This is a genomic window from Salinivibrio kushneri (genome assembly GCF_027286325.1).
In the GTDB taxonomy this organism is placed as follows: Bacteria; Pseudomonadota; Gammaproteobacteria; order Enterobacterales; family Vibrionaceae; genus Salinivibrio; species Salinivibrio kushneri_A.
In genome coordinates this window covers 57672-115162 of record NZ_CP114589.1, presented here as the reverse complement: position 1 = coordinate 115162, position 57491 = coordinate 57672, and the positions used below count along the sequence as shown (strand labels likewise).

Annotated in this window: 53 protein-coding genes (2 of these 53 cut by a window edge); 28 read left to right on the top strand and 25 right to left on the bottom strand. The window is 50.9% G+C overall.

Annotated features, from left to right (window positions below; translation table 11 throughout):
• Together clcA and N8M53_RS13415 are read right to left on the bottom strand one after the other, a co-directional pair.
• Positions 1-741 carry the 5' portion of a H(+)/Cl(-) exchange transporter ClcA gene (gene clcA / locus N8M53_RS13420; protein WP_269580370.1) on the bottom strand. The gene continues 657 nt to the left of window position 1, outside the view, so only the first 741 of its 1398 coding nucleotides appear in the window; its start codon is at positions 739-741; the stop codon falls past the left edge of the window.
• A 417-nt stretch (positions 742-1158) separates the two neighbouring features.
• Positions 1159-2448: an alpha/beta fold hydrolase gene (locus tag N8M53_RS13415; protein ID WP_269580369.1), complete on the bottom strand. Its 1290-nt coding sequence runs from the start codon at positions 2446-2448 to the stop codon at positions 1159-1161.
• A 203-nt stretch (positions 2449-2651) separates the two neighbouring features.
• On the opposite strand from N8M53_RS13415, the gene N8M53_RS13410 reads away from it, so the two are divergent.
• From N8M53_RS13410 to N8M53_RS13395, 4 genes are all read left to right on the top strand, one after another.
• Positions 2652-3128, top strand: a complete 477-nt coding sequence (locus N8M53_RS13410) for a MarR family winged helix-turn-helix transcriptional regulator (RefSeq protein ID WP_269580368.1) — start codon at positions 2652-2654, stop codon at positions 3126-3128.
• 22 nt (positions 3129-3150) lie between these two features.
• On the top strand, positions 3151-4209 hold the full coding sequence (locus tag N8M53_RS13405; RefSeq protein WP_269580367.1) for an HlyD family secretion protein: 1059 nt from the start codon (positions 3151-3153) through the stop codon (positions 4207-4209).
• Positions 4210-4221: 12 nt separating this feature from the next.
• Entirely contained in the window at positions 4222-5259 is a 1038-nt protein-coding gene (locus N8M53_RS13400; protein WP_069362292.1) for a DUF2955 domain-containing protein, read from the top strand.
• A 166-nt stretch (positions 5260-5425) separates the two neighbouring features.
• Positions 5426-7030: a methyl-accepting chemotaxis protein gene (locus N8M53_RS13395; RefSeq protein ID WP_269580366.1), complete on the top strand. Its 1605-nt coding sequence runs from the start codon at positions 5426-5428 to the stop codon at positions 7028-7030.
• A gap of 81 nt (positions 7031-7111) precedes the next feature.
• On the opposite strand, the gene N8M53_RS13390 is transcribed toward N8M53_RS13395, so the two are convergent.
• On the bottom strand, positions 7112-8008 hold the full coding sequence (locus N8M53_RS13390) for a LysR family transcriptional regulator (RefSeq protein WP_269580365.1): 897 nt from the start codon (positions 8006-8008) through the stop codon (positions 7112-7114).
• A gap of 142 nt (positions 8009-8150) precedes the next feature.
• Between N8M53_RS13390 and N8M53_RS13385 the strand changes: the two genes are divergently transcribed.
• From N8M53_RS13385 to N8M53_RS13355, 7 genes are all read left to right on the top strand, one after another.
• On the top strand, positions 8151-9299 hold the full coding sequence (locus N8M53_RS13385) for an S-(hydroxymethyl)glutathione dehydrogenase/class III alcohol dehydrogenase (RefSeq protein WP_269580364.1): 1149 nt from the start codon (positions 8151-8153) through the stop codon (positions 9297-9299).
• Positions 9300-9337: 38 nt separating this feature from the next.
• The gene (gene fghA, locus N8M53_RS13380) at positions 9338-10174 is read left to right on the top strand and encodes an S-formylglutathione hydrolase (RefSeq protein WP_269580363.1); all 837 of its coding nucleotides are present in this window, start codon (positions 9338-9340) and stop codon (positions 10172-10174) included.
• A gap of 523 nt (positions 10175-10697) precedes the next feature.
• Positions 10698-11021, top strand: a complete 324-nt coding sequence (locus tag N8M53_RS13375; protein ID WP_077639691.1) for a hypothetical protein — start codon at positions 10698-10700, stop codon at positions 11019-11021.
• A gap of 126 nt (positions 11022-11147) precedes the next feature.
• Positions 11148-11807 (top strand): hypothetical protein, encoded by a 660-nt coding sequence (locus tag N8M53_RS13370; protein WP_269580362.1) that lies wholly within the window; start codon positions 11148-11150, stop codon positions 11805-11807.
• A 607-nt stretch (positions 11808-12414) separates the two neighbouring features.
• On the top strand, positions 12415-13074 hold the full coding sequence (locus tag N8M53_RS13365; protein ID WP_269580361.1) for a DNA-methyltransferase: 660 nt from the start codon (positions 12415-12417) through the stop codon (positions 13072-13074).
• A gap of 310 nt (positions 13075-13384) precedes the next feature.
• A complete protein-coding gene (locus tag N8M53_RS13360) occupies positions 13385-15352 on the top strand; it encodes a methyl-accepting chemotaxis protein (protein WP_269580360.1) in 1968 nt (655 codons plus the stop codon).
• A gap of 98 nt (positions 15353-15450) precedes the next feature.
• Positions 15451-15666: a TIGR02450 family Trp-rich protein gene (locus tag N8M53_RS13355; RefSeq protein ID WP_269580359.1), complete on the top strand. Its 216-nt coding sequence runs from the start codon at positions 15451-15453 to the stop codon at positions 15664-15666.
• Positions 15667-15723: 57 nt separating this feature from the next.
• Here N8M53_RS13355 and N8M53_RS13350 read toward each other — a convergent pair whose 3' ends face one another.
• The 4 genes from N8M53_RS13350 to N8M53_RS13335 all read right to left on the bottom strand — a co-directional run bounded on the left by N8M53_RS13350 (position 15724) and on the right by N8M53_RS13335 (position 20535).
• Entirely contained in the window at positions 15724-16419 is a 696-nt protein-coding gene (locus N8M53_RS13350) for a VC0807 family protein (protein WP_269580358.1), read from the bottom strand.
• Between the two features lie 195 nt (positions 16420-16614).
• Positions 16615-17583, bottom strand: a complete 969-nt coding sequence (locus tag N8M53_RS13345) for a calcium/sodium antiporter (RefSeq protein ID WP_269580357.1) — start codon at positions 17581-17583, stop codon at positions 16615-16617.
• A 160-nt stretch (positions 17584-17743) separates the two neighbouring features.
• Positions 17744-19441, bottom strand: a complete 1698-nt coding sequence (locus tag N8M53_RS13340; protein WP_269580356.1) for a glycoside hydrolase family 32 protein — start codon at positions 19439-19441, stop codon at positions 17744-17746.
• 101 nt (positions 19442-19542) lie between these two features.
• Positions 19543-20535, bottom strand: a complete 993-nt coding sequence (locus tag N8M53_RS13335) for a LacI family DNA-binding transcriptional regulator (protein ID WP_269580355.1) — start codon at positions 20533-20535, stop codon at positions 19543-19545.
• 282 nt (positions 20536-20817) lie between these two features.
• Here N8M53_RS13335 and N8M53_RS13330 point away from each other — a divergent pair, with 282 nt between their 5' ends.
• The gene (locus N8M53_RS13330; RefSeq protein ID WP_269580354.1) at positions 20818-22251 is read left to right on the top strand and encodes a sucrose-specific PTS transporter subunit IIBC; all 1434 of its coding nucleotides are present in this window, start codon (positions 20818-20820) and stop codon (positions 22249-22251) included.
• A 27-nt stretch (positions 22252-22278) separates the two neighbouring features.
• Complete coding sequence (locus N8M53_RS13325; RefSeq protein ID WP_269580353.1) at positions 22279-23214, top strand: aminoimidazole riboside kinase; 936 nt, start codon at positions 22279-22281, stop codon at positions 23212-23214.
• Positions 23215-23303: 89 nt separating this feature from the next.
• Here N8M53_RS13325 and N8M53_RS13320 read toward each other — a convergent pair whose 3' ends face one another.
• The 3 genes from N8M53_RS13320 to N8M53_RS13310 all read right to left on the bottom strand — a co-directional run bounded on the left by N8M53_RS13320 (position 23304) and on the right by N8M53_RS13310 (position 26351).
• Positions 23304-24326: an NADP-dependent oxidoreductase gene (locus N8M53_RS13320; RefSeq protein WP_269580352.1), complete on the bottom strand. Its 1023-nt coding sequence runs from the start codon at positions 24324-24326 to the stop codon at positions 23304-23306.
• A 70-nt stretch (positions 24327-24396) separates the two neighbouring features.
• The gene (locus tag N8M53_RS13315) at positions 24397-25554 is read right to left on the bottom strand and encodes an iron-containing alcohol dehydrogenase (protein ID WP_269580351.1); all 1158 of its coding nucleotides are present in this window, start codon (positions 25552-25554) and stop codon (positions 24397-24399) included.
• A 191-nt stretch (positions 25555-25745) separates the two neighbouring features.
• Positions 25746-26351, bottom strand: coding sequence for a TetR/AcrR family transcriptional regulator (locus N8M53_RS13310; protein WP_269580350.1), 606 nt, complete (start codon positions 26349-26351; stop codon positions 25746-25748).
• Between the two features lie 935 nt (positions 26352-27286).
• Between N8M53_RS13310 and N8M53_RS13305 the strand changes: the two genes are divergently transcribed.
• The 3 genes from N8M53_RS13305 (at position 27287) to N8M53_RS13295 (ending at position 29907) form a co-directional block, all read left to right on the top strand.
• A complete protein-coding gene (locus tag N8M53_RS13305) occupies positions 27287-27586 on the top strand; it encodes a DUF6916 family protein (protein WP_077638308.1) in 300 nt (99 codons plus the stop codon).
• A 160-nt stretch (positions 27587-27746) separates the two neighbouring features.
• A complete protein-coding gene (locus N8M53_RS13300) occupies positions 27747-28178 on the top strand; it encodes a hypothetical protein (protein ID WP_269580349.1) in 432 nt (143 codons plus the stop codon).
• 184 nt (positions 28179-28362) lie between these two features.
• On the top strand, positions 28363-29907 hold the full coding sequence (locus N8M53_RS13295; protein WP_269580348.1) for a BCCT family transporter: 1545 nt from the start codon (positions 28363-28365) through the stop codon (positions 29905-29907).
• Positions 29908-29984: 77 nt separating this feature from the next.
• Here the strand turns inward: N8M53_RS13295 and N8M53_RS13290 are convergent, their stop codons facing one another.
• From N8M53_RS13290 to N8M53_RS13265, 6 genes are all read right to left on the bottom strand, one after another.
• Positions 29985-31388 (bottom strand): aspartate aminotransferase family protein, encoded by a 1404-nt coding sequence (locus N8M53_RS13290; RefSeq protein WP_269580347.1) that lies wholly within the window; start codon positions 31386-31388, stop codon positions 29985-29987.
• 32 nt (positions 31389-31420) lie between these two features.
• Positions 31421-32980, bottom strand: coding sequence for an NAD-dependent succinate-semialdehyde dehydrogenase (locus N8M53_RS13285; protein WP_269580346.1), 1560 nt, complete (start codon positions 32978-32980; stop codon positions 31421-31423).
• Between the two features lie 265 nt (positions 32981-33245).
• Entirely contained in the window at positions 33246-33734 is a 489-nt protein-coding gene (locus tag N8M53_RS13280) for an Lrp/AsnC family transcriptional regulator (protein WP_269580345.1), read from the bottom strand.
• A gap of 10 nt (positions 33735-33744) precedes the next feature.
• Positions 33745-34740 carry a N(2)-acetyl-L-2,4-diaminobutanoate deacetylase DoeB gene (gene doeB, locus N8M53_RS13275; protein WP_269580344.1) on the bottom strand — a complete coding sequence of 332 codons (996 nt, stop codon included), beginning with the start codon at positions 34738-34740 and terminating at the stop codon, positions 33745-33747.
• A gap of 159 nt (positions 34741-34899) precedes the next feature.
• Positions 34900-36087 carry an ectoine hydrolase DoeA gene (doeA, locus tag N8M53_RS13270; RefSeq protein ID WP_269580343.1) on the bottom strand — a complete coding sequence of 396 codons (1188 nt, stop codon included), beginning with the start codon at positions 36085-36087 and terminating at the stop codon, positions 34900-34902.
• Between the two features lie 445 nt (positions 36088-36532).
• The gene (locus N8M53_RS13265) at positions 36533-37075 is read right to left on the bottom strand and encodes a copper resistance protein NlpE (protein ID WP_269580342.1); all 543 of its coding nucleotides are present in this window, start codon (positions 37073-37075) and stop codon (positions 36533-36535) included.
• Positions 37076-37330: 255 nt separating this feature from the next.
• On the opposite strand from N8M53_RS13265, the gene N8M53_RS13260 reads away from it, so the two are divergent.
• From N8M53_RS13260 to N8M53_RS13235, 6 genes are all read left to right on the top strand, one after another.
• Positions 37331-38020, top strand: coding sequence for a type 1 glutamine amidotransferase domain-containing protein (locus tag N8M53_RS13260; protein WP_269580341.1), 690 nt, complete (start codon positions 37331-37333; stop codon positions 38018-38020).
• Positions 38021-38153: 133 nt separating this feature from the next.
• Positions 38154-38828, top strand: a complete 675-nt coding sequence (locus N8M53_RS13255; protein WP_269580340.1) for a response regulator transcription factor — start codon at positions 38154-38156, stop codon at positions 38826-38828.
• The gene (locus N8M53_RS13250; RefSeq protein WP_269580339.1) at positions 38825-40114 is read left to right on the top strand and encodes a sensor histidine kinase; all 1290 of its coding nucleotides are present in this window, start codon (positions 38825-38827) and stop codon (positions 40112-40114) included. Before N8M53_RS13255 ends, N8M53_RS13250 begins: the two co-directional genes overlap by 4 nt.
• Positions 40115-40186: 72 nt before the next feature.
• Positions 40187-40945, top strand: coding sequence for a MipA/OmpV family protein (locus N8M53_RS13245; RefSeq protein WP_269580338.1), 759 nt, complete (start codon positions 40187-40189; stop codon positions 40943-40945).
• 27 nt (positions 40946-40972) lie between these two features.
• On the top strand, positions 40973-42070 hold the full coding sequence (locus tag N8M53_RS13240; protein ID WP_269580337.1) for an alpha/beta hydrolase family protein: 1098 nt from the start codon (positions 40973-40975) through the stop codon (positions 42068-42070).
• A gap of 64 nt (positions 42071-42134) precedes the next feature.
• Positions 42135-42614, top strand: coding sequence for a YaiI/YqxD family protein (locus tag N8M53_RS13235; RefSeq protein WP_096632378.1), 480 nt, complete (start codon positions 42135-42137; stop codon positions 42612-42614).
• Positions 42615-42669: 55 nt separating this feature from the next.
• Here the strand turns inward: N8M53_RS13235 and N8M53_RS13230 are convergent, their stop codons facing one another.
• Positions 42670-43572 (bottom strand): LysR family transcriptional regulator, encoded by a 903-nt coding sequence (locus N8M53_RS13230; RefSeq protein WP_269580336.1) that lies wholly within the window; start codon positions 43570-43572, stop codon positions 42670-42672.
• A 176-nt stretch (positions 43573-43748) separates the two neighbouring features.
• Here N8M53_RS13230 and N8M53_RS13225 point away from each other — a divergent pair, with 176 nt between their 5' ends.
• Complete coding sequence (locus N8M53_RS13225; RefSeq protein ID WP_269580335.1) at positions 43749-44618, top strand: MBL fold metallo-hydrolase; 870 nt, start codon at positions 43749-43751, stop codon at positions 44616-44618.
• Complete coding sequence (locus N8M53_RS13220) at positions 44612-45238, top strand: DsbA family protein (RefSeq protein WP_269580334.1); 627 nt, start codon at positions 44612-44614, stop codon at positions 45236-45238. Before N8M53_RS13225 ends, N8M53_RS13220 begins: the two co-directional genes overlap by 7 nt.
• Positions 45239-45305: 67 nt before the next feature.
• On the opposite strand, the gene N8M53_RS13215 is transcribed toward N8M53_RS13220, so the two are convergent.
• From N8M53_RS13215 to N8M53_RS13205, 3 genes are all read right to left on the bottom strand, one after another.
• Positions 45306-46469, bottom strand: a complete 1164-nt coding sequence (locus N8M53_RS13215; RefSeq protein ID WP_269580333.1) for a DEAD/DEAH box helicase — start codon at positions 46467-46469, stop codon at positions 45306-45308.
• A gap of 127 nt (positions 46470-46596) precedes the next feature.
• Positions 46597-46797 carry a hypothetical protein gene (locus tag N8M53_RS13210; RefSeq protein ID WP_269580332.1) on the bottom strand — a complete coding sequence of 67 codons (201 nt, stop codon included), beginning with the start codon at positions 46795-46797 and terminating at the stop codon, positions 46597-46599.
• A gap of 133 nt (positions 46798-46930) precedes the next feature.
• On the bottom strand, positions 46931-48211 hold the full coding sequence (locus N8M53_RS13205; protein WP_269580331.1) for an MFS transporter: 1281 nt from the start codon (positions 48209-48211) through the stop codon (positions 46931-46933).
• Between the two features lie 232 nt (positions 48212-48443).
• Here N8M53_RS13205 and N8M53_RS13200 point away from each other — a divergent pair, with 232 nt between their 5' ends.
• From N8M53_RS13200 to N8M53_RS13190, 3 genes are all read left to right on the top strand, one after another.
• Positions 48444-48614, top strand: coding sequence for a hypothetical protein (locus tag N8M53_RS13200; protein WP_269580330.1), 171 nt, complete (start codon positions 48444-48446; stop codon positions 48612-48614).
• A gap of 189 nt (positions 48615-48803) precedes the next feature.
• On the top strand, positions 48804-49991 hold the full coding sequence (locus N8M53_RS13195) for an NnrS family protein (protein WP_269580329.1): 1188 nt from the start codon (positions 48804-48806) through the stop codon (positions 49989-49991).
• Positions 49992-50288: 297 nt separating this feature from the next.
• A complete protein-coding gene (locus tag N8M53_RS13190; protein WP_269580328.1) occupies positions 50289-51770 on the top strand; it encodes a putative bifunctional diguanylate cyclase/phosphodiesterase in 1482 nt (493 codons plus the stop codon).
• 58 nt (positions 51771-51828) lie between these two features.
• On the opposite strand, the gene N8M53_RS13185 is transcribed toward N8M53_RS13190, so the two are convergent.
• From N8M53_RS13185 to cysP, 4 genes are read right to left on the bottom strand one after another with little or no spacing between them, the layout of a single operon-like run.
• Positions 51829-52956, bottom strand: a complete 1128-nt coding sequence (locus N8M53_RS13185) for a sulfate/molybdate ABC transporter ATP-binding protein (RefSeq protein ID WP_269580327.1) — start codon at positions 52954-52956, stop codon at positions 51829-51831.
• Between the two features lie 3 nt (positions 52957-52959).
• Positions 52960-53868: a sulfate ABC transporter permease subunit CysW gene (gene cysW, locus N8M53_RS13180; protein WP_269580326.1), complete on the bottom strand. Its 909-nt coding sequence runs from the start codon at positions 53866-53868 to the stop codon at positions 52960-52962.
• A gap of 9 nt (positions 53869-53877) precedes the next feature.
• Complete coding sequence (gene cysT / locus N8M53_RS13175; protein WP_420066630.1) at positions 53878-54714, bottom strand: sulfate ABC transporter permease subunit CysT; 837 nt, start codon at positions 54712-54714, stop codon at positions 53878-53880.
• 53 nt (positions 54715-54767) lie between these two features.
• On the bottom strand, positions 54768-55772 hold the full coding sequence (cysP, locus tag N8M53_RS13170) for a thiosulfate ABC transporter substrate-binding protein CysP (RefSeq protein WP_269580324.1): 1005 nt from the start codon (positions 55770-55772) through the stop codon (positions 54768-54770).
• A 245-nt stretch (positions 55773-56017) separates the two neighbouring features.
• Here cysP and cysM point away from each other — a divergent pair, with 245 nt between their 5' ends.
• Positions 56018-56908, top strand: a complete 891-nt coding sequence (cysM, locus tag N8M53_RS13165; RefSeq protein WP_167315414.1) for a cysteine synthase CysM — start codon at positions 56018-56020, stop codon at positions 56906-56908.
• Between the two features lie 72 nt (positions 56909-56980).
• Here cysM and N8M53_RS13160 read toward each other — a convergent pair whose 3' ends face one another.
• A protein-coding gene (locus N8M53_RS13160; RefSeq protein ID WP_269580323.1) for an FAD-dependent oxidoreductase crosses the window boundary here: on the bottom strand, positions 56981-57491 show its 3' end. The gene runs 1190 nt beyond the window's last position; the window shows 511 of its 1701 coding nt (coding positions 1191-1701); its start codon lies off the right edge, out of view; its stop codon occupies positions 56981-56983.

The following is a 57491-nucleotide window of genomic DNA, read 5'->3' as shown; positions in this document are numbered from 1 at the left end:
TGGTGGCGTTTCATATTGCGGCAGCACAATCACTGCGTTTTGGCCATTGATATAGCGAAAAACAATGTCCGCGACAATCGCAGCAATAATCACCGCTTTAATTGAAATCAAGGTATAGCGAAATTGCGGTCGCATTTCCTCAACCACAAACATGATAGCCGCGAGTGGGGCATTAAAAGCAGCCGCCAGCCCAGCTGCGGCACCGGAGGCGAGCAAGGTTTGGTTGCTGTTTCTGTCTTTGATGCGGCAGGTATCGGTGACCATTCGGCCAATATTGGCACCAATTTGCACACTTGGGCCTTCGCGGCCGAGAATCATCCCCGAGCCTAACGCACCTAAGCCGCCAAAAAATTTCACTGGGATAACCCGCCACCACCGTGTGGGGCGAATGCCCTCCATCGCGCCTTCAACTTCTGGGATCCCAGAACCTGCCGCTTCAGGGGCAAAACGATGAACAAGCCAATAGCCGACCAAGGCGAGTCCTGCGCTAATGAGAAAAGCGAGCACGCCTAGTGGGAGCATCGAGCTGATATTGCTGTCTAGCCAATCGGTTCTGGATTGAGACAGTGAGTGGATGGCGAGCTCGAAAAGGGTGACTACCACGCCGCCTAAAAAGCCAATGACTACCGCGAGTAAAAGGATAGAAACGGGCGTTTTATCGCGAGACCATAATTTATCAAAGAAAACACTAGATTTGTAAAAAATGGCTCTCTTCTTGCCTGTTTTACTTACAATTTTCATCTGTGTGAACGCAAAGTTTGAAAAGAAAAGTGACGATGTACGGTGGCACGACTTCCTACGCCAACATCGTGCTGGGAACGTCCTGGTCCCTGAGAGAACGCATTTATACTACGCCAATTAACGCAACATGCAAGCGCTTGACGGATGCCTCATTGTCTAGTGATAAAGACAAAATCCGCGGGAGTAAGCGATACACTAACGAGACAGCCGTAAGCGAACATTTTTATACGTTTAACCGGTGTGCACCGTATTAACAGTCAGCGTATCAGCTTTGTCAGCGCCAATAATTGATTTGAATTAGATCACAGTTTGTTGCAGTGAAAATGTTCGCAGACGCTACATCAGATTGGTAACCGTGATGCGGCCATGCCAAAGCAGCAAAGGCATGGCCATCGTCATTAGGTAAGCGGAGCGTCATTAACCATTAAGGGCGGCGAGGTTATCGCCGATATCGATTAAGCGATCTAAAATACGTTCGCCATCGACGCCAATGCCGTTGTGCTCGTACTCGTTAGTCATCCACGCTTGGCTGTTAGCAATCTTCGTCAAGGTTTGACGGGAATAATCGAACTCGACAAACATATCATCCACATAGGTGGCACAGGCGAGCGGCACCGTGTTGTGCTTTAGCACCTCGAGATCATAAAGCGCTGGCCAATCGGCTTTTTCCGCCAGTAGCATGGCGGCCTCTCTGAGTGGTTTGAGCGTGGCGAGTTGATCAAACATCCACGGATAGACCATTTCTCCGGTAAACCGAAACGGCTGATCGGGCTGATAGTGGAACTGCGGGAACTGATCGCGTACCCGATGGGCTGACCACTGCGAGGCCTGCTGCTGGCAGTAAATCGATTCATGCAAAATAGCGTAGAAAGGATTGGTTAAATACCCTTGTTCTGTCTGCATCGCATCAAGGAATGGATAGCTCAGCACACGCTCGCCATTCACCTCAATAAAGGCGCGTTCCAGCAAATAATAAAGCGGCAGCCCGGCATGACCGCGGCCGAGATTTAGGCCAATGGTTTGGAACTGCTCCACCGTAAATGGCTGACCGTTTGGTAGCGTCACCGCATTGTTTTGCAAATACTGGGCAATCTCGTGGCAGCGGGCTTGTGCGTCCGGGAATTGGGCGAAAAACCGCTGGTTTTTATCTTCCACCCGCTGATAGGTTTTTTGATACACCGCATCGGCATGTCCTTCAATCGGTGGGATGCCGCCGGTGACAAACGCGCGCGATAGCGATTGTGGGAAGAAAGATAAATAGGTGAGCGCACAGAACCCACCAAAGCTTTGCCCGAGGATTGCCCATTGCTTGATGCCCAACGCCTCACGCAAACACTCAGCGTCTTTCACGATACTATCAGCACGAAAATGGCTCAAATAGTCAGCTTGCTCCGCGGGCGTGAGATGGGCAAGCGTTTGGTGATTCACCGGAGAGCTTAAGCCCGTGCCGCGCTGGTCGAGCAGCAATACGCGGTAATCGTTTAGTGCCCGTTTTAGCCAACCGCTCGCACCATTAGGGCGAGGTGACTCCATGCCAGGACCACCTTGGAAATACACCAGCCAGGGTAAGTCTTGTTCATTTTTACGCGTATCCACCACTTCGCGGGCGAAAATCGAGATTGAGGGGCTATCAGCGTCACTATGATCCAGCGGTACATCAACATGATGGCTGCGATAACGGAGGTGGCGATCCCACAGATCTTGCATGGTAATTCCTTTACAAACAAAAAGATGACGCACGATAGATTACCAGAGATGGCGGGGAGCAGCGAGCACGTTTCCCTCAGGCAGTCTGTCACTTTTTTGTGATGCATATCACCTTTATATTTACTTAGCCTGCTAACTATTTTATAGTGCCTGTCTGGTATTACTTAGCCTGCTAAGTATTTTCACGATGGAAGGAAAACTCGATGACATCGCCCAATCCCGAACACATGTCTATTGCTGAGCACTTAGGACGCACGGCGCGGTTATGGCGCCGTGTGGCGAATTCAGAGCTTGAGCCTCTGGGGCTGAGCTATCCGCGCTGGAGTGCACTTTGGATGTTGCGCCGATTGGGGGATGGCATCAGCCAAAGTGAATTGGCTCTGGCACTGGAAATTGAACTGAGCTCGCTAATGCGCACGTTGAAGCATTTGGAAGCGCAGGGGCTGATCACACGGCGCTGCTCGCCCGAAGACAAGCGCACCCGAACCGTGCATGTCACCGACAGTGGCAGTGACTTAATGTCACGCATCGAAGCGCGGGTATTGCGGGTGCGCAAGCATTTGCTCTCTGGTATCGCGGCTGAAGATTTTGACGCCCTTGAGCGGGTGTTGGTCACCATTAATCAAAATGCAATGGACTATACCGCCACCACCGAAGACGACTGCGGCACAGAACAATAGGTAATAGAGGTAAGAAGTACGAATGACACCGGATGAAAAATTTGCACGCTGGGTAAAAGTGGCCGCCCTCAGTTTTGTTTTGATTTTTGGCTACTTTTTGGCGGCCGATAACCTGATGCCACTAACGCCCCACGCGATGGTCACGCGCACCGTGACCAAAGTGGCCCCGCAAGTCAGTGGGCCGGTCAGTGCGCTGGCGGTAGAAAATAACCAGCGCGTTCAAAAGGGCGATGTACTGTTTAAAATTGAAAGTGCGCCTTATCGCATTGCGGTCAACCAAGCCAAACTCGCCCTTGCCCAGGCGAGACAAACTAACGCCCAGTTGGATGCCTCACTGATGGCCGCGCGGCAAGATGTCTCAGCATTGGCATCGGTCTTGGCACAAAAAGCGCGTGAAGCAAAACGCTTAAAAGCCTTGTTTGCCAAAAATGGTGTCTCCCAGCAGCAGCGTGATGATGCGATCAGCGCCGCTAATACCGCTCGGGCCAAATGGGAAGCGGCGAAAGCGCGCGTCAGTGCCCTCCAGATCCAACGCGGTGGCGATGGCGCGAGCAATATTGCTGAACAAGTGGCGCTGAGCAAATTAAAAAGCGCCCAGCTTAACCAATCCTACACCACCGTTAGAGCCAGCCATGATGGGGTGGTGACTAACTTGCAGTTGGATGTGGGAGCTTATGCCAGTGCGGGCAAACCGCTGATGGCCTTGGTGTCTGAACGCGCCGATGTGATTGCCGACTTTCGCGAAAAAAGCGTACGCGATGTGCACACCGGCACGCCAGTGAATGTCACTTTTGATAGCGAGCCGGGCAAACTTTACGCGGGACACGTGAGCAGTGTCGATGCCGGGGTCAGTGCCGGACAAATCGACGCCAATGGCCAACTGGCGTCACCGTCTAATTCCAACCGTTGGGTGCGTGATGCGCAGCGAATGCGCCTGCACATTCAGCTCGACGAATGGCCTGATCACGCCTTGCCAACCGGGGCTCGCGCCACGGTACAGTTAATGCCTGGCAGCACGGTGACGCAGTGGCTGGCCAGCGCGCAAGTCGGCTTTTTGAGTATGCTGCACTACATCTACTAAGGGGAGCTGACGATGAGGTTATGGCATCACCCCTTAAGTGATAACGATGTGCGCCAGTGCGCGCGCATTGCCACCGGTGCCACGCTCGGTTTTGCGGTGTGTAAGTTTTTCGGTTTTAGCTTCGGGGTGTTTTTTACCGTCACGCCGATGTTGTTGCTTGGCCTTGTGCCCGTGATTAACGGTCGCGCTGCACGGCAATTGCTCGCCTCGGCGGTGATCAGTGGGATAGAAGTCGGACTGCTCGGGGGATTGTTTGGAGCACATCCTGGATTAATGACACCGCTGGTATTCTTGCTCTTCACCTACAAATTTGCCTGTATGTCCAAAGGGCGCTTCTTTCTTTTTGGCGCCAACAGTGTGTTAAGCCTGAGCATTATGCTGCACTTTGCCAGCTATCCCGATTTGCCGATCAACACTTTAATCTTCGGTAACTTGGGCGCGAATGTGTTATCGGTCGCGGTGGCGTATCTAGTCACTTGGTTAATTCCCGATGTCACGCCGCGTCAGCCGCCTGCTGCACCGGCAGGGGGAAAACAATCGCACCGGATGCGCCACGAAGCGTTGATGGGCGCGACCTTGGCGACGGTCTCGTTTTTCATCTTCCAGTTATTTGACTTGCGCGATTCGATTTCAGCGCAAGCCACCACTGTGTTGCTACTGTTCCCGATGCACTGGAATGGCTCGCTCAGCTATGCACGAAAACGGGCAATAGGCACAGTACTCGGCGTCGCCTACGGCATTGGCTGCCAAGTGATATTATATGATTGGTTCAACGTGCTGATTTTGGTGATCCCACTGCTATGGATTGGCACCATGCTGTTTGCCAAGGCGCACTTGAAAGAGGCCGGTGGCTCAGGCGTAGGGTTTGGCGCCATGGCCACACTTGGGATCTTATTCGGGCAATACTTAAGCCCTAACCAAGACTTTATGTATGATGCCTTATACAGAGTGAGTAGTAACCTGGTGGCGATTGTGCTCACCTTGATGTTGTGTTTTATGGTGCACAAGCTGCTTAACTGCTTTTCCGCAACCCGGTTTGGTGCTGCGTAAGCGTTTGAACCAACATAGTTATTCCTCGCTATAGTCAATTGATAATGATTATTTTTGCGGTAAAAGTCCCATCCTAATTTGACTTTTGCGAGGTATCGCTTGTTTCTCCTCCGACCTGTCGCTATGCTCCTTGGCAGTTATGATGCACAGATAGGAAGTCAGCGAAGTGAAAAAACTCATCCTGATCGTGGTATGCGCCATGTTTGCCGTTGCGGCGATTGCCAGTATCACCGCAACCACCTTTATCTCGCATGACGAGATTGACAACATTATTCTCAAGCGTTCGCAAGCACAGGCTGAGCTCCTGGCCGATCGTGCTGAATACATTTTAGAAAACTCTTCTACTCCTACCGCCGATTTACAAGACATGGTGTCGGATCTTAAAGGTCGCGACGACATCAGCTATGCGGTGATGATTGATAAAAACATCAAAGCCATTGCCCACAGCGACACCCAAAAGCTTGGCAAGGTGTATAGCGATAACTATACCGTCGCCGGTGCTGGCCAAGGCCAGCCGCAGCATTCTCGCTGGTATGCCGATGTGCAAGATGTATGGGTATACGACATCATGATGCCGGTTTATGTCGATGGCCGCCTGTGGGGTGCATTTGATGTTGGCATCCCGATTACTGAGGTCGATGCCGCTGCTAACGGTATCGCCATTGCTCAGCTCACCGCGATTGGTTTGATTTTTGTCGGTTGTACCCTGGTGTTGGTGTGGCTGTTGGGCCGTTTATTCGCGCCACTAAAAGGCCTCGAGCATGCGCTGACCGATATCTCCAAAGGCGACGGTGACTTAACGGTGCGCTTGCCGGTGACCGGCAACAACGAAATTACCCGGATTTCGGTGGCGTTTAATACCTTTGTGGAAAAAATCGACCAAATCATTGCCAATGTGGTGGAAACCGGTGAAGAGCTGGGACGTTCGGCTGAATCGCTGCGTGATAAAGCGGCGCACTCACTAAAACGTGGCGAGTCGCAAAGTGAACAAGCGTTGCTGGTGGTCACCTCAATGAATGAGATGATTGCTACCATTAATGAGATCTCACAAAGCGCTTCGAATGCGGCAGATTCAGCTTCGTCAGCCAACAGTGAAACCGAAGCCGGTAAGCAAACCTTGGCCGAAGCAACCGCGACGATTAACCAGCTCGATACCGAGATGGACAATATGTCGACGGTGATCACCTCGTTGGCCGAGCGCACCCAATCCATTGTGTCGATTCTGGATGTGATCCGGGGGATCTCCGAGCAAACGAACTTGCTTGCCCTAAACGCAGCCATTGAGGCAGCGCGCGCGGGCGAAGCGGGACGTGGCTTTGCGGTGGTGGCTGACGAAGTGCGCAGCCTGGCGACCAAAACCTCGCAATCGACCGAAGAGATTCAATCCACCATCGATCAGCTTCAGCAAGAGGCGAAAAATGCGGTTGATGCCATGGATACCAGCAAAGCGCTGACCACCGAGGGCAATCGTGCTACTGAGCAAGCACTGACCGCACTGGAAAGCATTGCCACGCAAGTCAGCACCATCTTGGACATGAACACCCATGTGGCAACGGCGACGGAAGAGCAATCGAGCGTGGCCAATGAAATCAACGTCAACATGGATACGGTTAACCAAGCGGCGCAAGCAGGCCTAGATGATAGCCACAGCCTTGAGGCGAGCAGCCAAGACTTGGCCGGTTTAGCGCGTACCTTGGACCACCATGTCGGGGCATTTAAAATCTCGGCAATTAAACCCACTGGTAACACATTGCGGGCAGCGCGCGACTAATTCAGCGTGTACCCCAGTCACCTATATCGCCAGCCTTGTGCTGGCGATTTTTTTGCTTAATCATTAAAAAAGTAGAGGTTACTAAACACCTGTTCGTAGCTGCTGGGCGGGTAAGTGCTCGGCAAGATATGCCAGCCAGGCGGCTATCTTGGGTTGCAATTGACGGCCGCTTGGATACAGCGCCCAAATGCCCTCATCGTCTACCCGATAATCGGTTAACACTTCTTCCAACTCGCCGCTTGCCAACGCGGATTGTACGTAATAATGCGGCAATTGAGCCAATCCTAATCCGTGCTTGGCGGCATTGAGCAGCGCGACGCCTGAATTGCAGCGCAATCGACCTGATACCGTTAACGTGCGCACTTTGCCGCCGCTTTGGTAGTGCCAATGCTCGTTCGATCCTACTAAGCAGCTGTGATGACTGAGCGCACTGGGTGAGTCGGGGCGGCCATTTAAAGCCAAATAGCCTGGGCTGGCGCAGATGGTTAACTGTCGTGAGCCCAGCCGCTTAGCTTTCAGGCTTGAGTCGGGCAAGTGGCCAATGCGGATCGCGACATCGGTGCCGGTATCGGTCATATCCACTCGCCGATTGGTTAGATGCAAATCCACCGCCACTTGCGGATAAGCCACCATAAATGGCGCGAGCAGGGGGGCGATATATTGCTCACCAAAGTTTACCGGTGCGGTGACACGAATTTGCCCCGCGGGTAACGACTGAGCCTGGGTAATGGTTTGTTCGGCATCCACCAACGCCGCGATCAGCGGACGGCAACGTTGATAATAGAGCTCACCCTCATCGGTCAACGACACCTTCCGCGTCGTACGATGAAACAACTTCACCCCTAAATAGGCCTCGAGTGCAGCCACCCGGCGACTGACTGACACCACTGTGGTATCGAGTTTATTGGCCGCTTGGGTGAAGCTGCCATGCTCGGCGACCGATAAAAATTCGTTAAGTCCTTCCCAATGGGGCGCCATTGCTGTCTATCCTGTCATTATTCACCCATATACATTATTACGTGAGTGAAATAATAATTTTCAAATTTGCGGGATTATAACTAAATCTAACTTGGTTAGCATAGTCAGGTACGCAATTAACAAGAACAGAAGGGAACCTCCAATGGCACTAACCATCCAGCCAGGACAAACACATATCAAATCCAAAGCCGCCGTCGCATGGGGGCCAGGCCAACCACTAAAAATGGAAGAGGTCGACGTTGAACTGCCTAAGCCGGGTGAGGTGTTGGTCAGAATCGTTGCCACTGGTGTGTGCCATACCGATGCGTTCACCTTATCGGGCGACGATCCTGAAGGCGTCTTCCCCTCGATTCTCGGCCACGAAGGCGGCGGGATTGTTGAAATGGTTGGCGAGGGCGTCACCAGCGTAGAAGTGGGCGACCATGTGATCCCGCTTTACACCGCGGAATGTGGTGAGTGTAAATTCTGCCAATCTGGCAAAACCAACCTATGTGGCGCGGTACGTGAAACCCAAGGCAAAGGCCTGATGCCAGACGGCACCTCGCGTTTTTCTATCAACGGGGAGACCATTTTCCACTACATGGGCTGCTCGACCTTCTCGGAATACACGGTATTGCCCGAGATCTCACTGGCGAAAGTGAGCAAAGCCGCGCCGCTCGAAGAAGTTTGCTTGCTCGGCTGTGGCGTGACCACTGGCATGGGCGCAGTGATGAACACCGCCAAAGTAGAAAAAGGCGACACAGTGGCGATTTTCGGTTTGGGTGGCATTGGCCTGTCAGCCATCATCGGCGCGCGCATGGCCGGCGCAAGCCGCATCATCGGCATTGATATTAATGAGAGCAAATTCACCCTTGCCAAGCAATTGGGTGCCACCGATGTGATTAACCCTCAAGACCACGACAAACCTATCCAGCAAGTGATTGTGGAGATGACCGACGGCGGGGTTGATTACTCGTTCGAATGTATCGGCAATGTGGATGTGATGCGCCAAGCGCTCGAGTGCTGCCACAAAGGCTGGGGCGAGTCAGTGATCATTGGTGTTGCTGGCGCAGGCCAAGAGATTTCGACCCGTCCGTTCCAGCTGGTGACAGGGCGCGTCTGGAAAGGCTCGGCATTTGGTGGCGTTAAAGGCCGCTCAGAGCTACCCGGCATTGTCGAGCGCTACCTCGATGGTGAGTTTGGCCTGCAAGAATTCATTAGCTACACCATGGGCCTTGACGAAGTGAACCGTGCCTTTGACCTGATGCACGAAGGCAAAAGCATTCGCAGCGTGATCCATATGGACCAATAACAGGACGGCCGCCGTGGCAACGCGGCGGTAAAATAACCATGCAACTAGAAAAAATAAGCGAAAACAAAGTCGCAGGCGGTTGGCACCAACGTTGGCAGCATGACTCAAGCACCACCAACGGCAAAATGACCTTTGCGATCTTTCTGCCAGAGAAAGCGAAAGAACAACCTGTGCCGGTGCTTTATTGGCTCTCGGGCCTGACCTGCACCGACGAAAACTTTATGCAAAAGGCCGGCGCGTTTAAACAAGCCGCCACCTTGGGCATAGCGATTGTGGCACCGGACACCAGCCCACGCGGTGAGGGCGTGGCAGACGCCAATCAGTACGATCTCGGCCAAGGGGCGGGGTTTTATGTTAATGCCACCCAAGCACCGTGGCAGTCGCACTACCAGATGTACGACTATGTCACTGACGAACTGCCGGAGCTGATTGAATCGCACTTTGCGGTCAACAACCAGCGCGCAATTGCCGGACACAGCATGGGCGGCCACGGCGCGTTAGTGATTGGTTTGCGTAACCCATCGCGCTACAGCAGCATTTCGGCGTTCAGCCCGATTTGTCATCCCACCGAATGCCCGTGGGGCAAACAGGCCTTTAGCGCCTATTTAGGCGATGACGAACAAACGTGGCAAGCCTACGACGCCACTGTGTTACTCGCCCAAGGCCCCACCGCCATGCCGATGCTGGTGGACCAAGGCGACAAAGACGGCTTTTTGGCCGAGCAGCTTAACCCGCAAGCCCTGAAAAAAGCGGCCGAGAAACACAACTCACCGCTCACCTTGCGTATGCAACCCGGCTACGACCACAGCTACTTTTTCATCAGTACTTTTATTGATGAACACCTCGCCTTCCACGCCACCCGCTTTGCGCGGTAGGCACAAACCACGTCGAGACCCCAAGCGGCCACCTAGGCCGCTTTTTTGTACCCATTTCACAAAACATGGCTTGGCTAACACTTTGGACAATAGCGCACGAAAAGCAAAACAGCGCTTGATACACTAACTCGAAAAGTAGCCAATAAATGGCGTGTTAGGTGCCGACAACTGATCGGCGGTAGCGTGTGGCTAAACACTGGATGCTTAACCAGCTTATCGGCTAGATACAGGCAAAAGCATGCACGTTTATCCGTGACAGGTTCACACTATCTCGGAATGGGTGATAAAAATAATAGATTATTCATGTGGTTACAGTTCAACGCTTGGGGATAATGTGAACGCCCGAGAAGGGATAGGCGGCATGCACACTTTCACGGAAGAGCAGTATCCACTAGAGGTGAGAAATTCAAATAATAACAGTCTATTAGGTAGAAAAGAGTGCGTATAACGGTTTTGGGAAATCGTGCGTGCGCACTAATACAATGTTATACCTACTGTTAACACATTCGGAAAAGGGGAATTCATGGCTAAATTGAAAGATGTATATAATTTTCAGTGCAAGGTTTTTGAGCCAGAAACGTCAGAATTATCTGCGAAAGAGCTGAAAGTTATGTTGAAGCAATTATATGAATACTTCCCATATACAGACAAAGGCGATGGCAACAAACAGCCTTATGATACTGACAATGACTACTCGAAAAAATGGTTTAAATGCTATGATCATTTGTTAAATATTTTGTCGATGAAAAAACAAGAGTTTCGCTATAAGTTATCACTCACATTATCGATAGTTGCGATTGTAATATCAGTAATAGGTGTTGCAGTAAGAATTACGGTTTCAGGGTAATTAGGTATAACAAGCCAATTCAATTGACGCAATTAAACCACACGATTGTGGTTTAGAGTTTTTCAACGCTTCGGTTGCTTGCAATGCGCAATTGATTGGGGCGTTATGTTCAAGGAGTTCAATATAGTGAGAGTGTTATTTCTTATTGTCATAGGGCTGGCAATTCCATTCCTGTCCCCTATATTATTCAAATATTATATTGCTTATGTGCCAGGATTTATGGATGGCACAGAAGATGGGTGGTTAAGTTACCTTGGAGGGTATTCAGGAGGTTTTCTGGCCTTTATTTCTGCATACGTTCTATTTAGTAAACAACGAACACTGTCTGACCGATGTTGGTTTATTTGGTCAGTGGCAGGGAACACAAAAGATATTGAGTCTAATACGCAGATTTCCATTGTATATACCAAATCAAAAGATATTGATGATTTTGATAAAGAGAATAGAAATGTTTTGTCTTGGGGAGATTATGGTGTAGCGGTGGTTAGTATTAAAAATGTTAGTGCTAATCATGCAAAATACGTTGATATTAAGCTTGTGCAAGGCTTATTTACAATAAAACCATTTTGTCATCGAAAAGGAAGTCCGTACATCTCAAAGTTTTCACATGTCACTGAGTTAGAACCAAGTGAAAGAATGGATTTTGTACTACATATTGAACCCTGTCTCCTTAAAGTGAAGAAGTGTATGAAATTTAAAGTAGTTAGTGAATCGCTGAAAAATGTTAGGACAGTACAGTACTTAAAACTATTTTACACAGGCTCCTCATTTGAGTTAATAAATTGAACATAACAAACGCCTCAAGAGGGACTGTGGACTTGATCCGTTTTACTGGACACGCATCGACGATCTGATGAGGTCAGTCTATGAGAAAGGTAAAAAGATATCATACGTGTGGAGAGAAATGCGGTACTCGGCGAGATCAAGGTGACAAAAGAATCTATTAGACATGATTTCCTCCGATAGTAAACATCATAGCTAAGTGTGGTAGAGCCTTCAGACGGTAACTTATATCATTCGCTACATTCAAGAAATAAGAATTATATCTCATTACTCCTATGCAACTTATGGCATTGTGACTATGAAATAACTTTCGGAGGATCCCATGAATTGTAGTTGTTGTAGTAAAGCACTAAATAGTGGCATGATTTATAAGAAAGATGCGGCTACAGGACGTAAATATAAATCATGCCCACATTGTTCAGATGCCAATGGTGGAGAGCATGTTTTCCACCCGTATCCGTCAAATTTTGGTAAAACACCCGCACGAAAAACAGCACAGAACCCTACAGGTCATCAAAGTTATTGTATTGATTGTCGTCGCCTAAATAAAGGTGTAGCCTCTACTGTACATCAAAATGGACGCCTTTGTAGCAGTTTGGTCTGAAGGTTTATGCAAGTATTTAAAGATGACGCCGTAAACTGGCTTTCAACGCTCGCGGACGCGAGCGTTGATCTTTTAGTGACTGACCCACCATACGAGTCATTAGAAAAACATAGGAAAATTGGCACTACAACCAGATTGAAAGTTAGTCAGGGCTCTAGCAATCAATGGTTCGATATTTTCCCTAATGAACGTTTCGAGAGCTTATTATCGGAAGTCTATCGAGTGTTAAAGAAAAACTCTCACTTCTATTTGTTTTGTGATCAAGAAACAATGTTTATTATCAAGCCAATAGCAGAGAAGGTTGGCTTTAAGTTCTGGAAACCCATAGTGTGGGATAAAGTGTGTATCGGTATGGGCTATCACTATAGAGCTAGACACGAATACATCCTTTTTTTTGAAAAAGGGAAAAGGAAACTAAACAATTTAAGTGTCCCTGATATTTTAGAGTATAAACGTGTATATCGTGGGTATCCGACAGAAAAGCCAGTTGAACTTCTTGAAACGCTCATATCTCAGAGCTCTCAAAAAGATGAATTAGTAGTTGACCCTTTCTTTGGTTCTGGTTCTTCATTAGTTGCGGCAGTAAATCTAGATAGAAAATATCTGGGTTGTGATATTTCTGAGTCGGCGCACCAACACTTTCGAAGCCGGTTGGTAGAAACATAGTGATATAATTAAGAATCCGCTGGAATCGGTCCGTTCCCACGCAGGAGCGTGGGAACGAGTTACACCAACCCCAACCACTGAACCAAACCGAGCCACCTTACGTGCTGTTTATCGGCATTTTAACCGTTATCTTTGTCTAACGGGGTTCGCGTGAACCCAACCAGTCCAACCAAGTTGCGCAACAGTAAGTGGACGGCGGTTAAACCCCTTCATCGCGCTCAGCACGTTTTGCGCGAGAAAATATACCTTCATGGTAATTAGACGACTCGCTGCTACGCTTATAGCAAATAGCAGTGCAGAGGATTTTGCCATGACAATCAGCCTTAAGATTAAAGCCATGGCGCTTGCCCTTTTGCTGGGGTCATTTCTTACCATTTACCTGGTTATGGAGTGGGTAGCGAAGCCCGTTTTGCAAGAACAGGCAGAGGCTGGCGCTCGGCAAACCGTCACAAACATTGAAGGGCGTATTGCCACGGCATTGAATGAAGGGGCAGTGTTAACCGATACACTCGCGGCGCTATCGGAAACATTGCCGTTAGATCGCGCCCAGTTTATTGAACGCCTTGAGCCTGTGGTCGATCACTACGGTAACGCCGCGATTGCGGGCGGTGGTGTTTGGCCTGAGCCTGGTAAGTTAACACCGGGAAAAACACGTGATTCCTTATTTTGGGCACGTAATGCACAAGGCTCGCTCGATCTATTAGATGATTACAATGATCCCGCTGGCAGTGGTTATCACAACGAAAGCTGGTATCAAGCAGGGCGAGGCTTACCGGCGGGGCAATGCGCGTGGTCTGCCGCTTATGAGGATGCGATTTCTGGCACGCCCATGGTCACTTGCACAGTCGCAATTCGCCGAGATGGCCAGTTTTGGGGCGTTGCGACAATCGATTTGATGCTCTCCGGTCTGTCAAACTTATTAACTGACCAAAATGAGGCAACCGGAGGCTATGCCTTTGTGCTCGATCAAACCGATCGCATTCTGTCGTTTCCCGATGTGCGTTCTTCAAGCCTTAGTATGCAAAGCCTGAGCGACGCAAGTAGACAGTATCCTCGTTTATCCCCGCTTGTCTCGGCCTTGGACGCTGAGGAGCCGGTTTATCTGCCGGAAGGTGTAGTAGGCGATAGCCGGTCGCTCCTCGTGCAGGTTCCTCTGTCGGAACAGGGTTGGACAGTGGGTATGTTGTTGCCTGAGGCAACGGCCTTGGCGGCGCTGAATCGAGTAAGTTCTGGCCTGTATATAACACTGTTACCGTTGGTGATTGTCTTCGCGTTAGTTGTGGTATGGCTCGGCCAGAGGCTCATTCGCAGTATCAAAGAGACGACTCAGCAGGTTAGCAGTCTATCGAAAGGAGAGAAAGGCGGTAAGTTAGAGATTGTTCGTGCTGATGAGATGGGCGAGCTACGGCGCGCTGTCAACGATTATGGCGCCCATCTTGAAAAAATTCTCGAAGACGTAGCGAGAGAAGCGATTGGCGTTAAAAGCAGTGCAAACGACTTACAGGCACTGAGCCAAGATTTGAGCGACCGAACGTCGGCGCAGACGAATGAGAATATCACGCTCGCCTCATCGATAAACCAAATGTCCGCAAGTGCCACCGAGGTGTCGAGCAATACTGCCACTGCCGCAGATACTGCCGAGGATGCATCGCACGTGGTGGCAAAAGGGCAGCAAGCCGTCGATGAGAACAGTGACGCGATTGCCAAGCTTGCTACCACACTGAAAGAAGCGTCCTCTGTAATTGATAAACTGGCCTCAGATTCACAGCAGGTGGGAACGGTCCTTGAGGTCATCAAAAAGATTTCCGAGCAAACCAACTTACTGGCACTGAATGCGGCTATCGAGGCGGCGCGTGCGGGAGAGCAAGGACGTGGGTTTGCAGTGGTTGCCGATGAGGTGCGCTCATTGGCCGCCAAAACTCAGGAATCAGCGGAGGAAATTGATGGCATGATTCAGCAGCTTCATTCGGCGGCTAGCCAGGGCGTGGACGTGATTGAATCGAGTTATCAGTTGTCTCAAGCTTCGGTTGAGCGAGCGAGTGTGGTGCGTGAGCACTTTGAAGAGATTGTCACAGCATTTGATAACATTAAAGAGCGCACCGTAAGCATTGCCACGGCATCGGAGCAGCAAGCGCATGTAACAGAAGAGATCAGTCAACTGGCGGATCGAATCAGGACGTTGTCGGAGCAGAACGCTGAAGGGGCATCTGAACTCAAAGCAATGAGTGCTGATTCACTCGAACGGGCTGACCGTCTAACCCAAATTAGTCAATGGTAGCGTTCGTTTACCTTGTATTGCTATTCTTGAAAGGGCTGATAAGTTGAAACGAATGCATTCCTTGTCAGCCTTATCCGGCTTTTTGTTAAGGGGTAGTCGTGAACCATATCAATCCAGCCAAGTTACGCAATAGCAAGTGGACGGCGGTCAAACCCATTAATCGCGAGAAGCACTTTTTGGTCTCCGACGTTGAGTATGATGAAGATGGTGTGGTGGTGTTATGCGTGCTCGAGTCGGTGCTGTCGAAAAAAGAATATCCGATTGACTGGCGTGAGCTCAAAAGTGACGAGAAGTGGCGTCAAGGGTGGAAGTGATGATAAAGGGAGGAGGCTATCCTCCCTTTTTTGATCCGTTTTTAAGCGTGGCGCTTGTTATTTTAAGTGGAAGATTTGCTCTGTTTCTAGCGATGTCATCGCGCGTATCTGACGCCAGATGTAGTAAAGGATGCCAAACATCATCAACATGCTAGGGATAGCAATCATCGGGTAGCTGTACAGCGTCATCTTGCCTAGCTCTTCATTAAACGCGGGCGTGCCGGCGGGGCTGGTGACAATCCACGTGGCAAGGAAGTAGTTCATCGCCGATGAGAACACAAAGGTGCTGGCGAACAGATAGTTTGACCACATCAAGCAACGCTCAAAGGCGGCGGATTGCCCGCTCTCTTTTAAACGCTGATTGATCAACGCGAGGTTGAGCACGGTGTCATTCAGAATTAACTTCTGCATCAGTGGGTAGCGGGTAAAGGTTGACCCTAACACCGCCAAGCCAATAATACCGGGGATCAGTGCCTCTTTTAAGGCTAACCAACGAGTATCGAGCTCGAGTAGGCCAATCCCACCTGTCAGTAATACGCTGATAAAACCCAGTGCTGAGATAAAATTGAATTTCTGGTTACGGACCAGATCCATCCCGCCGTAAGCGAGAGGGAAGGCCAAAGCGACGACCAGTGCCATGGCTGTACCTAGGTATTCATCGCCGCTCAACTTCATCAGGATGATCGAGGGGATGAAAACGTTGAACAGGATTTCAAACAGGGGACTCGGCTTTTTCGCGGTGGTATTGCTCATAATGTGTGACTAACTCTACGTGATATCGGTTGTCATTATACTCTGCCAAGCAGTGTTCATCGACCCGCAATCGATGTAAAGCGCAAATGCGCACCGTTGTGTAACTATGTGTGAAATCAATTCATCGCTAGCTCGAGATAGTTATCGCTATTTGATGAGACGATGCACGTTTTAGACCTTGATTCCTAAAGGCTCCTACCGCACCGCATAGATCAGCAAGCCGGTGTAGCTGACGTAGCATATAAACAGTAGTCCCCCTTCGGCGCGGTTGATTTCGCGTGTCTTGCCAAAGCGTATTGCGACGAGCAGCAAGAGCACGGTGGCGGCGAGCATCACCATCCAATCTCGCCAGAAGACTTCTTCGGTGATGTCGCGAATTGGCTCGATGGCGCCGGCAATACCAATTACGGCGAGGGAGTTAAAAATATTGGAGCCGACTACGTTGCCCACGGCAATATCGTGCTCTCCTTTGCGGGCGGCGATAATCGAGGCAGCCAACTCGGGCAGGGAGGTCCCTAATGCGACTATGGTTAAGCCAATAATAAGATCGCTGACGCCCAACTGTAGGGCTATCTCAACGGCACCCCACACCAAAATCCGTGAGCTAACAACTAATAGTGCGAGCCCGATCACCAGCCACATTATTGCCTTTTTCAGCGAGAGAGTTTGCTGAGTGAGCTCGGCATCCATCTCAGTGGCAAGAGCGTCGTTCTTGGCGCGCATTGCACTCCACACTGACCAGCCGATCAGCAGTAAAAAGCCTGTGATAAGCAGTAAAGCTTCGTAGGCGCTGATGGTGAAGTCCCATAGCATTGCCCCGATAATGAGAGTGATGGCTAGCAGAATGGGTAGCTCTTTGCGCACAATGGCAGAATGCACTGCAATAGGCGCAATAAGGGCGGTCACCCCGAGAATTAAAGTGATATTGACGATGTTCGAGCCCAGCGCATTGCCCAATGCTAATGCAGGGTTGCCGTCTACAGCAGCCATCGCTGAGACCACCATTTCCGGTGCTGATGTACCAAACCCTACCACTAGCATGCCAATGAGTAGCGGTGGCATACCCGCATAATTCGCGCTTGCTGCCGCGCCGTTTACAAACTTATCTGCACTCCACACCAAAAGCGCAAATCCAGCAATAATCGCCAGTGTTGCAAGCAGCATATCGTCACCTTGGTTGAAATAAGAAGCGTGTTTAATCATCGCCAATAATATAATGGTGATGATTAAACACAGAAGATTCAAACCGTTAATGCTAGTTGATGGGCGTTAACTGTGCCAGTCAGACGTGGCGTAGTATGGTCAACGCCACTTTCCTGATGAATCACCTAACACTGGCGTTTTTCAACGCATACCAATCCATCTGTTTTGGCAAAGGCGTGTCGTGGTGATCGCGTGTCAGTGCTAAAAAAGTTGCATCCACGGCGCTAAAGTAACGGCTGGTCATCGTCCACTGGCCGCCGGCGATAAAGAACTCCAATGAGCTGGTATCGGCGAGGACTTGTAGCGGTAACTCCTCCAACTGCTCAGGCAAGTGAATACAGCGGCGAGTATCGCCTTCGGTGGCGAGGCTTGCGCTTCTATCCAGTGTTAGGGTGCGGCTGTCACCGTCAAGGGTGAGCGCACAACCGGATGGTTCGCCGGATGAGGCTGGCGTGATCATGCCGCTGCGGCTGTGAAAATATAACGTGTATTGGCCGCTGGCTGGAATGGGCAGTGTGGTGTTGAGCTCAAATTGCTTGGTGCCTAAATCCACCGTGGTTGAGTGGCATTCGGTGTTAATCAGCAAAAGTTGCTGAGGGCCTCGTAAGCTTTGTAGCGCGGTAGCAGGACGTTGATACAGTTGCCCATTTTCCCAATGTAACTCGCGAGGACACGTCAATTGATGAAGCCAGTCGGCGGCGAGGCTAGGTTGGTTTGTTTCGTCTGGTAGGCCCATCCAAGCAATGAGCATACGTTTATTGTCAGGAGTTTGCGCCGTCTGCGGGGCGTAAAAATCAAACCCATGATCCAGCACTTGCCAGTTATCAAGCGTGATGCCGTCCGCTTCTAGCGTGGCTTTGGCGTAACCATTGTGGTGAGGAACATGATGATCGGGCGTTGGTGATGAGCTGCCTTGTGGGCAGAGAATACAAACCCATTGCTCGCTTAATTGGAACAGATCCGGGCATTCCCACATATAACCATGCTCGCCTAAGCTATCACCGCTTAGTCCGTTATAGTGCCACGTAAGGCCGTCAATGGAGGAATATTGCGCCAGGCGACCTATTTTGTCTTCACGTTGCGCACCCAGCAGCATCCGATATTTTTTGCCGTCGTGAATGACTTTGGGATCGCGAATATGCTCGGTCACGCCAGCCGGTGGGGCATCAATCACTGGGCCGAGTTTTTCAAAGTGAATACCATCGGTTGAGCGTGCCACACACTGGGTGGTTTGGCGCAAACGCGCGGGGCCAATGCGGGTGTTGCCAGTGTAATAAAGCCAGAGGGCGTCATCCATCACCATGGCGTGGCCTGAAAATACCCCATGGCTGTCATACCAATCACTGGGGGTGAGGCCGAGCGGTGCGGTGTGCCATTGCACCCCATCAGGGCTGATGAGATGTACCCAGAATTTATCTTTGTGCTCACAGGCAAACGGGTACCACTGATAAAAAAGGTGATAGTGGCCTTGAAAGTAAATAAATCCATTGGGGTCATTGAGCAGTCCTTGAGGAGGACTGATGTGCCAAGCAGGACGATGGAAGTCAATGCTTTTGGTTGGTGAATAGCGGTGCGCGGCTTGTTCACGCAGGTTTTGGTCGATAAGGCGTCCCAGTGCAGCGAGCATTCCTTCACCGATTGGCTGATCAAGCGTGATTTGGCGCAGCGATACGTCAATCGCATGGATGGGTAAGGCGTCTTGATTGACACGCTCAAGCGCGTTGAGCTCAATGATCACCTTGTCTTGATGACGTAATACGCGACGTACATTGTCGGCGCCACCACATGCGTCAACCAGGCCTGTTGAGGTTATTTCCATCTATCCGTACCAATTTTATTTTCGGGAACGTTCCAAAAATAGCGAATAAGACGGCGGTGGCGCAAGTAAAATTTCTCTGTATTGGGTTAACGATCGCTGTGTTAAGGGCAGGTGGCGCGACTAATATAGTTAAAGCCCATCACCAACTTAGACACATGGCTTTGCCCGGTTTCCAGTAACTCGAGTAGCATTTTGGCACCACTTTCTCCTGCAGCATCAAAGGCATAGTTAAACGTGGATAAGCCTGGCGATACCACTTGGGCAAGCTCATCATCGCCCACACCAATCAGTTTCACGGTGCGTCCAGGGGTGATCCCTTGTGCTTGCAAGGCTTGGATAGCGCCAATGGCGATGCGGTCGGTGGCACAAAATACGCCATCAAGATCAGGGTATTGCGCTAGCATGGCGGTCATAGCGACATGGCCTGATTGAATCGAGAACTGGCCTTGATAATGGAACAAGGGAGCTGTTTGACTAAGTGTGGTCAAGGCACTCTCAAGACCTTGATAACGCTGCTGATCAACCGCAATATCTTCCGCTTGTACCCCCAGAAAGCCCACCTGTCGGCATCCTGCTTTAATAAGCTGCTCGCCGGCACAAAAACCGACTCGGTAATCATCATGGATCACGCTGGGGATGTTATAGGGTGAGCCGTCTTGGCCAATCACCACCACCGGCGCACTCGAGCGCTTAATGGCGCGCACCAAGTCGGGGTTGAGCGTGGAGGCAAACAGCAGTATCCCTTCTACGCGCTTTTGATTGAACAAATCAAGGTAATGACAAATACGATTGTCGTTTTGTCGGGTGTTAGCCAGCAGCACTTGTTTCCCTTTTTGATCAAACACATGGCTAAGTCCATCAACGCTGGCTGACATCGCATTCGACGATACTCGCGGTACAATCACCCCGATGAGGTTGGTTTTGTTGGATTTTAAATCCTTAGCAATTTGATTGACCACATAGCCACATTGCTCAATGGCACGATTAACCTTCTCAATCGTCGCGGGTTTTACGCCATACTCTTGGTTAATTACGCGCGACACAGTGGATTTGGAAACCCCCGCTAAACGGGCGACATCATTCAAGCTAGCCATGGATTCTCCTTTGCTGGAATCACTATGATCGTTCCATTTGCGGATCCTTTGCAAACATAGTGTCCTTAACACCCCTTATTTAGTGATTTGTGTCACGTTTAGGGTGAGTTTTAGGCTCCGGTTTGCTGATCGATCTCACAGCAATTATCAGCCATACTTGATGCTTTAAAGGATTCAGCACATCATTTTCGGGATCGTTCCCGAAAATGTGGAGCGTGTGACGCCACACGAAAATAAAAGTGACGGTGGCAAAGACGGTGAGAGCGTGCAGGGGAAGTAGCCATGAACTACCAAAAAATAGCACAACAACTACTCGATAAACTGGGTGGAAAAGAAAACATCGCGGCGGCGGCACACTGTGCCACGCGGCTAAGACTCGCACTCCATGATGACAGTCTCGCGGATTTAAGCGCGATTGAATCGATTGAGGGGGTGAAGGGCCAATTTCAAGTTAGCGGTCAGTTACAGATCATTTTTGGCTCGGGCATTGTTAATAGTGTTTATGCCGAGTTCAGTAAGCTGACTGGCCAATCCGATATGTCCTCGAAGGACGTGGCGGCGGCTGGTGCCGAAAAGCAAAATTGGCTACAACGCGCGGTGAAAGGGCTGTCAGATATTTTTGTTCCCATTATTCCAGCCATTGTCGCCGGTGGTCTGTTGATGGGGATCTTCAATATCCTCACTGCACCAGGCTTGATTGTTGATGGCAAGTCCTTGATTGAGGCCTACCCTCAAATGGGCGATCTGGCCAATATGATCAACACCTTCGCCAATGCGCCATTTGTGTTCTTACCGGTACTGCTAGCATTTTCTGCCAGTAAAAAGTTTGGCGCTAACCCCTTTTTGGGCGCGGCACTCGGGATGTTAATGGTGCACCCTGACCTGCTCAATGGCTGGGGCTTTGGGGGCGCAGCGGTGTCCGGCGATATTCCGGTGTGGAAGATCTTTGGTTTTGAGATCGAAAAAGTCGGCTATCAAGGATCGGTACTGCCTGTGCTGGTTGCCACCTATATTTTGGCGCAAGTCGAGCAAGGCTTACGTCGTATTATTCCTTCGGTGTTAGATAACTTGCTGACCCCGTTGTTGGCAATTTTCATCACCGGCCTGATCACCTTTACCCTGGTGGGGCCATTTACCCGTGATCTCGGCTTCTTACTCGGCGATGGTCTTAACTGGGTGTATGAATCGGCTGGGATGATTGGCGGTGCGTTGTTCGGATTTGTGTATGCCCCGTTTGTGATCACCGGGATGCACCACAGCTTTATCGCGATTGAAACCCAACTGTTGGCAGACATTGCGGTCACTGGCGGCACCTTTATCTTCCCAATTGCCGCGATGTCGAATGTGGCGCAGGGCGCAGCTTGTTTAGCGTTTGGCTTAAAAACGGCGGATGTGAGAGCGAAAGGGATTGCGATGCCAGCTGGGGTCACAGCACTGCTTGGGATCACTGAACCGGCGATGTTTGGTATTAACCTTAAATACCGTTATCCGTTTATCGGTGCATTGGTAGGCGCAGCCTGTGCAGGCGCGTTCATCACCTTCTTTAAAGTGAAAGCGCAAGCGTTGGGTGCTGCTGGGCTACCAGGGATCATTTCTATCCGCCCTGACGGTGTGGTGCCGTATATCATTGGTATGGCGATTGCCTTTGTCGTGGCATTTTCCGTGACCTATATGCTGGGTGCACGTAAAAAATATGCACAAGCTGCAGCGGCATAATTGAGCGTGAAACGAGGAGCAAGCGTGATGAGTAAGGTATGGGTCACCGGTGATGCGGTGGTGGATTTGATCCCTGATGGTGAAAGCCATTACCTAAAATGTCCGGGTGGTGCACCCGCCAATGTTGCGGTGGCGATTGCTCGACTGGGTGGTGAAACCGGCTTTATTGGCCGAGTGGGCGGCGATCCGCTAGGGCGTTTTATGCAAAATACCTTGGCGGGTGAAAGCGTGGATACGCGATTTATGCATCGCGATGAAACGCAACGTACCTCAACGGTATTGGTGGATCTTGATGAGCACGGCGAGCGCAGCTTCACCTTTATGGTGAAACCCAGTGCTGATCAGTTTGTGCAGCCTTACGACTTCCCACTGTTCGAAAAAGGGCAGTGGTTGCATGCTTGCTCGATAGCCCTGGCGAATGAGCCGTCGCGTTCTGCGACCCTCGGCGCGATGCAGGCTTGTCGTGATAATGGTGGCTTTGTCAGTTTTGATCCCAATTTGCGTGAGGATCTGTGGCAAAGCGAGGCGAAAATGCTAGACACCGTGTGGCAAGCCTTGCCGCTGGCGGATGTGGTTAAAGTGTCTGACGATGAACTTGCTTTACTGACGGCGCCCCTCATTACCGAGGCGCATTCAGTGAAAGCAAGGTTAGCAGCGTTAGCCGATCACGCACCCAATGTGTCGTTGTGGGTGGTGACACAAGGCAGTGAAGGCGCGCGAGTCGCGTTCCATCAGACGGTTTGGCAGGTGGCGACAACACCCACCAAGGTCGTGGACACCACGGGTGCAGGGGATGCGTTTATGGGCGGCTTGCTGGCGGCCCTTGCCAAATTGCCCGACTGGCAAACGCCCGAGGCGGTGACGGAGGCGGTGCGTCAAGGCAACCGCTGTGGCGCGCTGGCCACCACAGCAAAAGGCGCAATGACCGCATTGCCCACGGCGTTGCAGTTGCAAGCAGAATAGACGAACGTCACTCATAAAAAACCCCCTTAGCTATCCATCGCTAAGGGGGAGGCAGGTTTTTCGGTATTACGAAATAAAGCGCGGATACTTTATTTAATATTGACCACCATCTTGCCGAAGTTGCGGCCTTCGAGTACATCAATCAGTGCTTGTGGCGCTTGCTCAAAGCCATCCACCGCGTGTTCACGGTAATGGATTTGGCCTTCACCAACCCATTTGGCCATGTCGTGAGCGAACTCAGGGTAACGGTGCGCGTAGTCATCAAAAATGATGAAACCTTTTACGGTTAGGCGCTTGACCAAAATAGTCCCCATCAGTTGCGAAAGACGATCTGGGCCTTCTGGCAGGGCGGTGTTGTTGTACTGTGACACCAAGCCACACACGGGAATACGGGCGCCGGTGTTAAGCAGTGGCATCACCGCATCGAATACTTTGCCGCCGACGTTTTCAAAGTAGACATCAATGCCTTGTGGGCAGGCTTCGGCAAGCTGTTCGGCAAAGTTGTCGGCTTTGTGGTCGATACAGGCGTCAACATTGAGGTGTTCACGGGCGTATTGGCATTTGTCTTCACCACCGGCAATCGCTACGACGCGGCAGCCTTTTAGCTTACCAATCTGTGCGACAGTCGCCCCGACTGGGCCAGTGGCTGCGGCGACGACAAGGGTATCGCCTTCTTTGGGTTGGCCGATATCTAATAAGCCCATGTAGGCGGTGAAGCCGGGCATCCCCAAGATCCCAAGCGCGTATGATACTGGGGCTAAATCTGGGTTGAGTTTCAGCAGGGTATCGCCATTGACCACGGAATGGGTTTCCCAGCCTTTGTAAGCCAATACCCAATCACCCGCCTGGTAATCGGCGTGGTTAGATTCCAAAACTTTACCCACGGTGGCACCGACCATCAGGCCATCAATGGCTACTGGTTCTGCGTACGATTTGGCATCACTCATTCGACCGCGCATGTAAGGGTCAATCGATAGGTGATGGTTTTCAATCAGGACGTCATTGTTGCCTAGTGCGGGAATGGCGACTTCTTCTAAGCGAAAGTTCTCGGCAGTGGGTGCGCCAACTGGGCGTGATGCGAGAACAAAACGTTGATTTGTTAATGCTGACATGGATTCCTCCCTTGAAGATGGGAAAAGAGGCGGCTGGTTTAGCGCGCCTCATTAAGAAATAAAACGGCGATTACAGTGCGGCTTGAAGCACGCGGCGGCAAACGTCCGGCGTCACATCGCCATGTTCACCGAGTTGGGTCATGCCGTGTTGAGTCAGGCTTTCAATCAAGGGCTCAATCGCGGTTTCATCCAGATCGTAATCGCTCATGCGCGTTTTCACGTTCATGCGCTCGAAAAAGTCGCGCGTTTTCTCAATCGCTTGTTGCGCTTTTTCGGCGTCGCTGCCTTGGTCAATATGCCAAACACGTTCAGCAAATTGTGCGAGCTTAGCCTGTTTTTGCTCAAACTTCTCATTGAGCATTGCAGGCAGTACCACGGCAAGGGTTTGGGCGTGGTCTAAGCCATGTTGGGCTGTAAGCTCGTGACCAAGCATGTGGGTTGACCAATCTTGCGGGACACCCACGCCAATCAGCCCGTTCAGTGCCAAGGTGGCTGTCCACATCAGACTTGCACGCACATTGTAATCTTCTGGTGTTTCCAGCGCTTGTGGGCCCAGCTCAACCAAGGTTTGTAGCAGGCCTTCGGCGAAGCGGTCTTGTACCGGCGCATTGGCCGGATAGGTGAGGTATTGCTCAACCACGTGAACAAACGCATCGACCGCACCGTTCCCCACTTGTCGGATCGGTAGGGTGTAGGTTTTCACCGGATCCAACACTGAGAACTGCGGGAACACCAGCTCGCTCATAAACGGCAGTTTGGCTTGCATCGACTCACGGGTAACCACCGAGCCTTTGTTCATCTCAGAGCCGGTTGCCGGCAAGGTGAGCACGGTACCAAATGGCAGCGCTGCTTCCACTTTTCCGCCCATGCTGGTGAGGATGTCCCATGCGTCGCCGTCATATTTCGCGGCCGCGGCAACGAATTTGGTGCCATCGATCACTGAGCCGCCGCCCACGGCGAGGAGGTAGTCATAACCTTCAGCGCCGACTTTTTCGACTGCCTTCATCAAGGTCTCATAGCGCGGGTTGGGTTCAATGCCGCCAAACAGGCCAAATTGACGTTGCCCCAGCGCTTGTTCGACTTCATCCAAGGTGCCGGTTTTACGTGCACTTTGGCCGCCGAAAAGAATCAACACTTTTGCATCGGCCGGGATGAGCCGATCCAGCTCGGCAATCTTACCTTCGCCAAAAACGATACGTGTGGGATTGTAGAACTCAAAGTTGTTCATTGCTCATCCTTCCTTTTATTGTGCTTGATGGTATCAAGCGTTTATTTAAATTAGACCGGTCGTCTAGTTGGTGCCGGTTAAAAACCCGCCTTGGCGGGTTTCGAGTTAGTGGTGGGGCGATAATCTATGTCGCCGCTATGCATCAACGGTTATTTATTGCTTACTGCCGTGCTGGGTAGAGCACAACAGGATTAATCGATCAGTCCAAGCTTTTCTTCGGTGATGGTCATCGCTTGCGCGAGATGACTGTCGTTACGATGCAGTTTGGTCAGTAAGCTTGCGCCTAACCATAATTGATATAAGGTTGTCGCGGTGGTCAGTGCAGCTTGGTTATCAAACTTATCACTGTCTTGGGCGAGGGTATTCGCCAAGCAGCCAATCAGCTGATCGGTACCATCGCGCAGTGCCAGCCGCATAGGCTCGGATAAATCAGCCACTTCTGCACTCAGCTTTACCACTAAGCAAGTCTGCACCGGATCTAAGCTGCAATACTGTGCTTGCCAACGGCTAAAGTAGTTGTGCACTCGCACAATTGGCGAGAGTGCCTTATCAGTCAGCAGGCGATTTACATCGGCGATGTAGCCAGCAAAATAGTGGTCTAACACCGCTTGGCCGAATTGTTCTTTCGACGCAAAGTAGTGGTAAAAAGACCCCTTGGGCACGCCGGCTTGTTTTAGTATTGCGCTAAGGCCGACGCCGCTAAAGCCAAATTGCGCCATCACGCTCACGCCCGTTTCCAACAAGTGTTGGTGGGTCGCGTTGTGAGTGCTGGTTTCTTGGGTGCTGCTCGATTTCATGTGGGGTAGCATAATTAAAATTAGACCGGTCGTCTAGTGGTGCAAGAATTTTTTGTCTTGCTGTAGTTCCGTGGCATAAATCAGGCCGGTATGCTGTGCGAAATCCCAGTTTATGTCAGATTTATTACTCTGTTCACAATTTGAACGGCACGCCATGGCACAGTGTCAAAAGTGTGCTTTACTGAAAGTGTCAGCCGAGCTGACACACAATTTGGTAGATGATTAGCGCGCAGTGACGCGCCACATAATGCGTTAAGACCCCGTTAATGTCAGGCGCCCATGACGACACCTTGTTAGCCGCCAGCCAGGCAATTAACACAAGACCATGCGGTAAGGACGCTCAACGTAGTGAGCACGCGGGGCAATGTAAGAAACATGTTCATTGACCAACAACCAACAGGAAATGGATCTAGAAGCCGCTCAGCCGAGCGGCTTTCTCTTTTGTGGGTCTAGCGCTGACGTATTTGAATGCGCATGTAACACCCTGAACCGGCTGATCGCTGAATGTGTACCCACTCCCTTTTGCCATGGGCTCGACGCTTGCTCATTATCTTTTGGAATCACGAACCGCCAATTGGCTGCTTGACGGTGATCGAATTTGCTTTCCGGATCGAAATAATATAAGACTATGAATTGGCGCCGCATTCGGCGCTTGTCATCAATATCGTTCATTAATCTGATAGAGAGGTGTTCGATGAACAACAAAAGCAGACGTTTGTGGTATTACTACAAAACAAAGTCCAATAAGACCCGTCAAGTTAAAGCAGCTGGGTCAGCGTAATCAAGCGTGGGTAAGGCAACCGATCGGTTGCCTTTTGTTGTTCTAAGCGATTGAAAAAATCACTAAGCCATTGTGCATTGTCGAATTTTTCGTCTAATCTTATCGGTAAAGCTTTAACAAGCGCACTGACCCAAAGAGGGGCGCGGGAGGGACGATGAATGTACTATCTTTCCAGCATGTCAATGAATTGATTGATGAAACGATCACGCTCATTGATGGAACGGATACGGAATATGCAATGACGCTGGCGCGTGTCGACACCCATCCTGGCCACGGTGATGAGGTGGGCGGGCACACGGTAGAAAATTTCAGCCTGGTGTTGAAAGGGCCGGAAGACACCCGCTTTCCGCAAGGAAATTACCTGCTTACCCATCCCGCGCTTGGAGAGCAGATTCTACATATGCTCCCCGTCGGGGATGCCACCTATACCATTAACATCAACACGCAAGCCTGATCTTTCTTTGGTCGCTCTCTGTTGCCCATTAGGCATTATAATAGTTAGCGGCCAATGCTGATTAAATAACCGCCAGTCAATGAGTTACTTTCGCCTTTTCATAGATTAGTCACGGAAATTGAGTAGAATAAGACCGCTAAGCTAGCAGTAGGGAGGTCATATGTTTGCCTGGCTGAGTGGCTTATTTGAAAAGGAACAGCTGCAATCGTTTGTCTGGGTGAGAGACATCATGGCGAGCAATCCCAAAGGGAGCTACGCCAAGTATAAAAAATATTACGATCGCCACGTTGATCGTATTCTCAAGGGTTATCACAAAGACTTTCTCCGCTTTGAGAAATTCGCCGCCCGTAATTACAAATACAGCGACCAATCGATTTTTATGGCGATTAAAGTTGCTAACTATGCCTATCAGCTTGGACAGCTGAAAGTGGCCGCTTGCATAACGGCGGCAGTGATTTCGGCGTGTAATCGTGCAAAAAAAGGCGAGTCACAGGTCCACCCTAAACTGTATCGCGCCACCGTGGTGTTGCATAAAAAAGTGCTCGAAACGGGTAAGGCTAAAAAGGCAGAGCCTCCCAAAGAGCCAGCGTAACGAGACAGTGTTGGGTAAATTATATCCAGTTAATAAAAGTGTCATATTCCTATTTAGCCCCCGCCATGGCTGAATAGGTGATACTTGTCACGTTTTTCCCTTCTTTGACTGTAACAATTTGTTCTGGTCATTCATTCGCCACGCTGATAGAGTCCCCTCCCTCACACACATTGTGAGCGAACTAATGCTTAAATCTACACAAAATAATGACCGTCTCGTTGCCGTATTTACTATCGGCTTTGTTGCTGTCTTCCTTGCCTTTGCCTTGTTTGACCTGAAACACTTCTCTTCTGTTATCCAGTCTCTATTTTCTGAGTCTGCCAACCTTTTTGGTTACTGGTGGCAGTGGTTGATGGTGATCAATTTTGTACTGGCGCTTGCTATTGGCGGCAGTAAATTTGGTAAATTAAAACTTGGCGCCACGGATACTGTCTCGATGAGTCGTTTCCGTTGGGTTGCGATGATCATGTGCACCCTGCTTGCGGGTGGTGGTGTTTTCTGGTCAGCCGCGGAACCTATTTATCACTTCATGACCCCGCCGCCGGCGTTGGGTGACATGGAAGCGGGTGTGATGGATACCGTTGCTCCCGCGTTAAGCCAAAGCTTTTTCCACTGGGGCTTTCTAGCCTGGGCAGTGTTAGGTACTTTGGCGACCATCGTGCTTATGTATGCTCACCACCAGGCGGGTGTACGCCTGCGCCCTCGTGCGTTGCTGTATCCGTTGCTCGGCGACAAGCTAGAAAACCACTGGTTAGGCTCTGTGATTGATGCCTGCTCTATCATTGCAGTCGCAGCGGGTACCATCGGCCCGATTGGCTTTTTGGCCACCCAGCTTGGCTATAGCTTGGAAAGCTTTGTGGGTATCGAAAACACCATGCCAATGCAGATGCTGATTTTGGCTGCAGTCGTGGCGATTTACTCTATCTCCGCGTTTACCGGGATGGATAAAGGTCTGCAATGGCTGAGCCGCATGAATGTGATTGGTGCAGCCGTGTTGTTGGGCGTGGTGATTGTGCTGGGTCCAACAGGCTTTATCTTTGAGCAGTTTGGCTCAGGCTTTAGCTACTACCTCAGCAATATGCATACGCTAGCACTGAATACCGATAACGGTAGCTGGAATGCATGGTGGACCTGGTTCTTCTGGGGTTGGTTTATTGGTTTCGCGCCGATGATGGCGATCTTTATTGCACGCATCTCGAAAGGCCGCTCGATTCGTGAGCTGATCTTCGCCGTTGCGATTTGTGCGCCGATTGCGACTAACTTCTGGTTCTCGGTACTAGGCGGTACGGGTATCTTTTATGAGTTGCAATCGCCTGGCAGCATCTCTGGCCCAATGGCGGATGCGGGTTTGCCTGCGATCTTGATTGCGTCCTTGTCACAGCTGCCTTACAGCGTGGTTCTGATCCCAGCCTTTATGCTGCTGACCACCACCTTCGTGGCGACCACGGGTGACTCAATGGCGTATTCTATCGCGATGGCCGTATCAGGTGACAACCAGCCAACTCGCCGTCATCGTCTGTTCTGGGCGATTGTGATGGGCGTTGTGGCCGGTGTGCTTCTGCTTGCCGGCGATGGTGGCTTGAACGCTTTGCAGTCGTTTATCGTGATCACTGCAGTGCCTGTGTCTTTCTTGATTGCCTTTACCTTTATCACCGGCCCGATTGCGGTGATGCGAATGCAGCAAGAGAAAGAAGCGAACTTGGCGTTACAGCCGGCGATTGCCAGCTAGTAAGACCTGAGTCTGTTAATGAGAAAAGCGCCGAGTTATCGGCGCTTTTTTTTGCTTATTGGATAGGGATCATCGCGTTATTTGGGCTGCCACTGTCCGCTGGTGACGAGTTTATCCATCACCTTATCGACGGCGACTTGTGCCTTGGCGACAATTTCATCCACTTCATTGGGGGTGACCACCAAGGGTGGGGCGAAACCTAGAATATCGCCATGTGGCATCGCACGAGCGATCAAGCCTTGCTCCATACAGGCAGCGGCCACTTGTGGGCCCACTTTTAGACTGGGGTCAAAGTGGCTGCGGTTGGCGCGATCAGGCGAAAACTCGAGAGCATGGAGCAAACCCACCCCACGGCTGTCACCAATCAACGGGTGGTTAGCAAAAGCGGCTTTCATTTTCATTTGTAGATATTCACCCGTGGTCGCGGCGTTTTGGGTGAGGTTTTCGCGCTCGATGATATCGAGGTTACACAGCGCTGCCGCTGCACCCAGTGGGTGGCCAGAGTAGGTGTAACCATGACCAATCGCGCCCCACGCATCGGTACCGTCTTCCAAAACATCCCATACCCGGTGACCGATCATCACCCCAGAGAGTGGTTGATAGGCCGAGGTTAACCCTTTGGCAACGGTAATCAGATCAGGCTTCATGTCGTAGTAGATAGAGCCAAAATCACTCCCAATACGGCCAAAGCCGCACACCACTTCATCGGCGATCAACAAGACATCATACTTATCCAACACTTTGCGAATCGCCGCCCAGTAACCCTCGGGGGGCGGCACAATGCCACCGGTGCCGAGTACCGGTTCGGCAATCATCGCTGCAACCGTATCTGGCCCCTCTGCGAGGATCATTTTCTCCAGTTCATCCGCACAGTGTTGTGCGAATTCAGGCTCGGTCATGCCGCTGTCTTCACGGCGATAATAGTAGGGAGCCATGGTATGTTTGATGCGCTCAATGGGCAGATCAAAGTGTGCATGGAACAAGGGTAAGCCCGTGAGTGACCCTGATGCCACACTGGAGCCGTGATACCCTCGATCTCGTGAGATGATTTTCTTCTTCTCAGGTTTGCCCCGCGCATTGTTGTAATACCATACAATTTTGAGCTGTGACTCATTGGCGTCACTGCCTGACATACCGTAATAGACTTTACTCATGCCGGGTGCCATGTTGATCAGGCGCTCCGACAGCGTCACCAGCGCTTCGTTGGTGTGGCCAACATAGGTGTGGTAATACGCGAGCTTTTTCGCTTGCTCATAAATGGCGTCGGCCATTTCTTCACGGCCATAGCCGATGTTGACGCAATAGAGGCCAGCGAAGCCATCAATTAGCTCAATCCCCTCTGAGTCGGTAATACGAATGCCTTTACCTGTTTCAATCACTCGCCCTGGCATCTCTCCATGCGCATACTGCTTTAAGTGCGTTGAGGCGTGGAATACGGTGTTTCTGTCTTTTTCCAACAAGGCTTTTGTTTCTGGACGCATGATCAGTCTCCTTATCCGTCAGCAAACCTGAATTAGCTGCCGCTCACCGTGGGCAAGCCACCTAAACAGTAGTATTTGATTTCACTAAATTCGTCGATGCCATAGCGGCTTCCTTCACGGCCCAAGCCCGACTGTTTGACGCCACCAAAGGGAATAGGGTGGCCGGAAATCTTCACTGAGTTGACACTGACCATGCCGACCTCAAGGCCGCGCAGGCAGCGCCAAATATCACGAATATCATTGCCGTAGACATAGGCTGATAGTCCGTACTCGGTATCGTTGCCCATCGCAATCGCCTCGTCCAAGGTATCGTAGGCAATCACGCCCGCTACGGGGCAAAAGTTTTCTTCTTGGTACACCAACATATCGGGTGTCACCTTGGTGATAAGCGTAGGGGCAAAGAAGTTTTCGCCTAGGTTGGGGTTGAGCTTACCGCCTACTACGGTTGCCCCTTTGGCGATGGCATCATCGACAATCGCTTGTGCTTTATCCACGGCACGAGATGAAATCAATGGGCCGATATCGGTGCTGGGCAGCAAACCATTACCCACTTCAAGTTCATCCATTAACGCCGCGAAGGCATCGACAAACGCTTGATGCTTGTCGCGCGGCACTAAAATTTTGTTGGCGGCCAAACAATCTTGTCCCGATGTTTGAAACTTGGCATCAATGGCGGCGCGCGCCGCTTGTTGAATATCCATATCAGGCAGCACAATGAAGGGCGCATTGCCGCCAAGCTCCATGGCACACTTTTTCACGGTTTGCGCGCTTTGCTCGAGCAATAAGCGGCCCACACGTGTTGAGCCGGTAAAGCTCAGCGCTTTGACTTTGTCACTTTGACAAAGCTGAGTAGAGACCATGGGCGCGTCGCCCATAATCACGTTAAAGACACCGGCAGGGATCCCAGCACGTTCGGCGAGCTCCGCCAACGCCAGCGCAGAAAAGGGCGTTTCTTCTGCGGGCTTGACGATCACACTACAGCCAATCGCGAGTGCTGCTGCTGCCTTACGGGTGATCATCGCGTTAGGGAAATTCCATGGCGTGATTAACGCCGCCACCCCTATGGGCTCACGCAATGTCGCTAGGTGGGCGTTGGGAATATGACTGGGCATGGTTTCGCCATAGGCACGTTTAGCCTCTTCGGCAAACCAGTGAATGAACGAGGCACCATACTCTACCTCCCCCTCGGCGTCGCGCAGCGTTTTGCCTTGCTCGAGCACCATCAAATGCGCGAGATCGTGTTGGTTTTCCATGATGAGGTCATGCCATTTCATCAACAGCTTGGCGCGCGTTTCGGCGGACTCGGCACGCCACAGATGGAAAGCGGTGTCGGCGTCATCAATGGTTTGATTGATTTGCGCAGCATTGAGTGATGCGGTGTAGCCGAGCACTTCGCCCGTTGCTGGGTTGAGCACCGGTGTATCTGAATCGCCATTAACCCATTTGCCGTTGCAATAGGCGAGCTGGCGAAAAAGACGCTGATCGTCGAGGTAGGCAAGCACGTCGGAACTGGCTTTGCCGGCGACATCGTGGCGCAATGCATTGGCTGCGCTTCCCGAGTAGTGAAGATCGCGTGATTGGAATACGGTCATACTCCCTCCTGATTCAAAACCGCCACGCTGCCTATCAGCGTTTGCATACTGTTAATGTATGCAATCAGCAAAAAAGAGGTTTTTTGTTCAGATGAGGGATTAACGAAATTTTTTCTGAAACCATGCAATAACAGAAGAAAATTTTCTGGTCATGAGAGAAACGGGCACCTGGCATCATAGTGTAACAGGTGAGCAGGTTTTGCTAAGAGGTTAACGACTCATGCGTGAGCGTCATTGAGCACTCAACAGCAAGGATAACTTTGTTTTAACCATTAGCAGCAACATCTGGTGTTTCAAGCGGTAAGGTGAGGGCCGGCCGCTTCACCTGTTTGGTGACGATATAGGTGTAGTACTGTTTGATGCCAAGGTCATCGGTCAACCAGCTATCAATCAGACGTTGATAATAGTCGATATCAGTGACACCAAGGCGAACGATATAATCAATCCCGCCGCCTGTAGCCCAGCACTCCTTGACATCGTCGCAGTGCTGCATGGCACGTTCGAAACGTTGAAAGCTGTTAACATCATGCTGGCCAAGGGTGATCTCGACCAGCACAGTGTTAAGTTTGACCACCGCATCTGGGTTGATACGGGCGCCATAGCCTTCGATGACACCTGCTTGCTCGAGCCGTTTTACTCGCTCCCAACAAGGGCTCACAGACAGGTTGATGGCCTGTGCAAGGTTGGATTTGGTGATTCGGCCATCTTGCTGCAAGATCTGCAAGATTTTGATATCGAATTTATCCAGCTTCATGGCCCCTCCGCTAAACAGGTTCGGCAATCACCGCAAAGGTATCGCCGATATAGATCCGTCCCAAGTGACGTTTGGCCAATAAAATGCCATCGCGTTCGGCATAGTAGGGAACGGGTTCGGTGCCAGTGCGCTCGATATTATGCACTTTACCAATCAAATCGCCTTTTTTGATGGTATCGCCCAAGTGTACACAGAACTCAATGATGCCCGCATGTTCACTTTGCACATAGCAGTGTTTATCGGGTAGCTCGAGCTTGACGGGCGCAGCCGGTGGGTGGCGATAATCGTTTTGTAGAATGCCCGAAAACACTAAAAAGTTATGAATTCCGCGCTGGGTAATGGCGATAGAGTCTGGTGTGCTGGTGCCGCCGCCGCCAAGCTCTGTGGTGACAAAAATCTTACCTTGTTGCTCTACCGCCGTGTCGTACATGCTGGTGGCATCCATTTCGGTGGTTTGCACTTGATAGGGAGCACCGAATAAGCGCGCGCCTTCCGCACAGGCTTCTGCTTGTTGCAGATTTTCTAAACGGTGAGATGCAGCATAGGGAATCAGATCCAAGGTTTTACCCCCAGAATGAATATCGAGCGCAGTATCACATTGCGGGATCAAATATCGAGTGAAGTAATCGGCAATTTGCTCGGTGACACTGCCAGTAGGCGATCCCGGAAAAGCGCGGTTCATGTTGCCTTGATCCCAAGGCGAGGTGCGCGTGCCTGCGGTTACGGCGGGCGCGTTCATCATCGGCAATATAATCACTCGGCCTTTGATGTCACTGGGCATCAGTTGATGGCAGGTGTTGAGTAGCGCGGTGATACCTTCATACTCATCCCCGTGGTTGCCGCCTGTGAGCAGTGCAGTTTTGCCTTCGCCATTTTTAATGACGGTGATCGGGATGGTGACACAGCCCCATGCAGATTGGTCGTGAGAGTGAGGCAGTTTAAGAAAGCCATGCTGTACGCCATCGGCATGAAAATCGACGGTGGCTTCAATCGCGGTGGGTTCCATAACCTCTCCTTGTCATCTGTTGTGGCGTTCTATCCGGCAAAACGGGATCAAGTTTGATTTTTAAATCATTACCTTATGAGTGTAGCTAACAATTCCCACTTAGCTGAATAGAAAAGGGCACAACGTTTGTGCCCTTGCTTGGCTTGAACGTAAATACAATTAGTGTTTAACAAATAGCTGGCGTGGCAGATCACACAAGGTTTGCGCGCCATCACGGGTGATGACAATGCTTTCTGTGGTTTCCATGCCCCAGTCTTTCATCCATAGCCCAGGCATAAAGTGAAAGGTCATACCCTCACGCAACATCGTTTGATCGCTTGGTCGTAAGCTCATGGTGCGCTCGCCCCAATCGGGTGGGTAGCTTAACCCAATCGGATAACCACAGCGCGCGCCTTCCCGATCAAACCCATAGCGCAACAAGGCATCGTTGAGGGCGTTGGCAATGTCTCCGCACGTGTTGCCGGGTTTGGCGACCGCGAGACCGGCTTCTAGTCCGACTTGCAAGGCTTCGTCAGCGCGCAAGAATTCATAGCCCGGCTCTCCTAAGAAAATGGTGCGAGAGAGCGGACAGTGATAGCGACGATGCACCCCAGCGATTTCAAAAAAGGTGCCTTCGCCACGTTTAAAGGGACGATCATCCCAAGTGAGGTGAGGCGCAGCAGCATCACCGCCTGAGGGCAACATGGGAACAATCGCCGCGTAATCACCAAAGTGACCATCGTGGCCAACCACCGCGTGTTTATTGATTTCGGCCACCAGTAAATGTTTGGGTAACCCAGGCTCAATCATCTCAAACGCCACACGGTGCATGTTTTCGACAATGCGTGCCGCGGTGTGCATATAAGTCAGTTCTTGATCGGATTTGACCGCGCGACACCAATTGACCAATCCAGTGGTGTCAACCAAGGTCGCCATAGGCAGATGTTCTTTGAGCGACTCAAACGCTGTGGCGCTGAAATAGTAGTTATCTTTCTCGACGCCAATGCGGCCACGATCCCAGTAACGTTCAGCCAGCACATAGTTTGCCAAATACTCCATGGGATGGAGCGGAGGGTTCATCACATAATGGTCAGGGTAGTAAGTGATGCACTCAGCACTCATATAGACAGTACGCAACGCACCGTTCGCGTCTTGGACACGTCCGAACCACAAAGGGTCACCCGTTGCGCCAATCACTACGCACTGAGGCACATAGAAAGACCAGCCATCGTAACCGGTTAGCCACGCCATGTTGGACGGATCGTGCACTAACAAGGTATCGATTTCGTGTTCTTCCATGGCATAGCGAACCTTGGCTAAACGGGCGCTGTATTCTTCGTAAGAGAACTTCAATACAACGTCGCTCATACGCGTGACTCCTGTTCAATACCACGACTGTGGCGCTTATAAACGTACTACTGACCGGTAATCAAACTTGGATCAAGTATGATTACCGGTGCAGAAAGGTGCCGTTTTTCGGTCTTGTTATCGAACAAACGGAGGAAGCGCGAGTGTTGCGCGGTCCTGTCTAGGCGACTCTACTGTCTGGTGCGATTGCTGCTCAGTGGGCCCATTCGCCTGCTCACCGGATAAGATTTTGTTTCGCCTCTAGTTAAGTGTTAAACCATAGAGTGAAAAACCGTCAAGTTTTATTAGCAACAAATTTGTCACTAAACTGCCAATTTGTGCAGACAGGCAAGTGTTGGTGCCAAATGAGGAAGTGTGGGAAGGGGATACAGAGTACGCGGAAAGAGCCTGGTGCTGGTTATGGCGTAAGCGCCAGGCCCTTATTAAGTACGATTAGGTTGATAGATTACTGCTTTTTCAGGTGATACATCTCAGCAAGGTCGCCTTCGATGGTTTCGCCATTCATGTCTTGCATGATCACCTGGTTTTCCGCCACAAAGAAGTGGTTAGGGCTGTCAGTCAGGCCTTCAAGGATCACGACACTGCCTGTTTCATCCCACTTGAAAGTGCCTGATTCTTTAAGGGCTTCTCCCTCTTTACCCAGATAGGTTTTGGTGAGTGAATACGTGTTGTCTTGGTTTAGAGTTAGTGTGGTATCAATACCTTCACAGTCGGCGCAGGGCACCACACCTTGATACGTACCGTTCCAATCTAGTGATGTTTTTGCATTATGATGATCAACCATTTCAGAAACGGTGTTTTCTGCGCTATCGATGGCGTTTTCTGCACTATCCATCGCTTGCTCTGTGCCTTCTTTCACTGCATTTTGGGCGTCGTCTAAGCTAGATTCGACTTGCGATTGCGCCTCTTGTGGTTCGTTGGCTTGCTGTTCACAGCCAACCAGTGCGACAACTAGAGCCAGTGGTGCAAGTAAATAGGTTTTCTTCATGTGGACCTCATTTAATGTGTTCAAGCTAAAACGTTGCTGGATTGCCAGCGATGAATGTGTCCATCATAGCGAGATACCAAGCTTAGGTGTCATTACTGCGCTAGCATTAGGTCAGAGTTAGACAATCAACGTAAAGAAACCGTCAATAGATTATGGTGATCGAATTGGCTTCCTTTTACGTTAGTAGTCATGTCTTGTTAGTCTACTCAATGAAAACCAAGTAAATATTACCCAAACGCGTGACAATAAGGAGCGATGATGCAACAACACAAAATTTTGATGGTGCTGACATCTCACGATGCCATGGGCGATACGGGACACAAGACAGGCTTTTGGCTTGAAGAATTCACCACCCCTTATTACGCGTTTAAAGATGCAGGGGCAACCGTTGTGGTTGCTAGCCCGAAAGGTGGCGCGGCGCCGATTGACCCAAACAGCGAAGCGGAAGATGCGCAATCGGAATCCACACGCCGCTTTGATGGCGATGCTGAGCTGCAAGATATGATTAATAACACCGTCAAGCTGAGCGATGTGAATGCGTACGAGTACGACGCGATTTTCTATCCCGGCGGCCATGGCCCATTGTGGGACTTAGCGGAAGATCCGACCTCTCGTCAGCTGATTGAGACTTTCTACTATCAGGGCAAACCTGTTGGTGCGGTGTGCCACGGCCCAGCAGTGTTCCGCCATACACGTTCAGATCGTGACGAGCCACTGGTGCAAGGTAAACGTGTCACCGGTTTTACCAATGGTGAAGAAGCCGCCGTTGGCTTGACTGAGGTGGTGCCGTTCTTGGTTGAGGATATGCTCAAAGAAAACGGCGGTCTTTACGAGAAAGCGGATGACTTTACCTCGTATGTGGTCACCGATGGCAACTTGGTCACCGGGCAAAACCCAGTCTCGTCTGAAGCCTGTGTTAACGCGGTATTGGCGTTGTTAAAGTAAGTCAGATGATAGTCTCTCGATGAAAGCGCCTGCGGGCGCTTTTTTTGTATCGGGCGAGATCAAAAGAGTGGGGTGTATTTTATTCAGTGGATTCGTGTAGATTAAAAACGACACGGATAGAAGAGCACGTCGCATGAAAATACTCATCATTGAAGATGACCACGATCTCAGCTTAGCGATTTCAGAGTACCTAGAGCTGCATAATATCGACTGTGATTTTGCCTATAACGGCGAAACCGGTGTTCAGCTTGCCAGCCAGCAGACGTTTGATTGTGTGATTCTCGATAACATGCTGCCCAAAACACAAGGTATGGCGGTTTGTCGTGATCTGCGTGAGCAGGGCATTGATACCCCGGTGTTAATGCTGACCGCGTGCTGCGCGGACACCGACCAGCTTGAGGGTTTTCGCGCTGGCGTGGATGATTATGTGGTCAAACCTTGCACCATGCCTTTGTTGCTCGCCCGCTTACAGGCCTTGCATCGGCGTCATCAACCGGTGCGAGAGTGTATTACCATCGCTGATCTGACGATTTATCCCAAAGAGCATATCGCGTCGCGCGGTGACACGCCGCTTAAATTGACCCCTATCGGCTGGAATATTTTATTGTTGTTAGCGCGTCGCTCACCCACTGTGGTGTCCAAAAGCGACATTGAAGAAGCGATTTGGGCTAGCGAGGATGTGCGCCAAGGAACCATTAACGTGCATCTCCACCATTTGCGTAAAGTGGTTGATAAGCCGTTTGCAAAAACGCTGATCCACACCCATGTCGGCATTGGTTTGTCTCTTTCTGAAGCCGCGCCGGTATGAGCCAAAGTCCTGTTCGAAGCCTCGCGGCACAATCGCGTCGCCAGCTTTTGTTGATAGCGGTGGCGATCTTTATTGGGTTATTGGCGCTTGTCACCGTGTTTAGTTTTTATCAAATCAGTCAGGCAGGTAAAAACTACATGCGGCTCGATGCTATCAAGCTAGAGCAAAAGCTGGCCGCCGATCCTAACTACCCATTGCCCCAAAGCGACACTGTCAGTGCGTATCGAGATTGGCAGGCTATCCCAAAATCGGTGCGTGATTTGTTTTCCTCGGAGCCGATACAACCCGATGATCCGATAGAAATTCAGCGTATCAACGATAGTGGAGCACGTGAATATGGCTATTTGGTGTACTCCCGCGAGCACCTATCGCAAGGGCTATACTTGGTCGAGTTTGAAGCGGCAGAAAAAATCGAAGCATTAGCTGCCATGATTGTCGAGCGCTCTTTGGCCGATGCCAGCGTGTTAATTGCCGCTTTTATGCTGGTGCTTGTCACCGTGATTGGGCTGTTGTTCAACAATGCATTGAAGCCACTCAAAGAGTTGGTGGCATGGTCGGCGCGAGTAAAAACACACCCTGATCAAGCTATCGATGTGTGCTTTTCGGTACGTGAAGTTAACCAAATCGCCGACCACTTAATGGCCTCGCTGCAACAGGTGCGTGAGCATAACCAACGGGAGCAGCAGTTTTTAAAGCATGCCAGCCATGAGCTGCGTACGCCCTTGGCGATTATGCAGGCTTCCTTGGATACCTTGTCACTGCGCATCGGTGACAAGGATGCCAGTTATCCGGCCTTGCAGCGCGCCTCGCGTGCCAACGCTAATATGATGGCGCTGTCTGAATCACTGCTTTGGCTGGCGCGGCAACATCCGGATAAAGTTCGTCAATCAAAGGTCGACCTTGGCTCGCTGTGCGCAACCCTGGTGGATGAGCTGGCGTATCTTGCTGCGCACAAGCCAGTGACTGTCCATATTGGCAATCACAGTGATCCTATTTGTATCGAGAGGGACCTATTTCGCATTGCGAGCGCCAACCTGATTCGCAATGCGCTCACCTACAGTGCGCCCGGCGTGATTGAGATTAAGGTCACCAACGGGCAGTTTTCGATTGCCAACCCTATTGATTCAGACGTCGACGAGAATCAGCTGGGATTTGGTCTGGGCCTACAGCTTGTTGAGCGCATTGCCGGTCAGCTCAACTGGCATTTTGAATTTCAGTGCGACGCTCAGATGGCGAGGGCGGTTATCAATTGGGAAGCCGCGCACAATTTGAGGGAGCGAGCTTAAGGTTTTCTTAATACCGGTTGTTTCAAGATAAGGGCGAACTCTCAGTTACCTCGCCATTATGGAGAATCGCCAGTGAAGCCATTTGTCACACTTATCTGTTTAGTTTTGATCTTGGTGCCCTGGGTTGGACACGCGCAAACCGACAGCGTGTCTGGGGATAATTATCTAACCGTCGGTTTGGTCGGCTATACCGAGCCGTCGATTTATAAAGATGGTGAAGATGACCAAGATATTGAGCTGGTGGTTGAGGCGCAATGGGAGGGGATTTTTTATCGCAACGATACCCTAGGTGTGTATCTCGCCGAGGGTGACAGCTGGTATGTGTCGGCGGGCGTGGGCGACGATGTGTTTGGCGATCACACCCGCGGTGACAGCAAAACCCTCAAGGATATGAAAAGTCTCGATAAGGTATATACCGCTAATCTAACTACCGGCTGGATAACGTCGGTGGGCTATTTTGAGCTCGGCTACCATCATGATATCTCGGATAATCATAACAGTGGCACGGTAGTGGCCCGCTATGGCGCGCCGATAGAGCAAGGCCAATGGGTGGTGGATCCACAATTGTCACTGACTTGCGTGGGTAGTGCGGTGAGTCGTTATTACGTTGGCGTGTCAGCCCAAGACGCCAAAGCTGGCCGAGCCACTTATCAACCTGATGAAACCTGCACGCTTCAATCTGATCTCAATCTCTATTACACGCTTGGCCGTGCGCATCATCTGCTGCTGGGGGTGAGTTATGGCCACTATGGCGATGAAGTATCAGACAGCCCGATTGTTGATAGAGACGATCTTTGGTCGTTCAATACCGGCTATTTATACACCTTTTAGCGGTAATTGGGTGGAGGGAGAAAGGGGATGAAGTGGCTAAAGCGAGGTTTGATAGCGCTGGTGCTGATAGGCGCGTTTGTGGTGATAGTCATGGATGACCCAAATGCGGGGCTTAAGCGTCAAGCCATTCACTTTAACGCTGGCGATAATCAGCTCGCCGGTGAGTTAATTTTACCTTTGGGTACAGAGACGCCACATCAGTGTGTGGTGTTTGTGCATGGCTCGGGTGACGTGCCGACCGATGCGTTTGGCTATTACCTCCCACTTTGGCGAGTGTTAGCGGCGAATGGGTGGTGTGCGTTGTCTTGGGATAAGCCGGGCGTGGGGGATTCCAGCGGGGATTGGCGGTCGCAATCGATGCAAGATCGCGCCGATGAAGTCGCGGCGGCGATTCGCTATTTGCGCCAAACCTTGGGGCTAAAGGATGGCAAGCTGGGGTTGATGGGCTTTAGCCAAGCCGGTTGGGTGATCCCTAAGGTGGTGCACCAAGTGGAAGATATCGACTTTTTGATCAGTGTCGGCGGGGCGGTCAACTGGATGGCGCAATCCGAGTATTCTGGACGTCAACGGCGATTAGCCACCGGATACAGTGAGTCAGAGAGTGCGACTGAGCAAGCGGCCGAGGCGAAAGTAGATGCTTTGATTCAATCCGGCGCGTCGTATCAGCAGTATCTAGACCATATAAATCAGGATGACAAAGCGCCCATGAGCGAGGCCTTTTGGCAATTTGTACAACGTAATTGGGCCTCGGATGTGACCGCGGATTTTATCGATCTCAACGTGCCCATGTTAGCGTTGTTTGGTGCGCAGGATGCTTATGTCGATTCGGATAAAACCGCTTCAATCTATCATCAACTGCTTGCTAACGCGCCGCTGCCTTTTTATCACGTGCGTGTGTTTGAACATGCCGATCACAGCCTACTGCGCACCGACAACATCGCCAATGCGTACAGTAAGCGTCACCGCTGGTTAACACTGACACGGATTTGGTGGCAGGGGGAGGCAGCGTTCGCCGATGGTGTGATGCCATGCTTAACGGCTTGGTTAGCACAGTTTGAGAGTGGGCAACCAAGACCGACAACTATCTGCGTGCCCGAGCTAAACACGAATACGACGCAGGGGTAACGTTTCATTTTGCGGTGAATTGGGGTTTAATGCAGGCATTGACGCTAACGCTAAGAGAACCAGCATGCAAATATGGGTAGATGCGGACGCTTGTCCGGTCGCAATGCGCGAGATGATAGTCCGCGCGGCACACCGAACACACATTCAAGCCACCTTTATTGCCAACCAGTTTATTCGTTTACCGCCGTCGCCCTATGCCAGCGCACGTCAGGTGGAAAAGGGCTTTGATGTGGCGGACAACCAAATTGTTGCCGAGGCAGAAGCGGGCGACCTGGTGATCACCCAAGACATTCCGCTCGCGGATGAAGTGATTGAAAAGGGCGTGACGGTGATTAACACCCGCGGTGAATTGCTGACCAAAGAAAACATCCGTGCTCGACTTAATATCCGTGATTTTATGGAAACCATGCGCAGTAGCGGTGTGCACACCGGCGGGCCTGCTCCGCTTGGTCCGCAGCAAAAACAAGCCTTTGCCAACCAGCTGGATAAATGGTTGGTTAAAGCTCAGCGTTATCATGCCGCGCAAGCAAAATCGTCTGATTAAGCCGGCGTGCTTTTTCTCTTACTAAATGGCTTTTCTCAGTTAACTTTTCTGCTGGCTAAATAGCAACCGGTGCCCACTCGCTATCTGCGAAGTGGGCAATCAGCGCATCTAGCAATGCACGCACCGCCGGTGGTTGATTGCGACGTGACGGGTACAAGGCGTAGATATCCATCGCTTTGGGTTGCCAATCGGGGAGCACCACTTCTAGCTGACCTCGCGCAATGGCACTATGGGCTAGGTACACCGGCTGCATGCTCACGCCCATTCCCTGGATGGCGGCACTGAGTAAGGTAGTTGCCTCGTTGGCAGACAGCTTACCTTGCACCTCAACCGCGGCGTGTTCCTCACCTTTGTCTAAATGCCAAATTGGCCGATTAAATTGCTTGTAACTGAGGCAGCTATGCGCGGTGAGATCGTCTGGTGAGCGGATGGGTGCATGGGCGGCTAAATAATCCGGTGCCGCCACCAAGACGGAATCACACGCGGCGATCGGGCGACCAATTAGGGAAGGGTCTGGGTTGGACGCAATACGGATGGCAATATCAATCCGTTCCGCAATCAAGTCGACTGCTTTATCCTGTACCTCAATATCTACGTCTACCCCGGGATGAGAGTCCATAAAGGGCTTTACCGCGGGGATCAGTTGCGCAAAACCGAACGACATACTGGTCGCCACCCGTACTTTGCCAGTCAAGCCCGTCTCTTGCTGCCATTGCTGTGTCAGGGCATTGGCTTGCTCAACCCATTGTTCCAGTTGTGGCAAGCTTTGCTCGCCGGCGGAGGTTAACGATACTTTGCGCGTGGTGCGCTGCAATAAGCGTACGCCTAACCAGTCTTCCAGCGCGTCGACATGACGAGTCACCATGGGGCGCGACATCTCAAGCCGCTCGGCAGTGGCGGTAAAACTTTGAGTCAGGGCGACATCTACCATGACTCTTGCCGCAGTAAGTTTATCCATGAGTGTGCTCCGAGGTTGGCTATAAACAATATCGATCGTGTGATGCATGGCGACGAAGTATCAATATGATCGAAATATGAAACAATGATGCAAATTATTAGCTATATATCCGAACAAGTCGAGCCCGTAAACTGCACAGCATCTCAACACCGAATGCAAAACAACGGAGCACGACGATGAAATTGATAAAAACCCTAGCTGCCTCTTTATTACTGACCGGTAGCGCAATGGCAGCAAATAATGCTGAACCCTTGAACCTAGACGTGTATAACGCGGATGGTAACAGCTTCCACGTAAACTCAACCGTGGTGTACGGCGAAACCGAAGCCATGGTGGTTGATACGGGCTTTACTAAAGCAGACGCGCTACGTATTGCCGCTAAGGTGCTGGACTCTGGGAAAGAGCTGACCACCATCTTTATCAGCCAAGCCGACCCAGATTACTACTTTGGTGCGGAAGTGCTGCACGGCATGTTCCCTGACGCAAAAGTGATCACTACACCGGCAGTACGTGCCACGATTGCAGAAAAACTGGATGGAAAAATGGCATTTTGGGCCCCAAAAATGGGTGACAATGCCCCGCAAAACCCAGTGGTGCCAGCTGCCTATACCCGTTCATCATTGACACTGGACGGCCGTAAGATTGAAATTCGTGGCGCGAAAGGTGAGTTGGCACACCGCCCGTATCTTTGGATCCCAGCCAACGAGGCGATCCTGGGCAACGTCGCTGTGTATGGCAATGTTCACCTTTGGATGGCAGACGCACAATCTGATCAAGCACGTGAAGGTTGGGCCGCACAGCTAGAAGAAATGGCAGCACTGAAGCCTAACGTGGTGATCCCAGGACATATGACCGCGGGGACGGCGCTAAACGCTGACACCATCGCCTTTGCCCAGCAGTATTTGCAAGACTTTGCCGAGGCGAAAGCAAACAGCAAAGACAGTGCTGAGCTGATGAAAACCATGCAAGCGAAATACCCGAAAGCCGGCCTGCCGATGGCTTTGGAAATTGGTGCCAAAGTGCACATGGGAGAGATGGAATGGTAAACGTCCACTACATTTTTGACCCAATGTGTGGTTGGTGCTTCGGCGCCGCCACCTTGATTGAAAGCTTGAGCAACAACCCTGAGATTAACTTGCAGCTTCGTCCGGGTGGTATGCGTGAGCGTGCGCCGATTGAAGACAGTTTTCGTCAACACATTTTGGCGGCAGATCAAACCATTGCCGATCAAACCGGACAGACATTTGGTCAAGCCTATCTTGACCGCGTAGCAAGCGATCAGCCGGTAATTTTGGACTCCTTTATGACCGCGCAAGCTATCCTCGCAGCCCAGCAGCTTGATGCTCAGGGCGCAGAGATGCTGAAACGCATTCAGCGGGGTCATTATCAGCAAGGTCGCTCCGTCTGTGACGCTGACACGCTCGCAGAGCTTGCCAGTGAGATGGGGATAGAGGCAGAGGCTTGGCAACAGGCGATGAATCGCGCCGAGAATGACGTGATGCCCGCGGTGAATCAAACCCGTCAATTGATGGCAGCGCATGGCTTACGCGGTTTTCCATCCATGCTGGTGGAGCAAAACGGTCAATGGCAAGCCATCACAGTAAGCCAATACTATCGCCGCCCAGACGCATGGCAGGCGCTCTGGCAAACATTGACTCAGGCATAAAGCAAGCAAATAAAAACGGCGAGCATGAGGCTCGCCGTTTTTATTGCGATCATTGTATGCGTACCAATTATTTGGGCGCAGTCAGCGGCACCGGTTTTTTGGGCTCAAAGCCTTCGATGATGCGACGTTCAAGTGGATGCCCGAGACGTGCTTCAATCATACGCAAGTTTTTGGTGTTGTCTTTTGAGACCAATGAAATTGCTTCGCCTTGAGCACTGGCACGGCCGGTACGGCCAATCCGGTGTACGTACTCGTCGGCTGGGAAGGGTAGATCATAATTGACTACGCGCTCAAGCGACTCAATATCAATACCACGCGCGGCGACACCGGTGGCAATTAAAAATTGGATGTCACCGTTTTTAAAGTCTTCTAGCAATTGAGTCCGCACGGCTTGGCTGCGTCCACTGTGAAAAGCTTCAGCGGCAATGCCCCGTTTTTCCAACTGGGTAGCGAGTTTGGCGGCGCCGTGTTTGGTTTCGATAAAAATCAACGCTTGCGTCCAGCCATTCTCTTTAATTAAATGGCTAAGTAGTGCGGATTTCTTATCTTTATCGACGGGAATACACCACTGAGTAATGTTGTCTTTCGAGGCATCTCGTGCGGCAATGCTGATTTCTTTGCCGTCATCGCCAATGGTCGCTTTGGCCAGCTCGCGCACTTTATTAGACAGCGTGGCCGAAAACAGTAAGCACTGCGTGCTCGCCGGCAATCGATCTAGAATATTCTGAATCGCATCAATAAAGCCCATATCGAGCATGCGATCCGCTTCATCCAGCACCAGCACCTCTACTTCATCTAAATAGACGGCACGTTGGCTGAGTAAATCGCGCAGTCGTCCCGGGGTAGCGACCAAAATGTCGACGCCGTCCACTAAGGCTTGCTTTTGTGCTTGCTCGTCCATGCCGCCCACCATCGCCAAGGTTTTTAGCTCAGTAAACTGGCTGTCTTGGCGTGCGCTTTCTGCCACTTGCAAGGCGAGCTCACGAGTGGGGGCGATGACGAGAGCGCGAGCGCGCTTTTTGCGCCCAGCTTCACCGGCAGATAGCTTATCGATGATAGGCCAGATAAAACTCGAGGTTTTCCCGGTGCCCGTTTGTGCCGCGGCAATCAGATCGTGCCCTTGTTGGATGATCGGAATTGCTTTCGCTTGAATAGACGTTGGCGTGGTAAAGCCGCGTTGGGCAATGGCTTGGCAAAGCGAGGCGCTTAACCCTAGTTTTTTAAATGGCATAACAGACTCAACAAACAAGAAGCGTGTGACTGTGTTACCGCCCAGACACACTGAATGGCGTGGAGTCTAGCACGAACCTTACAGTAGCACGACGCAAAATCTGTTGGTGTCCTAGGTACGGTTGATTCTAGGCCGCGTACTTTCTCAGCTCATGAGGATACACGCGCATTCCATTGCGTGTATTTTCATATACCGCTTGCTCTCGGAGGTAAGACCAAACATGGGGCTCGGTCCCTGTTTGTGCGGCCAAACGGTCAATAACCGCATCAATATGTCGACCCGCATAATCTTTATGAGGGGTAAAAAGTTCCTTAATTGCAGACAACATAGCACGCTCCTTGTGTGTAAATAAATTACATATCAGTATATTTAGAGCATAGTTCGTGTTTTATGTGTGATCAATGTTTGATTAAAGCCTGTTTTAAATGACAATTTTGTAATTATATTTCATAGCTGTGGTCTTATTCAGTGGTTTGGGTCTCTTCTTCTATTTCCACACCGCGATAAGGCTCACCCTCTTCATCATGTAATTGATGATCATAGGCCGCTTGCAGGCCGGTGTCTTCAATCACGTCTTCGTCCCACTCTTGCTCGAGCTGGCGAGGATAGAGTGGTGAGATAATGGCAACCACAATGCTGGCGGAGGCAAACACCGAAAAAGCGCCGGCATAACCCATGCTTTCAATCAATAGACCTAACACCGGAGAGCCGACGGCTTGACCGAGTGAGACCGCCATAAAGGGTAAAACAGGCCCGAGGGATAAACGCCCGGGGAGAAGGCGGATCCCGGTCATTAGGTATAAGCCGGTTAAACTCATGTAGGCAAGGCCAAACACCAGAGCGGAAAACACCGCGATCCCACTGTTTTGTGGACTGGCGGCAATGAGTGCCATACTTGCCGCCAACATCATTAACATTAATGAATGAGTGATGGGTGGGTTGTTACGGTCAGCGAGATCCGCTGCGACCGCACCGCCTAAACCGGCAATGCCAACGGCTACCCATAACCACCCGGTCGCATCGCTGGGAAGCCCTCCCAGTGTGATGACCAAATCGGGTGCGAAAATCCAGTATGCGGCAGAGACAAACCCCATCGCGAATGCAAACAACGATAAACGTAACAGCCGCGCCCATTGTAATCGGCTGATCGGTGGAGCGGGCGCGGCATCTGTGGGTGTGACAGGCGAGACAGACGGCAACATACGCCATGCAGCGAATACGCCAAGTGCAGCAAGTATGGCAAACGATAAATAGGCCGTGCGCCAGGCCGATTCGAGTATTAGAACTATAGGCACAGCAACCACGACACCAATGCTTGTGCCCGCGTTCATTACTGAACTGACTCGACCGTGCAGGGCGCGATTGACGATGGCCTGCATGGCGGCGGTGAGGGCTGGCATCATCAAGCCGGTGCAAATACCGCAAGCAAACACACCGATAGCTAGCGATACGTCCCCAGTAGCTTGGCTGATGACCGCTAAACCCAGCGTGCCAAATAAACCAGAAACAATCGCAGTGATTCTTGCGCCAATTCGGTCGGCAATCAGGGGGGCGAACAGGGTAGCGGCCACAAAGCTAATCAACGGTAGGGCGCTAATCATCCCTATTTGTGAGGGACTGAGTCCTAAGTCGTCGCGAATGGGTGGAACGAACAGACCGAATGCAAAGCGGGCTAACCCATAGCTTATGGCGATAAGTGCTGCGCCGAGAACCGCAAATTTAGTGCTAGATGGATAGGTCATGGGCCTCCTCAATCTGTGCCTGTATCACTGGCGTATCGCGCCGATCGCAGATGTGCAAATTGTTGTTGTTATCAACAATGACGTCCAGTTTTTTGATAAGCCAAGGCTGAGCTTGGTTAGTAAATAACCAAGAAAAGCATGTGGCAGTTATTAATGATTTTGTCATTGCTCTAACACAAGGCCAGGTAGTCGTTGATAGCCTCCCGTTTATTCGACTATTTGGAGGGCTAAAATGAAATCTTTGATATTAATGCTATTAACTGTTGCTCTGGTATCAGGCTGTCAGCTGACCCGTGTCGAAGGAGAGCTTGATGACGTTAAGGTAAAAGTAGGCAGAGAGGATACTGGACCATCGTCTGACAAGTTTTGTCCACCTGGCCATGCTAAACAAGGCAAGTGTTAGAGCGTTCTTTCACTATTGTAACCCAGCGAATTGGATGGCCGTGGCTGCTCGTCTAAGCCACGTAAATTGGCCAATAACCACATATTTTGTGGCACATTAAATGGGTTTGAGTTTGTTTGACATCAATAGCCGTGGTCGTCTGTGTGCTAGGGTAGCAATATTAATTTTGCCCCTATGGAGCGCTTTGCCATGCTGTTAAACGTCACCGACAAACAAAAAGAGGATAAGATCCCGCCGCTGTTTCGGTTGGGATTTCGGCCCTTCTTCCTTTTTGGTGCCCTTTACTCCTGTCTGGTCATTATTATATGGAGTGGGCTGTACACCCATCCTGGGATGGTGTCACTCACGGTTCCTTCGCTTTGGTGGCATGCTCACGAGATGTTGTTTGGCTTTTCGATGGCCATTGTTGGTGGGTTTTTAATCACAGCGGTACAAAATTGGACCAGTATTCCGGGTACACGTGGGCTGAAGCTTTTCGCTATTTTTTCATTATGGCTGTTGGCGCGGTTGAGCTTCTGGGTGGATGTCCCAATTTGGTCGAGCCTTGTACTTGATACCCTGTTTATGGCCTGCGTGGCATGGTCGTTGGGTTATCGCGTGGTAGTGACTAAGCGTCAGCGCAATTATCTATTTATTCCTATCTTGGCGGTGGCGGCCTTACTTAATGCGTTGTCTTACGGCGTACTGCTAGGGGAAGTCTCACTACCCATTAATCAAGTTTGGCACAGTACCTTGTTGTGGTTCATGCTGCTTATTAGCGTAATGGGTGGCCGGGTGATCCCATTTTTCACGGAGAAGAAGTTGGGTATACAGGTGTCCAGCACACCTGTATGGCTGGAGCGAGCGATTATCGTTGTGTTTGTGCTACTGCTTGGCGTCACTTTGGTGTCCGGCACTGATAACATGGTCGCGCGTGGGTTGCTGCTTACAGCGGGTATTGCTCAATGTGTTCGGCTTTACTGTTGGAAAGGCTGGAAAGCGTACCAGGTACCAATGCTGTTCTCGCTGCACCTATTCTATCTCTTTTTACCACTTGGCTTGTTATTAAAAGCGGTGGTGATTAACCCCTGGGCATCAAACCTCATTTGGCACCTTTTTGCGATAGCCACTCTTGGCGGAGTGATTTTAGCCATGATTGCGCGAGTCACGCTTGGCCATACTGGGCGCAATGTCTATCAGGGCCCCGCTGTTTCTTGGTTGTTTTATGCCTTGCTCATATCAGCCCTCGTCCGTGTATTTGGCATGTGGTTTTGGCCGGTGTATACCCTAGAGCTGGTCGCTGCGTCTGCACTGCTTTGGACGATCAGCTATGGCTGGTTTGCGGTGCGATTTGGCCCCATGCTGAGCCAAGCACGCGCAGATGGCGCGGCGGGGTAATGTAGGACGCTTTACCGAGTGGTGTTGGGTTGATGGTTTAACGCCTATTCATTAATGCTATCACTAGTATACATGGAAGGCGTTTATCAATTAGTAGATTGTTTATGGTCGTTTTTTCTGGCGGACAACAATCATTAGACCTAATATGCAGTTACACACTTTAAAAGTGCTGTCTCATTTTTAATAATGATTGGAAAGAGGCGGGTTTTATTGCCGCGTCTTTCCTTTTGTGTCTCGCCGAGCGCGAGTTAGGGTGTTGCAAGAAGGTTGAATGGACGTCATCGCACGGGAACCACAATGAAAAAAACGAACTACTACGCACTGAAGCTGGCGTTTATCTATTTCTTTTTTGCGACCTTGTGGATCTTGTTCTCCGATCGTGTGGTAACTGCTGTAACCGCCAGCCTAGAGATGTACGAATTGGCGCAAGCATTCAAAGGGCATTTCTTTGTGGTGGTGACGTCGATTATGCTCTGGAACCTGGCAAGAAGGAATAACCTAGCGTTAGAGCGAGCGAGTGACATTGATAGTGTGACCGGCTTGCACAGTCCCTCTGTGTTTATGCGTCATGTCGATACTTTGCTTGCCCCACGGGATCAACAAACCTCGTATGTTTTGGTGATTATCGACATTGATGGGTTTACATCACTCACCAATAAACTTGGGTTTGAACGTACCAATCACCTGTTGTCTGACATGGCTCATGCCATTGAGGTATCAACGCTACTCGATAAACTCACCTCTCGCGTCCACGCAGACCGCTTTGCCTGCCTTGTAGCGTTAGACGGTGCCAGCGATATGGCACTTTATATTGATAGGTTGCACCGTGAATGTCATCGTCATTTGCAACGATATGATCAAAAAGCTACTTGCTCGATAGGGGTGGCGTTATTCGGGCCAGATGGTGACGATGCCGCCACCTTGATGACGGCGGCTACGCGCGCCCTGAATGATGCCAAAAAGCGCAAAGGGACGATAACGTATCATGATATTCATTTAACCGAGCAAGCTCAAAAGCGTAGGCAGCTCGTTTCCGCACTCAGAGTTGCAATCAATAACAAAGAGATTGATGTTGTCTTTCAGCCGCAATATCGCTTGGCATCAGGCGAGCTAACCGGTTTAGAAGTATTGGCGAGATGGACCCATGAAACCTTTGGTGTGATTCCACCGAGTACCTTTATCACGCTCGCCGAAGAACAGGGCTTTTGCGAAGACCTAACGGCGCTCGTACTCGAAAAAGCCGCCAAGCAGTTACACGATAGTGATCTGTTGGGAAATATCATTCAGCGTGTGTCGGTCAATATTTCTGCGGTTGAGTTTAATAGTGAGAGTGCGATTCGGCGTATTGACGATTACTTGCAATTGAACCCAGAATTCGCGCGTTACCTGTGCCTAGAAATAACTGAAACCGCAGCACTTGATGATATTCTTGAGTGCGCGCGAGTGGTTGATACCCTCAAACGCCATGGCGTGATGTTTTCCATTGATGATTTTGGGGTGGGTTATACCTCTTTAGGGATGTTTAATCGAATTAATGTCGATGAAATCAAGATTGACCGCAGTTTCATCCAATCGATGGAAAACGATAGCCGTGCTAAAGCGATCACGGCCGGCATTATTGATATTGCCAAACGCCTAGAAATCAACGTGGTCGCTGAAGGCGTGGAAACCGCCACACAACTTGCATTGTTGAAAGGCTTTGATTGCGAATATGTGCAAGGGTATTACCTAGGCTACCCTTCTTCACTCTCTGAGTTGAAAGTGGCGATGTCTGTATGAAGGTAAATGCTTACTAGATAACTGATAGAGCACCGCCAACATCCACTCGCTAAATCATCTAAATATCATACACCAAGCTATCGGCCGTCAAAAATGGCCAATTGAGTCGGTGCGGCTCGGTGTCTGTGCCGTTGAAAAAGTATCCACGGTGCGGCATCGCATACACGGTATCGCCCTTTTGATACGGTGCGGCTTGCCACACATGATGGGTTAGGGTGGCTTCCCATAGTTGTTCACTTTCCCAGCCTTGTGGGGCGAGTGATACCCGCACCTCGGCACCGACCGGGTTGATAGAGACCACACGCATGGGCAGCGAGAGTTGGCTATTGGGTTTATCAGCCAGGGTTAACTCATGGCTGCGTACATACAAACTGCCTGACTGTTGGGTGTGCGTGTTTAGTGTAGGTTGAATAAAGGCATTGCCATTTTGCCACGTGCCTTGCTGATAGTGGCCGGAAAAAACATTCACGTTCCCTAAAAAATCAAACACAAAGCGGCTTTTCGGCGCAGCATAAAGATCGACCGGACTGTCGACTTGTTCAATTTGCCCATTACTCATCACCACCACGCGATCCGATAGCTCGAGTGCTTCGTCTTGGTCGTGAGTGACAAACACACTGGTAAAAGCCATTTCATCGTGTAGTCGGCGTAACCATTGGCGCAACTCTTTGCGTACTTGTGCATCTAACGCACCGAACGGTTCGTCGAGCAATAAGATCTCCGGCCGAGTCGCCAACGCTCGCGCCAGTGCGATACGTTGCTTTTGTCCGCCCGATAATTGCTCGGGATACCGTTGGCCCAGATGGCCTAACTGCACGACCTCAAGCAGTTGGTTCACCCGTTGCGTAATCGTGGCTGGGGAGGGGCGCTCGCGACGTGGCATCACTTGCAACCCAAAGGCGATGTTCTCTGCCACCGTCATATGTTTGAACAAGGCGTAGTTTTGAAAAACAAACCCGACACGGCGATCCCGCACATGGACGCGGGTGACATCGCGCTCGCCAAATAAGATCTGGCCGCTGTTACTGCTTTCTAATCCGGCAATAATGCGCAATAACGTGGTTTTACCGGAGCCTGAGGGGCCAAGCAGTCCCATCATCTCGCCTTGCTCTATAGTAAGTGATAACGGCGATAACGCTTGGAACTGGCCAAAGTGTTTAGTGATGTTGTTCAGTTGAATACGCATGGCTTACGGCTCACTTTGGTTCGTTTGTAAGGTTAAGCGGGCAGGCGTTGACGCACTGCTTTCATCCATCGTCGCGGTACTGGCGTGTGCACGGTGTTGACGCCATTCCACCAAGGCTTTCAATGCCAAGGTAGCGAGTGCCATAAAGGCAAGTAATGACGCACAGGCGAAGGCTGCTTGAGTTTGGTAATCTTCGTAAAGAAGCTGTACCTGCAAAGGCAGGGTATTGGTTTGACCGCGAATGCTGCCAGACACCACAGCGACCGCGCCAAACTCGCCGATGGCACGGGCATTAGTCAAAATGACCCCGTAGATGAGAGCCCACTTAATATTGGGCAAGGTGACACGGCGAAAAAGCTGCCACCATGATGCGCCTAACACCACGGCTGCTTCTTCTTCCGCTTGCCCTTGCTGCTGCATGAGCGGGATCAGCTCGCGGGCGACGAAAGGGCAGGTAACAAAAATAGTGACTAGCACAATGCCGGGTAGGGCAAACATCACTTGAAGGTCATGCTCAAACAGCCACGCGCCTAGCCAGCCGTTACTGCCATACAGCAGCAAATAGAGTAAGCCTGCGACCACGGGCGATACGGCAAACGGGATATCAATCAAGGTGGTGACCAGTTTTCGTCCCGGAAATTGGAAACGGGTGACCGCCCATGCCAACATCACGCCAAATACTAGGTTAATGGGTACCGTGAGAACGGCCACTAATAAAGTGAGGCCAATCGCGTGGCGGGTATCCGGCGCGAGCAAGTGTTGGAAGTAACTGGCGATACCATCCGCGAAGGCGATGGAAAAAATACTCACCAGCGGCACAACCAAAACCAGCGCCACGAGCAGCAGCATAAGCGCGATTAAACTGCGCCTGATCCATGGGGTGTCACCAATTCTCACCGAGTTTGTGCTCATAAAGCGTCCTTACCGCCCGTGAATACGTTTTAGATAACGGCCTTGCCAAAGGTTGATGGCAAACAATAACGACAGCGATGCCATCAAGATCACCGAGGCAATGGCACTCGCCGCTGGGAAATCAAACTCTTGCAAGCGAACAAAGATCATCAGCGACGTGATCTCGCTGACGTAGGGCATATTGCCAGCAATAAAAATCACCGCACCGAATTCACCCAGACTGCGGGTAAATGATAAGGCCACACCCACTAATAACGCCGGTTTGATGGTCGGCAGAATAATCCGCCAAAACACCGCACCGTCACTTGCCCCGAGCACAGTGCCCGCTTCTTCTTCCTCTTGGGAGATCTCTTCCAACACGGGTTGGACGGTACGTACCACAAACGGCAAGCTGGTAAACATCATGGCAATCACGATCCCAAGCGGCGTGTAGGCAACTTGGATACCGACGTTGGCAAGCACACTGCCTATCCAGCCGTTATCGGCGTATAAGGTGGCGAGCGTGACGCCGGCAACGGCGGTGGGCAGAGCAAACGGCAAATCAACCAGCGCATCGACGAAGCGTTTGCCTACAAAGTCGTATCGCACCAGCACCCACGCAAAGAGTAGGCCAATCACACCGTTTAATAATGAGGCAATCAGCGCCGCACCGGCCGTGACTTTATAACTGGCGACAATCCGTGGGTCAGTGATGGCAAACCAGTATTCTTGCCATGTCATTTGGCTGGTCTGCATGATAAGGCCGCTGGCCGGTAACAGCAGAATCAAGCTGATGAACAGCAAAGACACGCCTAAACTGATGCCAAATCCGGGCAGCACGCGCTGCTGACGTGCTGCCCAAGGCATTGATTGGCGTTGATACGATAGCGATGGCATAGCGTCTCAATACCTAGAAAGAATTAACGGCGTTGCAGTTGGTCGAGTTTTCCGCCACTGGCAAAGTGCGTTTTCATGGCCTGGTCCCAACTCCCTGCGATAGCTTCCACGGTCAGCAATTCGACTTCAGGGAAACGATCGGCATTGTCTTTGACCACGTCAGGGTGATGGACACGGTAGTTAAAATCGGCCAATAAGCGCTGTGCTTTTTCACTGTATAGGTAAGACAGATACTCGGTTGCCAACTCAGTGGTGCCGTTGCGTTTGGCGTTACGCTCTACCACGGCGACGGGGAACTCAGCCAAAATCGAGGTTTTAGGCACCACAATATCGTACTTGTCGCTACCATATTGCTGGCGGATATTGTTGACTTCTGATTCAAAGGTGACCAGCACATCGCCAATGCCACGTTCAACAAATGAGGTGGTTGCGCCGCGGCCACCGGTATCAAACACCGCCACATTGGCGAGAAGCTGTTTCAAAAATTGGTCTTGTTGCTCGGTGTTGTTTTTTCCGAACGCCTTTTGCGCATAACCGAGTGCGGCAAGATAGGTATAACGCGCATTACCGGAGGTTTTTGGATTCGGGAAAACAGAAGCAACGTCGTCCTTGGCCAAATCATCCCAATTTTCAATATTCTTTGGGTTGCCCTTGCGCACCAAAAACGCGGTGGTGGAGTAGTACGGCGAGCTACTGTTGGGGAAATTCTCTTTCCAGTTTTTGTCGATCAACTTGCCGCGATCGTACAGCACCTGCACATCCGTGACTTGGTTGAAGGTGACAACATCCGCTTGCAGCCCTTGCATGATGGCGCGTGCCTGCGCCGAGGATCCACCATGCGACTGCTTAATGGTCACCGACTCTCCGGTTTTTTCTTGCCAGTGCGCCGCAAACAGTGGATTGTAATCAGCAAAAAGCTCCCGTGCGATGTCGTAAGATGAATTCAAGAGGGTTTGCTCGGCGGCAGATACCGGCGCCGCGCTGGTGGCAAGCAAAGCCGAAAGAGCCAGAGTTTTGAATACCTTCATTGTAAAAATCCTTGATGGCCGTTTGTTGCTGTTATCAGCAAAGAAAGTTGGGATAGGTCACAGAATAAAAGCAATCGAAGGGAATAAAAAACAGTTTAAATATAACCATTTTGTATATGTTAGTGAAAAAATGTCTGCGTGTCGCACATAGCCTCCTTGTAGGATATGGCGATAGACAGTGCCTTACGCGGTGTTGAAAGCACCCATCAGGCAGGCAATTCATGAAACATGCAGAGGTAAGCAACGTGGCTGATTTCCCCACGCTTGAAGATTATGTGGGTCAGACCCCTTTGGTGCGCTTGCAGCGCCTAGCCGCAGCGACAGGCAGCACTGTTTTGGTCAAACTCGAGGGCAATAACCCGGCCGGTTCGGTGAAAGACAGACCCGCACTTAATATGATCGTGCAAGCAGAAGCACGGGGAGATATCCAACCGGGCGATACCTTGATTGAAGCGACCAGTGGCAACACTGGGATCGCGCTGGCGATGGCAGCGGCGATTAAAGGCTATCGACTGATTTTAATCATGCCTGAAAACGCTACACAGGAGCGCAAAGATGCCATGCGAGCCTATGGCAGTGAGCTTATCCTCGTCTCTCAAGCGGCGGGGATGGAAGGCGCACGCGATTTAGCTTTATCCATGCAGGCACAGGGTAAGGGCAAAGTGTTGGATCAGTTTAATAACCCGGATAACTGGCAGGCGCACTTAACGGGTACGGGCCCAGAAATTTGGCAACAAAGCCAGCAACAAATCACCCACTTTATCGCCAGCATGGGCACCACAGGCACCATTGTGGGAACCTCAAAGTACCTAAAAACGCAAAACCCCGCGATTAAAACCATTGGCTTACAGCCTACCGAAGGGAGTGCGATCCCTGGTATTCGGCGCTGGCCGGCTGAGTATTTACCTGGCATTTATACCGACGAGCATATCGACGAGGTGATGGACATTTCTGAGCAAGATGCGAAAGAGACTGCGCGCGCCCTCGCCAGAGAAGAGGGTATATGTGCAGGTGTTAGCTCGGGTGGCGCGGTGTTTGCGGCCCTGCAAGTCGCGAAAGCCGAACCCGGCTCTGTGGTGGTGGCCATTGTTTGCGATCGCGGTGATCGTTATTTGTCGTCGGGACTGTTTTCATAAACGCTGACCAGCAGGTATAAAAAAGGTGACCCAAGTCGGGTCACCCAGTTTGATGTGAAAGCAGTGATCGCACTATGCCTTGGCAAACTTGTAGGTGCGATAGCCCCCAATTAAGTTGCGAGCTTTAAAACCATGATTGACCAGTTGGCGATAGGCGACATTGCCTCTGAGGCCGACTTGGCAGTACACCACAATTTCTTTGTCTTTCGGTAGTTCATCGATGCGTCCACGTAGTTCGTCGACCGGAATGTGCACATCGCCCTCAATCAACTGACCGTTTTCGCGCTCTGGCGCATTGCGCACATCGAGTAGCACTTGCTCGTCGGAGAGGTTGTCTACCTCATCAAAGTGGATCGGCGTTGCGTCACCTTTAAGAATATTGGTGGCCACAAACGCCGCTTGGTTAATCACATCTTTGGCACTGCCATACGGCGGCGCGTAGGTGAGCTCGAGATGTTGGAGCTGCTCAACGGTCATGCCAGCACGCTGTGCCACGGCCATGACATCAATGCGTTTATCAATACCGTCTTTACCCACGGCTTGCGCGCCTAAAATCGCACCGGTATCCGGAGCAAACAGCAGC

What these genes read in the sequence shown, in the direction of transcription:
- N8M53_RS13345 (WP_269580357.1), bottom strand. Translation starts at nt 17,583, where the DNA reads ATGCTGCTTGCAACACTGGCGATTATTGCTGGATTTGCGCTTTTGGTG.
- N8M53_RS13320 (WP_269580352.1), bottom strand. Translation starts at nt 24,326, where the DNA reads ATGTCAGCATTAACAAATCAACGTTTTGTTCTCGCATCACGCCCAGTT.
- N8M53_RS13255 (WP_269580340.1), top strand. Translation starts at nt 38,154, where the DNA reads ATGAAAATACTCATCATTGAAGATGACCACGATCTCAGCTTAGCGATT.
- N8M53_RS13375 (WP_077639691.1), top strand. Translation starts at nt 10,698, where the DNA reads ATGGCTAAATTGAAAGATGTATATAATTTTCAGTGCAAGGTTTTTGAG.
- N8M53_RS13410 (WP_269580368.1), top strand. Translation starts at nt 2,652, where the DNA reads ATGACATCGCCCAATCCCGAACACATGTCTATTGCTGAGCACTTAGGA.
- N8M53_RS13340 (WP_269580356.1), bottom strand. Translation starts at nt 19,441, where the DNA reads ATGGAAATAACCTCAACAGGCCTGGTTGACGCATGTGGTGGCGCCGAC.
- N8M53_RS13310 (WP_269580350.1), bottom strand. Translation starts at nt 26,351, where the DNA reads ATGAAATCGAGCAGCACCCAAGAAACCAGCACTCACAACGCGACCCAC.
- N8M53_RS13390 (WP_269580365.1), bottom strand. Translation starts at nt 8,008, where the DNA reads ATGGCGCCCCATTGGGAAGGACTTAACGAATTTTTATCGGTCGCCGAG.
- N8M53_RS13230 (WP_269580336.1), bottom strand. Translation starts at nt 43,572, where the DNA reads ATGGATAAACTTACTGCGGCAAGAGTCATGGTAGATGTCGCCCTGACT.
- N8M53_RS13265 (WP_269580342.1), bottom strand. Translation starts at nt 37,075, where the DNA reads ATGAAGAAAACCTATTTACTTGCACCACTGGCTCTAGTTGTCGCACTG.
- N8M53_RS13305 (WP_077638308.1), top strand. Translation starts at nt 27,287, where the DNA reads ATGAATGTACTATCTTTCCAGCATGTCAATGAATTGATTGATGAAACG.
- N8M53_RS13220 (WP_269580334.1), top strand. Translation starts at nt 44,612, where the DNA reads ATGGTAAACGTCCACTACATTTTTGACCCAATGTGTGGTTGGTGCTTC.
- N8M53_RS13190 (WP_269580328.1), top strand. Translation starts at nt 50,289, where the DNA reads ATGAAAAAAACGAACTACTACGCACTGAAGCTGGCGTTTATCTATTTC.
- N8M53_RS13295 (WP_269580348.1), top strand. Translation starts at nt 28,363, where the DNA reads ATGCTTAAATCTACACAAAATAATGACCGTCTCGTTGCCGTATTTACT.
- N8M53_RS13280 (WP_269580345.1), bottom strand. Translation starts at nt 33,734, where the DNA reads ATGAAGCTGGATAAATTCGATATCAAAATCTTGCAGATCTTGCAGCAA.
- N8M53_RS13400 (WP_069362292.1), top strand. Translation starts at nt 4,222, where the DNA reads ATGAGGTTATGGCATCACCCCTTAAGTGATAACGATGTGCGCCAGTGC.
- N8M53_RS13185 (WP_269580327.1), bottom strand. Translation starts at nt 52,956, where the DNA reads ATGCGTATTCAACTGAACAACATCACTAAACACTTTGGCCAGTTCCAA.
- N8M53_RS13225 (WP_269580335.1), top strand. Translation starts at nt 43,749, where the DNA reads ATGAAATTGATAAAAACCCTAGCTGCCTCTTTATTACTGACCGGTAGC.
- N8M53_RS13235 (WP_096632378.1), top strand. Translation starts at nt 42,135, where the DNA reads ATGCAAATATGGGTAGATGCGGACGCTTGTCCGGTCGCAATGCGCGAG.
- N8M53_RS13360 (WP_269580360.1), top strand. Translation starts at nt 13,385, where the DNA reads ATGACAATCAGCCTTAAGATTAAAGCCATGGCGCTTGCCCTTTTGCTG.
- N8M53_RS13195 (WP_269580329.1), top strand. Translation starts at nt 48,804, where the DNA reads ATGCTGTTAAACGTCACCGACAAACAAAAAGAGGATAAGATCCCGCCG.
- N8M53_RS13260 (WP_269580341.1), top strand. Translation starts at nt 37,331, where the DNA reads ATGATGCAACAACACAAAATTTTGATGGTGCTGACATCTCACGATGCC.
- fghA (WP_269580363.1), top strand. Translation starts at nt 9,338, where the DNA reads ATGCAACTAGAAAAAATAAGCGAAAACAAAGTCGCAGGCGGTTGGCAC.
- N8M53_RS13200 (WP_269580330.1), top strand. Translation starts at nt 48,444, where the DNA reads ATGAAATCTTTGATATTAATGCTATTAACTGTTGCTCTGGTATCAGGC.
- N8M53_RS13350 (WP_269580358.1), bottom strand. Translation starts at nt 16,419, where the DNA reads ATGAGCAATACCACCGCGAAAAAGCCGAGTCCCCTGTTTGAAATCCTG.
- N8M53_RS13385 (WP_269580364.1), top strand. Translation starts at nt 8,151, where the DNA reads ATGGCACTAACCATCCAGCCAGGACAAACACATATCAAATCCAAAGCC.
- doeB (WP_269580344.1), bottom strand. Translation starts at nt 34,740, where the DNA reads ATGGAACCCACCGCGATTGAAGCCACCGTCGATTTTCATGCCGATGGC.
- cysT (WP_420066630.1), bottom strand. Translation starts at nt 54,714, where the DNA reads ATGCCTTGGGCAGCACGTCAGCAGCGCGTGCTGCCCGGATTTGGCATC.
- cysW (WP_269580326.1), bottom strand. Translation starts at nt 53,868, where the DNA reads ATGAGCACAAACTCGGTGAGAATTGGTGACACCCCATGGATCAGGCGC.
- N8M53_RS13205 (WP_269580331.1), bottom strand. Translation starts at nt 48,211, where the DNA reads ATGACCTATCCATCTAGCACTAAATTTGCGGTTCTCGGCGCAGCACTT.
- N8M53_RS13285 (WP_269580346.1), bottom strand. Translation starts at nt 32,980, where the DNA reads ATGACCGTATTCCAATCACGCGATCTTCACTACTCGGGAAGCGCAGCC.
- N8M53_RS13330 (WP_269580354.1), top strand. Translation starts at nt 20,818, where the DNA reads ATGAACTACCAAAAAATAGCACAACAACTACTCGATAAACTGGGTGGA.
- N8M53_RS13300 (WP_269580349.1), top strand. Translation starts at nt 27,747, where the DNA reads ATGTTTGCCTGGCTGAGTGGCTTATTTGAAAAGGAACAGCTGCAATCG.
- N8M53_RS13240 (WP_269580337.1), top strand. Translation starts at nt 40,973, where the DNA reads ATGAAGTGGCTAAAGCGAGGTTTGATAGCGCTGGTGCTGATAGGCGCG.
- doeA (WP_269580343.1), bottom strand. Translation starts at nt 36,087, where the DNA reads ATGAGCGACGTTGTATTGAAGTTCTCTTACGAAGAATACAGCGCCCGT.
- cysP (WP_269580324.1), bottom strand. Translation starts at nt 55,772, where the DNA reads ATGAAGGTATTCAAAACTCTGGCTCTTTCGGCTTTGCTTGCCACCAGC.
- N8M53_RS13215 (WP_269580333.1), bottom strand. Translation starts at nt 46,469, where the DNA reads ATGCCATTTAAAAAACTAGGGTTAAGCGCCTCGCTTTGCCAAGCCATT.
- N8M53_RS13365 (WP_269580361.1), top strand. Translation starts at nt 12,415, where the DNA reads ATGCAAGTATTTAAAGATGACGCCGTAAACTGGCTTTCAACGCTCGCG.
- N8M53_RS13415 (WP_269580369.1), bottom strand. Translation starts at nt 2,448, where the DNA reads ATGCAAGATCTGTGGGATCGCCACCTCCGTTATCGCAGCCATCATGTT.
- N8M53_RS13315 (WP_269580351.1), bottom strand. Translation starts at nt 25,554, where the DNA reads ATGAACAACTTTGAGTTCTACAATCCCACACGTATCGTTTTTGGCGAA.
- N8M53_RS13250 (WP_269580339.1), top strand. Translation starts at nt 38,825, where the DNA reads ATGAGCCAAAGTCCTGTTCGAAGCCTCGCGGCACAATCGCGTCGCCAG.
- N8M53_RS13405 (WP_269580367.1), top strand. Translation starts at nt 3,151, where the DNA reads ATGACACCGGATGAAAAATTTGCACGCTGGGTAAAAGTGGCCGCCCTC.
- N8M53_RS13325 (WP_269580353.1), top strand. Translation starts at nt 22,279, where the DNA reads ATGAGTAAGGTATGGGTCACCGGTGATGCGGTGGTGGATTTGATCCCT.
- N8M53_RS13290 (WP_269580347.1), bottom strand. Translation starts at nt 31,388, where the DNA reads ATGCGTCCAGAAACAAAAGCCTTGTTGGAAAAAGACAGAAACACCGTA.
- N8M53_RS13210 (WP_269580332.1), bottom strand. Translation starts at nt 46,797, where the DNA reads ATGTTGTCTGCAATTAAGGAACTTTTTACCCCTCATAAAGATTATGCG.
- N8M53_RS13335 (WP_269580355.1), bottom strand. Translation starts at nt 20,535, where the DNA reads ATGGCTAGCTTGAATGATGTCGCCCGTTTAGCGGGGGTTTCCAAATCC.